We start from the raw sequence: 56,391 nt of genomic DNA, 5'->3' as shown, positions 1-56,391 counted from the left end.
AGGTGACTCGGATCCTCCCGAACGTGCCCGTCACGTTCGTCCATGTCGGCCCCGACGCCGACTCCGTTCCACTGCACCGCATCCCCCGGACCCTCGCGAAGACGAAGAAAGCGCTGACCAAGGCCGAGGTCCTCGCGGTGAAGAACCGGCTGGCCTCGCTGAACACGTCGCTGCCGATCCCGAAGGGCGTCGACCCGTTCAAGGTGCGTCCGCAGCGCTCGCGCTGAGCGCGGCGCCGACCGCTCGGTGCCGACCGCTCAGTAGCGGACGAGCACCGTTCCCGCGACCTTGTCGTGGAAGCCGCGCTGGTCGGAGTCCCAGACCAGCGCGGGAACGAGCACGGCCAGGAGCAGCGACCGCACCAGCGGGCGCCACGCCCCCACCCAGCCGCCGCCGAGTCGGACGACGCGCATCCGGAGCAGGCGGTGCCCGATGCCACCCCCGATGGTCGGGATGAAGACCGCCTGCAGGATCACGAAGAGGATCAGACTCGCCCAGCGGTCGTAGGAGAAGAACGCGAGCGAGATCAGCGCAGCGATCGCGAAGTCGACGGCCAGAGCGGCGAAGCGGCGACCCGGTCTCGCGATCGACATCCGCCCCTCGCGGGGCAGACCGAGCCGCTCCCCGGGCCAGTGGCTCGGGGGCACATCGGCGAAGGTCCTGCGTTCCGGTCCGGGCATGGATCCATCGTATCGGCGCCTCCTGAGCACCCCGTCCGGCCCGCGGAGCCAGGATGAGTCAGACTCACGTAACACGCTCGAAACAAGGGGGACACTCCAGGGACACACCCCGTGACTAGCCTGGGACGGCTGCGCTCAGCAGTAACCCGTTATGCCATAGGAGACTTCTGCATGTTCAAAGATTCTTCCGAGGTGCTCAAGTTCATCAAGGACACGGACGTCAAGTTCCTCGACATCCGGTTCACCGATCTCCCCGGTGTCCAGCAGCACTTCAACATCCCCGCCTCGACCGTCGACGAGGAGTTCTTCTCGGTCGGCCAGCTCTTCGACGGGTCCTCGATCCGTGGATTCGCGAACATCCACGAGTCGGACATGCAGCTGATCCCCGATGTGACGACCGCCTACGTGGACCCGTTCCGCGTCGAGCGCACCCTGATCCTCGTCTTCGACATCTACAACCCGCGCAACGGCGAGATCTACTCGAAGGACCCGCGCCAGGTGGCCAAGAAGGCCGAGAAGTACCTCGCCTCGACCGGCATCGCCGACACCGCGTTCTTCGCCCCCGAGGCCGAGTTCTACATCTTCGACGACGTCCGCTACGAGATCACGCAGAACTCGGCGTTCCACTCCGTCGACTCCGTCGAGGGCGCCTGGAACTCGGGCCGCGTCGAAGAGGGCGGCAACCTCGGCAACAAGACGCCCTACAAGGGCGGCTACTTCCCCGTGAGCCCCGTCGACAAGCAGGCCGACCTGCGCGACGACATCTGCCTCAAGCTGATCGACGCCGGCCTCATCCTCGAGCGCTCGCACCACGAGGTGGGCACCGGCGGACAGGCCGAGATCAACTACCGCTTCGACACCATGGTGCACGCGGCCGACGACATCCTGAAGTTCAAGTACATCGTCAAGAACACGGCCGAGCAGTGGGGCAAGACCGCCACGTTCATGCCGAAGCCGCTCTTCGGCGACAACGGCTCGGGCATGCACACCCACCAGTCGCTGTGGAACGACGGCACGCCGCTCTTCTACGACGAGAACGGCTACGGCGGACTCTCCGACCTCGCCCGCTGGTACATCGGAGGCCTGCTCAAGCACGCCCCCGCCGTGCTCGCGTTCACGAACCCGACGGTGAACTCCTACCACCGCCTGATCCCGGGCTTCGAGGCGCCGGTCAACCTGGTCTACTCGGCCGGCAACCGCTCCGCGTCGATCCGCATCCCGATCACGGGCACCAACCCCAAGGCCAAGCGCATCGAGTTCCGTGCGCCCGACGCCTCGGGGAACCCCTACCTCGCCTTCGCCGCGCAGCTGATGGCGGGCCTGGACGGCATCAAGAACCGCATCGAGCCGCACGAGCCGGTCGACAAGGACCTCTACGAGCTGCCCCCCGAGGAGGCGAAGCTCATCCCGCAGGTCCCCGCGACCCTGGGAGAGGCTCTCGACGCCCTCGAGGCCGACCACGACTTCCTGCTGCAGGGCGGCGTGTTCACCCAGGAGCTCATCGACACCTGGATCGAGTACAAGCGCGAGAAGGAGATCAAGCCGCTCGCGCAGCGCCCGCACCCCTTCGAGTTCGAGCTGTACTACGGCGTCTGAGCCGACTCGGCACGATCCGCTTCGGATCGCAGAGGGCCGCTCTCCTTCGGGAGGGCGGTCCTCCGTCGTTGCCGGAGCGTTTCAGCGCGTCGTCGGCTCGCCGTCGGCCGGACCGTAGAAGCGGCGCTCGAAGACTGCGCGGGCGCGCCGGGTGACGCCGAGGTAGTCGTCCTCGAGCTGCGTGGCGGAGCCGGCCGGGTACTCGAGGAGTCGGGCGACACCCTCGAGTTGCATCCTGTCGGTCGGGAGCACGTCGCTCGTGCGGTTCGACCAGAGCGTCATCGCCGAGCGCACCCGGGAGGAGAGCAGCCAGGCGGCGCGGAGCCGCTCGGCGTCGGCCGCCGTCAACAGCTCCGCCTCCTCGGCCACGCGCAGGGCGGTCAGGGTCGACGTCGTGCGCAGCTCCGGGATCGCGTGCGCGTGCTGCAGCTGGAGGAGCTGCACGAGCCACTCGACGTCGCTGAGCGAGCCGCGGCCCAGCTTGAGGTGGCGCTTCGGGTCGGCGCCCTGCGGCAGACGCTCGTTCTCGACGCGCGCCTTGATCCGCTTCACCTCGCGGATGTCGCGGTCCGAGATCGCGGACGGGTAGCGGATGCCGTCCGCGAGGGCGGCGAAGTCGCGGATCAGCGTCTCGTCGCCGGCGACCCCGCGGGCTCGGAGGAGCGCCTGCGCCTCCCACGTCAGCGACCAGCGCGCGTAGTAGGCGCGGTAGGAGTCGAGCGAGCGCACGAGCAGGCCGTTCTTCCCCTCCGGCCTCAGATCGGCGTCGAGGTCGAGGGGCAGCCGCGAGTCCTCGGTCAGGCGGACCAGCTCCGAGACCAGGAACTGCGCGTAGAGCTGAGCGTCTCGCGGCTCGCCCGAGCCGGGACGCTGCACGTACACGACGTCCGCATCCGAGCCGAAGCCGAGCTCCGCTCCCCCGTATCGGCCCATCCCGATGACGGCGAACTGGAGGTCGGCGCCGGGGCGGTCGGCGCTCGCGCGGCGGACCGACGCCAGCACACCGGTCAGCAGCGCCGAGATGATGTCGGTGAGGCTCTGCGCGATCTGCTCGATGGTGCTCAGGCCGAGCACGCCGCCCACGGCCGTGCGCAGGACCTCGCGTCGGCGCATGGCCCGCAGGACGCCCGCGACGGCCTCCGGAGTGTCGTGACGGGCCAGGACCGCGCGGACCTCCTCGGCCAGCTGGCCTGCGCTGCGCGGGCGGAGGTCGTCGTCGTCCTCGAGCCAGGCGGCCGACTCCGGGATGCGGTCGAGCAGCTCGCCGACGTAGCGGGAGCCGGAGAGCACAGTCGTGAGCCGCTTGGCGGCACCGGAGGAGTCGCGCAGCATGCGCAGGAACCACGGCGTCCCGCCGAGGGTGTCGCTCAGTCGCCGGAAGGCGAGCAGCCCGTAGTCCGGATCGGCACCGTCGGCGAACCACTGCAGCATCACCGGGACCAGGTGCCGCTGGATGCTCGCGCGGCGCGAGACTCCGGAGGTCATCGCGGCGATGTGGCCGAGCGCACCCCGGGCGTCGGTGAAGCCGATGGCGGCGAGTCGCGCCTCCGCCTGCACGGTCGAGAGCTCGGCCCCGCCGTCCGGGAGCGACGCGACGGCCGAGAGCAGCGGGCGGTAGAAGAGGCGCTCGTGGAGGCCCCGGACGCGGTGCTTGATGCCGTTCCAGAGGGCGAGGAGCTCCTCGGCGGACCGCGCGAGACCGCTCGAGCGCGCCAGCGTCCGCAGCTCGTGCTCGTCGCGGGGCATGAGGTGCGTGCGGCGCAGCCGGCGGAGCTGGAGGCGGTGCTCGAGCAGGCGGAGCGCTCGGTAGTCCTTCGAGAACTCGTCGGCGGCGGAGCGGCCGATGTAGCCGCGGTCGGCGAGTGCGCCGAGTGCGAGGAGCGTGCCGGGCATGTGGATCTCGTCGTCCGTCTGCCCGTGCACGAGCTGCAGGAGCTGAACGGTGAACTCGATGTCCCGCAGGCCGCCGGGGCCGAGCTTGAGCTGGTAGTGCACGTCGTTCTGCGGAATGTGCTCGGTGACGCGCTCGCGCATCCGCTGCACCGATTCGACGAAGTTCTCGCGCGACGCGCTCGACCAGACCTTCGGAGCGACCGCGTCGACGTAGGCCTGACCGAGCCCGACGTCGCCCGCGAGCGGACGGGCTTTCAGCAGGGCCTGGAACTCCCAGCTCTTCGCCCAGCGGTCGTAGTAGGTGACGTGCGACTCGAGCGTGCGCACCAGAGCGCCCTGCTTGCCCTCGGGCCGCAGGTTCGGGTCGACCTCCCAGAGCTCGGGTTCGACCGCCAGCGCGGAGGCACCGCGCATGAGGAGGACGGCCAGCCGGGTCGCGATGTCGATCGCCCGCGCGTTCGACAGCTCGTGCTCGGGGTCGCCCTCGGCTACGAAGATGACGTCGACGTCACTGACGTAGTTGAGCTCGTGCGCCCCGGCCTTGCCCATTCCGATGACCGCGAGGCGCGTCGCGGCGACCTCGTCGCGCGTGAAGCGGCCCGGGCCGACTCCGGCGACGAGATCCGCCCGGGCCACTGCGAGGGAGGCCTCCAGAGCGGCACCCGCGAGGTCGGCGAGAGCCCGGGTCACCCGGTCGATCGCAGCGACCGGATCGGCCTGCGACAGGTCATGCACGGCGATGCGGATGAGGAGCCGCCGGTAGCGGACGCGGAGCGCGACCCAGCCCGCCTCCTCCCCCAGCGCCGCGAATCCGTCGACGGCGCCCACGGACTCGAGGAGGTCATCGCGGAGCTCGGCACGGCCGGGCAGGGTGAGGACCGGATCGAGGAGGCTCCGCAACTCGTCCGGACGCCGCTGCAGGAAGTCGGCGATGCCCGAGGACGCCCCCGTGACCTTCAGGAGCCGGACGAGGGCGTCGTCGTCGGCGAGGACGGCGTCCATCCGATCGCGGTGGCTGCGAAGGAGATCGATCAGCGCCTGGAGCGCCGCATCCGGGTCCGCGACCGACGCGAACGCGGGGACGACCGAGGCCAGAGACCGCCCGGCGAGCCGCTCCGCCTCCGCGATCCGCGCCCCGGTCTCGCCGAGCTCGGCGAAACCGAGGCGCGCGATGTCACTGAGAGTGCGTTCGCGAGCCATGCGACGAGCGGATCAGAGCATCTCGAGGTTGCTGCGCAGCTCGTACGGAGTGACCTGGGCGCGGTACTCGGCCCAGTCCTTCCGCTTGTTGAGCAGCACGAAGTTGAACACCTGCTCGCCGAGCGTCTCGGCGACCAGCTCCGACTCCTCCATCAGCGAGATGGCGCGGTCGAGACTCGCGGGCAGCGGGCTGTAGCCGAGGGCGCGGCGCTCGGCGTCGGTGAGCGACCAGACGTTGTCCTCGGCCTCGGCGGGGAGCTCGTAGCCCTCCTCGATGCCCTTGAGTCCCGCGGCCAGCAGCAGCGAGTAGGCGAGGTAGGGGTTGGCGGCCGAGTCGAGAGCGCGGTACTCGATGCGCGAGGACTGGCCCTTGTTCGGCTTGTACAGCGGCACGCGCACGAGGGCGGAGCGGTTGTTGTGGCCCCACGACACGTAGCTGGGGGCCTCGTCGCCGCCCCAGAGCCGCTTGTAGGAGTTCACGAACTGGTTGGTGACCGCCGTGATCTCTGGAGCGTGCTTGAGCAGCCCTGCGATGAACTGACGCCCCAGCTTCGACAGCTGGTACTGCGCGCCCTGCTCGTAGAACACGTTGACGTCGCCCTCGAAGAGCGAGAGGTGGGTGTGCATGCCCGATCCGGGGTAGCCGGAGAGGGGCTTGGGCATGAAGGTCGCGTACACGCCCTGCTCGATCGCCACCTCCTTGATGACCGTGCGGAACGTCATGATGTTGTCGGCGGTCGTGAGGGCGTCCGCGTAGCGGAGGTCGATCTCGTTCTGACCGGGGCCCGCCTCGTGGTGGCTGAACTCGACCGAGATGCCGAGGTCCTCGAGCATCCGCACCGATCGGCGGCGGAAGTCGTGCGCGGTGCCACCGGGCACGTTGTCGAAGTAGCCAGCGGAGTCGACGGGCTCGGGGCCCTCCGCACCGAACGTCGACGACTTCAGCAGGTAGAACTCGATCTCGGGGTGCGTGTAGAACGTGAACCCGCGCTCGGCGGCCTTGGCGAGTGTCCGCTTGAGCACGTTGCGCGGGTCGGCGACGGCAGGCTGGCCGTCGGGAGTCGTGATGTCGCAGAACATGCGCGCGGTCGGATCGATCTCGCCGCGCCACGGGAGGATCTGGAAGGTCGACGGATCCGGGTGCGCGAGCACGTCGGCCTCGAACGAGCGGGTCAGACCCTCGATGGCCGATCCGTCGAAGCCGAGGCCCTCGGCGAACGCCCCCTCGACCTCCGCCGGCGCGATCGCGACCGACTTCAGAGTGCCGACGACGTCGGTGAACCAGAGGCGAACGAATTTGATCCCTCGCTCTTCAATGGTGCGAAGAACGAAGTCCCTTTGCTTGTCCATCGAGGCCCTTCCTGCTCGGCTCTAAGGCTAGTGGCTCCGCTCACCGTCCGCGGGGCGGTGCGCAGAGCCCGGGCCGTGCGCCGCCCCGCCGGTAGACTGGCGCGCATGTCAGCGCAGCCCGTGAAACGCGTTCGAACCCGCCACTTCCAGAACGCGAAGGACTCCGGTGTCCGCATCACTGGTCTGACGAGCTACGACCAGCTCACCGCGCGGATCTTCGACGAGGCGGGCATCGACTTCCTCCTGGTGGGCGACTCCGCCGGCAACAACGTGCTCGGCTACGACACGACCCTCCCGGTCACGGTCGACGAGCTGATCCCCTTCGCGCGTGCGGTCGCCGGAGCCGTGGAGCGGGCCTTCGTCGTCGCCGACATGCCGTTCGGCTCCTACGAGTCCGGCCCGGACGACGCACTGCACACGGCGTTCCGCTTCATGAAGGAGACGCACGCCCACGCGGTCAAGCTCGAGGGCGGGGTGCGCTCGGCCGAGCAGATCCGCCGGATCGTCGACGCGGGCATCCCGGTGATGGCGCACATCGGCTTCACTCCGCAGAGCGAGCACGGACTGGGCGGCCACATCGTGCAGGGGCGCGGCGAGGGCCTCGAGCAGCTGCTCGCCGACGCTCGCGCGGTGGAGGAGGCCGGCGCGTTCGCGGTCGTGCTCGAGATGGTGCCGACCGAGGCGGCCCGCCGGGTCACCGAGGAGCTCCGCATCCCGACGATCGGAGTCGGCGCCGGGCCGCACGTGGACGGTCAGCTGCTCGTCTGGACGGACTTCGCCGGCTTCACCACCGGTCGCGTCCCCCGCTTCGTCAAGCAGTACGCCGATCTGCGGGGCGTGCTCACCGGGGCGGTCACCGCCTATCGCGAGGACGTCGAGTCCGGGGAGTACCCCGGCCCCGAGCACAGCTACGAGTAGCCGGACTCAGCGGTCCTCCGCGGCCTCCTCCTCGGCCCACTTCCGGCTGTTCTCGCGGAGTCGCTCCGGAGCCGCCGCGGCCTCCTCGCGGGAGGAGAAGGGACCGACGCGGTCGACGGACGGGGACTGGTACCCCTGCTCCACCGCACCGGTCTTGGAGTTGTACCACCAGGAGGTCTCGTCGCCGTCAGCCATGGCGCCGATCCTACGCTCGGTCGCCGGGGAGCCGTCGGGCACGCTTCGCTAGCATGACCGGTATGACTTCATCGACGACGGCCATCGGCATCGACATCGGAGGGACCGGGATCAAGGGCGCGTTCGTCGACCTGGACGCCGGAGCCCTCCTGAGCGAGCGCGTCAAGCTCGCGACCCCCGAGGGCGGGCGACCGAAGGACATCATCGCCGTCGTCACGCAGATCATCGATGCGCTTCCGGACGTCGCCGCCGACACGCCCGTCGGCATCTGCTTCCCCGCCGCCGTCGTGCACGGCCGCACGATGTCCGCAGCCAACGTCTCGGACGAGTGGATCGGCCTCGAGGCCGAGAAGCTGTTCGAGGACGCGATCGGCCGCGACATCTTCTTCGTGAACGACGCCGACGCCGCGGGCTACGCCGAGGCTCGCTTCGGTGCGGCGAAGGACAAGCCGGGGCTCGTGCTGATGACCACCCTCGGCACCGGCATCGGCACCGCGCAGATCTACAACGGCGTGCTCATCCCCAACGCCGAGCTGGGTCACCTCGAGATCCACGGCGGAGACTACGAGAAGAAGGCGTCCTTCGCCGCCAAGGAGCGCGAGGACCTCGACTACAAGCAGTGGTCGAAGCGCCTGCAGCGCTACTACTCCCACCTGGAGGCGCTGCTCTGGCCCGACCTGTTCATCGTCGGCGGCGGCATCTCGAAGCACTACAAGGAGTTCCTGCCGCTGCTGGACCTCCGGACCCCCATCGTGCCCGCAGCGCTCCGCAACAACGCGGGGATCCTCGGGGCCGCCGCACTCGCCGGAGGCGGCGTCCACTCCTGAGCGTCCCGCCCTGAACGTCGAAGACCCCGCAGCACCGGATGCTGCGGGGTCTTCGTGCGAAGGGGCCGGCTGATACGCCGGGTTCTGTTCACGCCGCGCCTCTCGGCGGGCGCTGGACGGCCATCTCTCTCGGAGTCGCGTCACCGCGACCCTCCAGCGGTCTACCCGAGGACCCGACGAGCAGCCGCATCGTCCTCTGTCTGACCTTGCTCCGGGCGAGGTTTACCGAGCGGACCGGATCACTCCGGCCCCTGGTGGTCTCTTACACCACCGTTTCACCCTTACCGCGGGCCGGAGCCCGTGGCGGTCTGTTCTCTGTGGCACTGTCTCGCGGGTCGCCCCGGGTGGGTGTTGCCCACCGCCCTGCTCTGCGGAGCCCGGACGTTCCTCGGCGCCGGGGCTCTCGCTCCGGCGACGCGGCCGTCTTGCCGACCCGTTCGCCCGTCCAGTGTAGGGCGGGCTCAGGCGAGCGTCGACTCGTCCCCGCGGACGAGGATGCAGCCGCTGTCCGGGCACAGCACGACGTCGTCGGGAGCGCTCGCGCGGATCCACGACAGATCGGACTCGGTCAGCGCGACTCCGCTGCCCTCGGAGACCTTGCCGCGCAGGAGCGCCGCTCCGACCCCGTAGCGGGCGCGCTGCGTCTCGTAGAGCTCGACGAGGTCCGCGGGGATCTTCTCGACGAGCGCGGCGCGGTCGCGGGCGAGCGCCTCCTGCTTGCCCGCCAGCTTCTCGGCCTGGGCGTCCTTCTCCTCGGCGAGGGTGTCGAGGGCGGCGACGACCTCGTCGCGCTCGGCCTGAGCGGCGGCGACCTCGGCGTCGATGCCCTCGATGCGCTCCATCAGGGTCAGCTCGATGTCCTCGAGGTCGCCGCGCCGCTTCACGAGCGAGGTGATCTCGCCCTCGAGGGCGGCGATGTCCTTCGCCGACGAGGCGGTCTGCAGGCGGTCGCGATCGCGGGCGAGCCGCTTCTCGACCACGCCGACGTCGGACTCGATCCGGCCCAGCTCGGTGCGGACGTCCTCGAGACGGCCGAGACGCTCGGCGAGGGCTCGGCGGGTCTCGTTGTTGCGCGCCTGCAGGGCCTGGATCTTCGCGATCTGCGGCAGCGTGGCGATCGCGTGGCGCAGCTGCGCGCCTCGCGTGTCGAGAGTCTGCAGGGTCAGTAGCTCGCGCTGGTCGGCGGGGCTGGCTTTCACGTCGCGGTCCTCGTTCCCGGCACAGGAGGTCGTGCCGGGTCCATTCTCGCGTGTCGCGCCGTGCTCAGTGCACGATCGCGAAATCCCACGGATCGGTGCGGGTCTCGCTGACATCGACGGCGACGGTCGGCAGCGCCTCGCGGAGAGCGGCGGCGGCGACGTCGAGCCAGAGCCACTCGCTCGCCCAGTGCGAGACGTCGATGAGCGCCGGGCCGGTGCCGTGCAGGGCCTTCTCGCGCGCCTCCGACGCCGGGTGGTGCCGGAGGTCGGCGGTGATGTACACGTCGCTCGTGCGCACGGCGGGGGCGTCGAGGAGGGAGTCGCCCGCTCCTCCGCAGAGCGACACGCGGCGCACGGCCGTCTCGTAGCCTCCTGCGGCGCGCACTCCCCCGGCCGTGGCGGGCAGCAGATCGGCCACGGCCGCGGCCAGCCGGCCGAGGGTCACCTCCTCGGGCAGATCGCCGACGCGTCCCAGCCCCACCGCCGGATCGGCGCCGGGCACGATCGGCGTGGCTCCCGTCAGGCCGAGGCGGGTCGCGATCACGTCCGACACCCCGTCGGCGACGATGTCGGCGTTGGTGTGCGCGGAGACGAGGGCGCAGCCGCCGCGGATCAGGTCGGCGAGCAGCCGCCCCTTGTATCCGTCCTCGGCGATCGAGGTGACGCCGCGCAGGAGGAGCGGGTGGTGCGCGACGAGCAGCTGATAACCGCCTCCGACCGCCTCCTGCACGGTGTCGGACACGACGTCGACCGTGAGGAGGATCCGCTCGACGGAGGAGTCGGGATCGCCGGTCACCAGGCCGGGGGCGTCCCAGCTCTCGGCGGCGGCCTCGGGCCAGAGACGATCGATGACGGCGTGGACGTCGCGCAAGGAGGGCATGGGTCCAGGGTAGGCGCCGGGGTCAGCGCGCGTGGTCGGACTCCACGGCGCGGATGGCGGCGTCGGCGGCCGCGGCGTCCTCGTCGAGATCCGCGGCGAGGTAGTCCTCCGACTCCGGCAGCCGCACGGTGATGCCGCCGTACTGCTCGACCTCGAGCGTGCCGACGAGCCCGGACACGGCGAGCACGTGGCCGCCGAGCGTGCCCGTGGCGTCGACGAAGTGGGTGTGGAGCCCTGCCACGGTGACGCCCTGGAACGCCTTCGGCGCGACGAAGCCGAGCAGCGTGCCCTCGACGCGGTCGAGGTGCAGCTCGCGCTGGTCGTGCATCGGGTCGGCGAGTCGCAGGTAGGGCTTCACCTGGGCGATCGGCTGGCGCAGCGTCAAGCGGTCGAAGCTCCCCCGCACGCGGAGGCCGAGGAAGACGTTGTGGCTCGCGACGAGGCTCCGGACGGCGACCAGCAGCCCGTCCAGCGAGGGCACGCCGTGCAGCGGGACCGCGACGTCCGCCTCGAAGCGGGAGACCTCGGCGAAGGCGACGCGGTCCTCCGGTGCGAGCACCGCGACGGAGCCGTCGCCGCGGAACACCCGGTGGACGCCGTCGAGGATCACGAGCTCGCCGTCCATCCGGTCGCCGCAGCCCAGGCCGAAGTCACCGGCGACGTCGACCTCGGCGCGCGTCACGACTCCGTCGAAGAGACCGGCGAGCAGGGCGTCGACGAGGGAGAACTGCGTGATGAGGCCGCGCGGAGCGGTCGGAGTCGGCATGCAGTCAGTCTGGTGGAGGGTGGTCGACCCGCCTGTCCCCCGTTCGTGGCGACCGGCGGGACCGCCACTGCAGCGGTCCTGCCGGTCGGCCGGACGGCTCAGAGCAGGGCCGACTCCTGGGTGTAGATCGCCTTGACCTGCGCGGCCGTCAGGGCGACGTCCCAGACGCGCAGCCGCGCCACGTCCGCGATCGCGAAGTTGCCGAGCACGCCGCCGGTCCGGCTCGCGCCGACCGTGAAGTCGGCCGGCAGGGGGTTGAGGCCGGAGCTGAAGGCGTAGGGGTTCCGCGCGTAGGTCGCCCCGGTGGAGTCGGTGAACGACGGGTACGCGGAGGCGACGCCGTTGAGGTAGCTGGTCGCGACGGCGCCGTCGTAGGTGCCGACGTGGAGCTGCCAGACCCCGGGAGTCATGAGCGTCTTCGTCGCGGAGTAGTCGCGCGGATACGGGTAGCCCGGCGTGGCTCCTCCCGAGCGGGAGACGTAGAAGCAGGCGCGATCCGCGCCACCGTAGCTGCTCACGTCGTAGAAGAGGCCGTAGGAGCGGCCCGCCGCGCCCGCGGAGTCGCTCCACACGCCGGCGACGCAGCCGGTGTTCGGGTCGTTCTGCCGCACCCACGCGGCGACGGTGACCTTGCCGGAGCCCGCGCCACGGTTGAGCGCGCCGACCGAGGCCTTCGGCACCGCGAGGGCCGAGGAGCCCTTGAGGGCGAGCCCGCGGCCGAAGGGGGTCGCGATCGTCGCCGCCGCGGTCGATCCGATCTGCGAGAGCGGGAACGCGCCGTTGGAGGCGGTGAAGGGGCCGGACGTCTGCGCGAAGTCCCATCGGGCCACCGGGGTCGGGACGGCCACGGGCGTCGTCGTGGGCGGAGTGGTCGTCCCGAGCGCGGCGTGCCAGCGGAAGATCGCGTCGATGCCGTCTTGATTGGCCCACGACGGCGGGTTGTGGCCGAGCGTGTGGTACCGCACGCTCGCCTCCTTGGCCGTCGACTTCGCCTTGGCGACGAGAGCGAGGCCGTGCAGCGTCGGCGGGACGCTCGTGTCGACGTGGTCGGCATCGGAGACGACCACGCGGATGTTCGTCCCGGCCCACGCGGAGGAGGGCAGGCGCTTGGGATTGTGCGCGTCGATCTGCGCGGTGCTGCCGAAGGCGTCGCCGATCGAGATCCGGCCGCGGAGCGAGCGGTCGTGGATGTCGCGGAGGTCGTAGACGCCGTTGACGAGGTAGAGGCCGTTGATGCCGGGGATGACCTTGGAGCCGTAGTTCTCGCAGGCGAGCGCTCCGCCGGCCGACAGCGACCACATGTAGCTCGCGCGGATCGGGAACAGGCCGGACAGGTAGGCGTAGCCGTTGCGCTGGTGGCCCTGCGCCGTGTCGTTCGTCCAGAGCGTGCCGCCGAGGGTCTGGCAGATCGCGATCGCGCCCTTCTCGACCGCCAGCTCGGCGGGGTACTTGAAGACGCTGTTCAGCGAGTTGTGGTCGGCCTGCGCCGAGTGGATGAACCAGATGACCGGCACCGGAGTCGTCTGGTTCGGCTTCACGCTCTGCGGGATGAAGATGCGCGCCGAGTCGCCGCCGATCGAGACGACCAGGTTGTCGTAGAGCACGCGCTTGTTCTGCGTCGGCACGTTGATCTTGCGGCTGACCTCGCCCGGCAGGCCGCGGATCGGAGCTGCGGAGGCTGCCGTTGCGGGGATCGTCGCGGCTCCCAGCGCGAGAGCGCCGGAGAGAGCCCCGCCGACGATGGTGCGCCGCCGGAGGGAGGAGGAGGGGGAGGATGCGCGACCCGCGGCGTCGTCGTGGGGGGACATGGCTTCTCTTCCTGCAGAGGCCGCTCGCTCCGCGGCGGCCGGTCGATCCGGCTCGGCGGAGGCGGACGGTCCCACCGTACCGGTCGGACGTGTCGGGCGGGTTTCCGGATTCCGCCCGCCCGCCCCTCACTCGGAGAACGTGCGCCCTCAACGCAGAAGAGCCGCCCCGGAGGGCGGCTCTTCTGTCTCGGTGGATCCGAGGGGATTCGAACCCCTGACCCCCTGCATGCCATGCAGGTGCGCTACCAGCTGCGCCACGGACCCGTTCGTCGTGCTACTTCGTTCCCTCCGCCCGGCGGAAGCAACTCGAATAATCTACAACACGAAGTGCGTCAGACGAAATCGAGCGCCGCCACCGGGCGTGTTCCTCAGTGCGAGGAGGCCGAGGAGTCGGCGGCGACGGGCTGGTCGACGGTGAACGGCACCGTCGGGCAGTCCTTCCACAGGCGCTCGAGCGAGTAGTACATCCGGTCCTCCTCGTGGAAGACGTGGACGACGAGGTCGCCGAAGTCGAGGAGGATCCAGCGCCCCTCGGAGCGGCCCTCGCGGCGCAGGGGCTTCCGGCCCGAGGCGATCAGGCGGTCCTCGACCTCGTTGGCGATCGCGACCACGTTGCGCTCGGAGCGCCCGGTCACGAGCAGGAAGATGTCGACGAGCGGCAGCGGGCCCGACACGTCGAGCGCGACCAGATCCTCCCCGCCCTTGGAGTCGGCGGCGGTGGCCGCGATGTCGAGCAGTGCGCGGGCGGAATCGGTCGCAGTCATGAAGCCTTCAGTGTCGGGGAGAGCGGATCAGAAGATGTTGAGGACGAAGCCGCCGATGAACAGCGCGATCGAGGCGACGAGGAGGACGGCCGCCGTGATCGCGAGGACGACCGGAGCGCTGATGCCGCGCTTCTTCTGCGGCGCGATCATCGCGGTGCCCGCGGCGTGGGTGGAGACGGCGCTGGACGCGCGGACCGGCTCGGAGTCGGCAGCGGGCTGCTCGCGGTCGATCCGGTCGACGTAGCGGTCGACGTCGGGCGAGTCGTACAGGTTCGGGTGCTGGCCCGTCGACCCGAGGCTCCGCGGGAGCTCGAAGGTGCCGGTCACGAGGACCTCGCCGGTGTCGGAGCGACCCTCGACGACGTCGCCGGCGCCGGTGGTCGGGAGGATCAGGGCGTTGGTCGTCGTCACGGCTCCGGTCGAGGAGACACCCCGGGCGATGAGCTCGTCGAACGAGGCGTCGACCTCCTCCTTCGACTTGCTGTCGAGCTCCTCCGTGATCGCGAGGTGCTCGATCGGCGGGTGGAAGCTGCCCGTGATCTCCGTCGCCTTCTCGTCGCCGAGGTCGAGCGTGCCCACGGTCGCGAAGAGGGCGGTGTTGAGCTTGGGCTCGACGCTCCCGGAGTCGCGGCTCACGGCCTCGTCCTGGTCCGCCTGCTCGTCGGAGCCGCTCGAGTCGGAGTCGGGCGAGTCGGGATCGGAGTCGCTCGAGTCGGACTCGGAGGAGGGCAGCTCGGAGGCGCGTCCGACGGCCTCGTCGACCGACGCGGGCCCGTCCGACTGCGTCGTCGCCGCTCCGGGTGCGGAAGCGGTCGTCGGCGAGGCGGCGAGCTTCTCGGCCTGCTGCTGCGCGTGCAGCGCTCGGAGCTCGCGGCGCGTCAGGCTGGAGCGCTCGACGCCCTCCGGCAGCACGACCTCGAGAGCGGACGTCCGCAGGTCCGGCTCCCGGGCGGGAGACGCCTCGGGCGCCTCGATGCGGAGGGTCTGGACCGGCGTGAGCACGGGCATGTCACCCGCAGCGGTCACCGAGGCGGTGGCGGCTCGTCGCGAGGTCGTGGGCGCTGCGGCGGCCGGGGCGAGCCCCGCCTCGCGGCGTTCGCGCTCGCGGATCTCGCGCCGGGTGAGCGGCTTCTCCTCGGGCTGGACTGTCATGACGTACTCCGATACAGATGGTGCTTCGAGATGTACTGGACGACACCGTCGGGAACCAGGTACCAGACCGGACGACCCCGGTTCACGCGGCTCCGACAGTCCGTCGAGGAAATCGCGAGCGCCGGAATTTCCAACAAGGATACGTCCTGCGCCGGCAATCCCGAAACGTTCAGGACGTGCCCCGGACGGCTGACCGCGACGAAGTGCGCGAGCTCCCAGAGCTCGTCGTAGTCCTTCCAGCTCAGGATCTGCGCGACCGCGTCGGCTCCGGTGATGAAGAAGAGCTCGGCCTCGGGGTGTGCGGCGTGGATGTCGCGCAGCGTGTCGATCGTGTACGTGGTGCCGATCCGGTCGACGTCGACGCGGCTCACGGTGAAGCTCGGGTTCGAGGCGGTCGCGATGACCGTCATCAGATAGCGGTGCTCGGCGGAGGTCACCGTCTTCTTGTGCCAGGGCTGCCCCGTCGGCACGAAGACGACCTCGTCGAGGTCGAAGGACTGGGCGACCTCGGACGCTGCGACGAGGTGCCCGTGGTGGATGGGGTCGAACGTTCCGCCCATCACGCCGATGCGCGGACGCCGGGGATCGCCGCTCGCGGCGGACGTCACGATCGCGGAGCCTCCGGCCTAGTGGCCGTGTCCGTGCTGGTCGGCCGATCCGGAGGTCTTGTGCGCGTGGCGGTTCGAGACGTCCCGGTAGCTCCAGGTCACGAAGCCGAGGCCGACGAACGCGGTGGCGGCGATGAGGCCGAACACGATCGCGGGGAACGGCAGCTCGACGTGCGTCGATGCTTCTGCCAGGACGGTCGTGGCCAGGGACATTCGGTGCTCCTTGAAGGTCGTGGTGCCCGCGCGGGCGCTGTCGAGTCTACCCGGCCGCTGATCGGGACTAGGCGCGGACCTGCCCGGCGCCGCGGAGGAGCCATTTGGTGCTCGTCAGCTCGGGCAGCCCCATCGGTCCGCGGGCGTGCAGCTTCTGCGTGGAGATCCCGACCTCGGCCCCGAAGCCGAACTCGCCTCCGTCGGTGAACCGGGTCGACGCGTTCACCATGACGACGGCCGAGTCCACCTCGGCGAGGAACCGCTCGGCGTTCGCGAGGTCGTTGGTCACGATCGACTCGGTGTGGTGCGTGGAGTAGTGCGCGATGTGGTCCATCGCCGCGTCGAGGTCGTCGACGATCGCGACGGCGATGTCGAGCGAGTAGTACTCAGCCGACCAGTCCTCCTCCGTCGCCGCGACCGCGGAGGGGTGCAGGGCGCGGACGCGGTCGTCGCCGTGGACCGTGACACCCGCGCGCTCGAGCCGGCCGAGGACCGGCGGCAGCAGGCGCTCCGCCGCGTCGCGATGCACGAGCAGGGTCTCGAGGGCGTTGCAGGTGCTCGGACGCTGCGTCTTGGCGTTGTGCACGATGTCGACCGCCCACTGCTCGTCGGCCGAGGCGTCGAGGAAGACGTGCACCACTCCCGCCCCGGTCTCGATGACCGGCACGGTGGACTCGGTGACGACGGACTCGATGAGCCCCGCGCTCCCCCGCGGGACGAGGACGTCGACGTAACCCCGGGCGCGCATGAGCGCCTTGGCCCCCTCGCGGCCGTGGTCGTCGACGGTCTGCACCAGCTCGCGCGGCAGTCCGACGGAGGCGATCGCCTCCTGCAGCAGCTCGACCAGCACCCGGTTCGTGTTCTCGGCGGCGGACCCGCCGCGCAGGATCACCGCGTTGCCGCTCTTGAGCGCGAGCGCGGCGATGTCGATCGTCACGTTCGGGCGCGCCTCGTAGATCGCTCCGACGACCCCGAACGGGACGCGCACCTGCGTGAGCGAGGCGCCGTTGGGCAGATTCGACCCGCGGACGGTCTGCCCGACCGGATCCACGAGACCGGCGACGGCCACCACGGCGTCGGCGAGGGAGCCCAGTCGCGCCTCGTCGAGGCGGAGGCGGTCCTGCAGACCGGTGCTCATCCCGTTCTCGCGGCCGTTCGCGAGATCGAGGTCGTTCGCCGGCACGATGCGCTCGGTGCCTGAGCGGACCGCGTCGGCGATCGCGAGGAGTGCGCGGTTCTTCAGCTCGGTCGTCGCACTCCGGAGGGAGCGGGAGGCGGTGCGGGAGGCGGCGAACCGCTCCGTCAGAGCGGTGCTGTCGAGGGTCGTCTGCGGCATCCGGACAGTGTAGTGCTCCGCCGCGGACGACGGACGGAGCCCGGCACCTCCGCGGGTGCCGGGCTCCGGAGGTCAGTCCTCGCGCTCCGCCTCGACGGTGTCGACGGCGTCGTCCTCGTCGGAGACGCGCCACACGCCGCCCAGGCGCTCGCGTTCGAGCTCCGCGCGGGCCTCCGCCTTGGCGTCCATCCGCTCGAAGTACTCGTCGCGGCGCTCGTTGCGCGTCTTGCGGCGGTTGTCCTCGAGCCGCACGTCGGTGCCGCGGGGCGCGGTGAGCAGCTCCGCCGTGGAGGTGAGAGTCGGCTCCCAGTCGAAGACGACCCCGTCTCCCCGGCCGATGACGACGGTGGAGCCGGCGACGGCTCCCGCCGCGAACAGGCCGTTCTCGACGCCCAGCTTCGCGAGCCGGTCGGCGAGGAAACCGACGGCCTCGTCGTTCGTGAAGTCGGTCTGCGCGACCCAGCGCACGGGCTTCGTGCCCAGCACCCGGTAGATGTTGCCGTAGGAGCCGCCCTCGACGCGGATCTCGAAGTCCTTCTCGTCGACGGCCCGCGGGCGGATCGTGATCCGCTCGACCTGGGGCGCCGCGGCGAGCTCGGCGCGGTGCTGCTCGACGATCTCTGCCAGCGCGAAGGTCAGCTGGCGGAGGCCCTTGTGGCTGACGGTCGAGATCTCGAAGACGCGGTATCCGCGGGCCTCGAGGTCGGCGCGCACGAACGCGGCGAGCTCCTGGGCCTCGGGGACGTCCACCTTGTTCAGGGCGATCAGCTGAGGGCGCTCCAGCAGCGGGACCTGGCCGTCTCCGACGGGGTACGCCGCGAGCTCGCCGAGGATGACGTCGAGGTCGGTCAGCGGGTCGCGACCCGGCTCGAGAGTGGCGCAGTCCAGGACGTGCACGAGCGCCGTGCAGCGCTCGACGTGACGGAGGAACTCGAGACCGAGTCCCTTGCCCTCGCTCGCGCCCTCGATCAGGCCGGGGACGTCGGCGACGGTGTAGCGCGACTCCCCCGCCTGCACGACGCCGAGGTTCGGGGCGAGCGTGGTGAAGGGGTAGTCGGCGATCTTCGGCTTCGCGGCCGAGATGGCGGCGACGAGGCTCGACTTGCCCGCGGACGGGAATCCGACGAGTGCGACGTCGGCGACGGTCTTGAGCTCGAGGACGACGTCGCCCTCCCAGCCCGGGGTGCCGAGCAGCGCGAAGCCGGGGGCCTTGCGCTTCGTGGTCGCGAGCGACGCGTTGCCCAGACCGCCCTGACCACCGGGAGCGATGACGAAGCGCAAGCCCGGCTCGTCCATGTCGATGAGCTGCTCGCCGTCGGGCGACTTCACGACGGTGCCGACCGGGACGGTCAGCTCGAGGAGCTCGCCGTTGCCTCCGGCGCGGTGGTCGCCCATGCCGGGTCCGCCGTTCTCGGAGGACTGGTGCGGGTGGCGGTGGTAGGCGAGGAGCGTCGTGACCTGCGGGTCGGCGACGAGGACGATGTCGCCGCCGTGACCGCCGTTGCCGCCGTCAGGGCCGGCGAGCGGCTTGAACTTCTCGCGGCGGACGGAGACGCAGCCGTTCCCGCCGTGGCCGGCACGCAGGTGCAGCGTGACGTTGTCGACGAAGGTGACCATGGTTGTTCTGTCCGTCCGATCGGGAGTGGGGGCGCCGGGGTTCCCGTGCGCCGGAGGCCGGCGGGCCGCTGCAACGCGCAAGGGGCGAGCCGAAGCCCGCCCCTTGCGTCCTGTGCCTGCTCGGCCGAGGAGACCGACCCTACTGGGCGGCCGCCACGATGTTGACGACCTTGCGGCCGCCCTTTGTGCCGAACTCGACCGCGCCGGCCGACAGCGCGAACAGGGTGTCGTCCCCGCCGCGTCCGACGTTGGCGCCGGGGTGGAAGTGGGTGCCGCGCTGGCGGACGATGATCTCGCCGGCGTTCACGACCTGACCGCCGAAGCGCTTGACGCCGAGACGCTGCGCGTTCGAGTCACGACCGTTGCGAGTGGAGCTCGCGCCCTTCTTGTGTGCCATTTCTCATCTCCTCGAGACCGGGGGGCCGCAGCCCCGTGCTGAACATCCGCGGTGCGATGGCTCGCTCCGCGGTCAGCGGTTACTTGATGCCAGTGACCTTCACGCGCGTGAGCTCCTGACGGTGCCCCTGGCGCTTCTTGTAGCCGGTCTTGTTCTTGAACTTCTGGATGACGATCTTCGGGCCGCGGAGCTCTTCGAGCACCTCCGCGGTGACCGAGACCTTCTCGAGCGCCGAGGCGTCCGAGGTGATCGAGTCTCCGTCGACGAGGAGCACGGCAGCCAGCTGCACGGTGCCGTTCTCGTCGGCCTTGACGCGGTCCATCGTCACGATGGTGCCGACCTCGACCTTCTCCTGCCGACCGCCGGCGCGCACAACTGCGTAAACCACTTCTCGTACCTGTTTCTCGTCTGGACGGGCGCTGTCGTGAGACGGCGCCATCCGGGGCTTGTATGGAAGGGGCGGGGCCCCGTTTCTTTCCCGTCTCCCACACCGAACGAGGGAACCGGTACCGCGTCCCGCTCTCCGTGAGGAGACGGGCGACGACGGAAATCTGCGTGAGCACATGGATCGCGCCACACCAACGGTCAAGAGTACGGGATGGGAGCTCGACGGTCAAACGCTCGCTCCGGAGAGCGGGCATCGCACGGGCGCACGGCCTCTCGGCACGGCGCGCCTGATCCGACGACCCCGTCACGATAGTGGACGGCGGCGGGCCGGGACGGCAGGCGCGCCGCCTACGATCGTCGGATGGCGATCCTTCTCGACGCGGCGCGGTGGCCGGCTCACGACACGCTCTGGGCGCACCTGGTCAGCGACGAGTCTCTGGAGGAGCTGCACGCGTTCGCGCGGCGCACCGGGATCCCCGAGCGCAGCTTCGACCTCGACCACTACGACGTGCCCGAGGAGCGCCGTGCCGAGCTGCTCGCCGCGGGGGCGATCTCCGTCGGCGCACGCGAACTGGTGGAGCGGCTCCGGAGCAGCGGTCTGCGCGTGAAGGGCCGCGACCGGGAGACGGAGAGGGCCCGGCGCCGGCTCTCGCCGGGCACCGGGCCCCACTGATCGCTCGCGCGGTCGCTACTGCTGATCGGCGCGGCGCGGGGTCTGCTCCGGGATGACCGCGACGCCCGTGAGAGCGGCGGTGGTCACCCGGCGGCTCTTGGCGCGGCCCTGACCCGGCTGCTTGGGGGCCGGGAGCGCATCGAGGACGGAGTCGAGCAGGTGCTCGGCGACCTCGCTGCGCACGCGACGACCGGTGGTCGCGGGAGCGGGCGGGATCGGGATGTCGAGGATCGGCACGACCGGCGCCTCGACCGCGGGCGGCGCGGCCTGCTCGACCGGCGCCTCCGCCGTCGTGTCGCCCGTGCTCTCCTGGCGCGGCTCGCGGTCGCGGCCACGACGGCGGCGCTCGCCCCGGGCGGGACGCTCGCCGCGACGCGACTGCTCGCGCGAAGCGGTCTGCTCGGCCTGCTCCGAGTCCCCGGTCTCGGGGGTCTCGACGGGCTCGGTCCGGGCCGACTCGGCGGACGCCTCGTCGACGAGCGCAGCGGCCTCCTCCGCGGCCTGGCGCACGTTCGCGGGGTGGATGGTGCTCGCCGCGATCTGAGCGAGGGCGTTCTTCGCGTCGTCGGTGATGGCGTGCGTGCTGACGTTCTTCGCTCCGGAGCCGTTCTGGCCGTTCGAGCCGGACGAGCCGCTGGAGCCGTTCTGACGGGGCGAGCCTCCGGACGCGCCGTCGCCCGAGCGGCCGCCGCGGCGGCGCTCCTGCTGCGGGGCGGCGGTGGAACGGTGCTTGACGACCGGGTCGTGCTGCACGATGACTCCGCGGCCCGCGCACACCTCGCAGTTCTCGCTGAAGGTCTCGAGGAGGCCCAGCCCCAGCTTCTTGCGCGTCATCTGCACGAGGCCGAGCGACGTGACCTCGGCCACCTGGTGCTTCGTGCGGTCGCGGCTGAGGCACTCGACCAGGCGGCGCAGCACGAGGTCGCGGTTGGACTCGAGCACCATGTCGATGAAGTCGACCACGATGATGCCGCCGATGTCGCGCAGGCGCAGCTGGCGGACGATCTCCTCCGCGGCCTCGAGGTTGTTCTTGGTGACCGTCTCCTCGAGGTTGCCGCCCGAGCCGACGAACTTGCCGGTGTTGACGTCGACGACGGTCATCGCCTCGGTGCGGTCGATGACGAGCGAGCCGCCGCTGGGCAGCCAGACCTTGCGCTCGAGCGCCTTCTCGATCTGCTCGGTGATGCGGAACTCGTCGAACGCGTCCTGCTCGCCCGAGTACACCTCCACGCGCTCGAGCAGGTCGGGGGCGACCTGGCTGAGGTAGAGCTCGATGGTCTCGCGGGCGTCGTCGCCGGCGATGACCATCTTCTCGAAGTCCTCGTTGAAGACATCGCGGACGATCTTGATCAGCAGGTCGGGCTCGCTGTGCAGGAGCGCCGGCGCCTGGCCGGTCGCGGCCTTCTCGCTGAGCGCCGTCCACTGCGCCGTGAGGCGCTCGACGTCGACGGTCAGCTGCTCCTCGGTGGCTCCCTCGGCCGCCGTGCGCACGATGACGCCGACGTTCTCGGGGAGGACCTCCTTGAGGATCTTCTTCAGGCGGGCGCGCTCGGTGTCGGGGAGCTTGCGGGAGATGCCGTTCATCGAGCCGTTCGGCACGTAGACGAGGTAGCGGCCCGGGAGCGAGATCTGGCTCGTCAGGCGGGCGCCCTTGTGGCCGACGGGGTCCTTCGTGACCTGCACGAGGACGCGGTCGCCGGGCTTGAGGGCGAGCTCGATGCGACGGGGGCCGCCGGGGTTCGCCGCGGCGTCCCAGTCGACCTCGCCGGAGTAGAGGACCGCGTTGCGTCCGCGTCCGATGTCGACGAACGCCGCCTCCATGCTCGGGAGGACGTTCTGCACGCGACCGAGGTAGACGTTGCCGATGAGGGACGCCTCCTGCGAGCGGGCGACGTAGTGCTCGGCGAGGACGCCGTCCTCCAGGACGCCGATGCGGATGCTGTCCTGCTTCGAGCGGACCACCATCACGCGGTCGACGGCCTCGCGGCGGGCGAGGAACTCGGACTCGGTGACCACCGTGCGACGGCGGCCGGCGTCGCGGCCGTCGCGGCGGCGCTGCTTCTTGGCCTCGAGGCGGGTGGATCCCTTGATGCGCTGGGGCTCGGTGATGAGCTCGGGCTCGCGCTGCTCGCGGGGCTCCCGCGGCTGACGGACCCGGACGACGGTGTTCTCGGGGTCGTCCGACCCGCCGCGGTCGCTCTCGCCGGTGCGGCGGCGCGAGCGGCGGCGGACGGAGCCCTGCTCCTCCGCGGGCGCTTCGCGATCCTCGCGCAGACCCAGTGGAGCGCCGCGCGGGGGAAGCGGCGCCAGCTCGACGTAGTCGGGCAGCTCAGGCGCCTGGAAGAGGAGCGACGTGCTCGGGAGCGCCGGCCGGGCGGGACGCGCGTCCTCCTGCCCGGGCGCCGTCTCGGGCAGGGCGTTGAAGAAGGCGACGGAGGACGTCGGGCCCTGGGCCTCGCTCACGTCCTCGGTCGTCGTCTCCTGCACGGTCGTGTCGGTCTCGTCGGTATCGATGATCGTTCCCCCTGTCGCTGGCGCGCTCGACTCGGTCCGCCGGGTCGCCCGGCGGCCACCGAAGAGGCGGCTGATCTTCTTGGCCCCGCTGCGGGGCTCGTCGCGGTCCGGATCGGATCCGCTCGAATTCTTGTCTTCCACCATTCCTGGTGCACTCCTCGGCCGGGTCGTCCGCCGCGCCTTCCTACCCGGATCTCTCCTCGTGCGAGGGGCCGCGTGGGGCCCGTCGCGAATCCTTCCGCTCCCCCGATCCGGTCGCTCACGTGGCGCAGGACTCCGGGTGCAGCTTCGTTCTCGGAACTGACTATCCGACACGTGCTCCGTCTCGCTGCGACCGTCGGTCGCGTCGTGGTGGAGCGGGTGACCCGTCGCGTCCATTCGCGGAACGCGGTCGATCTCCTGTGGCCCGGTGTTCGCCCGGTAAACCTTCTGGTGCCGGCGCGGGATCTTCCGGACCGACGGCTCCGATTATCGCACGCATTCCCAGAGGCGCCGATTCGGCCCGTGCGATAATCCCCCGGTGTCCGACGCCCCCGCCCCCCGACGCCCGATCCTGTTCGCCGCGCTGCTGGTCGTCCTGGGGGTCACGGGATGGATCGCGGCCTTCGCGCTGACGCTCGACAAGTTCGCGGCGCTGACCGATCCGTCGACGGAACTGGGGTGCGACTTCAGCATCCTCGTGCAGTGCAGCGCGAACCTCGACTCGCCCCAGGGAGCCGTCTTCGGCTTCCCGAATCCGCTGATCGGCGTGGCTGCCTGGATCGCGCCGATCGTCGTCGGGATCGGACTGCTCGCCGGGGCGCACTTCGACCGCTGGTTCTGGGCGGTCTTCAATGTGGGCTTCGTCTTCGCCCTCGGCTTCGTGATCTGGCTGATCACCCAGAGCGTCTTCCTCCTCGGCACGCTCTGCCCGTGGTGCATGCTCACCTGGGCGGTCGTCATCCCGGGCTTCTGGCTCGTGACCCTGCGGAACCTGCGCGAGGGGGTCTTCCCTGTCCCGGCCGCGGTGAGGCGCTTCGCCGGGGCGGCCTACGGCTGGATCCCGTTCATCACTCTGCTCTGCTACCTCGCGATCGCGGTGATCGCGCAGCTCCGCCTGGACGTGATCTCGTACCTCTGAGGCTGCGCGGGCGCTGACGGCAGCACTCCTCCCGGAGCACGTGGATCTCGATACGCCCGCTGCGCGGGCTACTCGATCAGCAGGGGGCGGCGGGAGGCTCCTCGGGCGGGGCGCCTTCCGTCGCGGAACGTGCGGACCGCCCGACGACACGGACGGATAAGGGCACCCCGGGAAGATCCCGAGGTGCCCGTCACCGGATCGCCGAGCAGCGCGAGGCGTATCCGGGAAAGCGCGTTCGAGCGCTTCCCCGTCGCCGGAGGCACGACGCTCTGCAGATCGGGACCGCCTACGAGAGCCGACCGCGGTTCCGCGGAGCACCGCGGAACACCGCGGAGCGCGAGCTCTCGCGGCGGTTCTCCGTCAGGAGAACCAGAGGGAGAGCTCGCGCTCCGCGGATTCCACGCTGTCGGACCCGTGGACGAGGTTCTGCTGCACCTTGAGGCCCCAGTCGCGGCCGAGGTCGCCGCGGATGGTGCCGGGCGCCGCGGTCGTCGGGTCGGTCGTGCCGGCGAGGGAGCGGAAGCCCTCGATGACGCGGTCGCCGGCGATGCGGATCGCGACGATCGGACCGCTCTCCATGAACTCCACGAGCGGCTCGTAGAACGGCTTGCCCTCGTGCTCGGCGTAGTGGGCGCCGAGGAGGTCGCGGTCGGCCTCCACGAGCTTGATGTCGACGAGCGAGTAGCCCTTCGCCTCGATGCGGCGGAGGATCTCGCCGGTGAGGTTGCGCGCGACTCCGTCGGGCTTGACGAGGACGAGGGTCTCCTGGATGGCCATGGTTCAGCGGTCTCCTTCGGTGGGGTCGGTGGTCCCGGCCGCCGGAGGGCCGGCCTGGGAGTCGAGGCGGGTGCCGGTCACGATGCAGTACGTCCAGAGGGCGACGAAGGCCGCGCCGATGACGAACATGATCGGGACGAGCAGACCCGAGGCAACGATAACGAACTGCAGCACCCAGCCGATCCGGATGCCGAGCGGGCGGTCGAGGAGGCGGAGCGTCACGAGCATGGCGAGGCAGAGCACTCCACCGCCGACCAGCACCACCACCGGATCGGCGACCTTCAGACCGAAGCCCACGAGGGTCGCGAGGAACACGATGACGACCTCGAAGCCGAGGACGATCGATGCGAGGCTCTCGCGGACCGTCCTCGCCCGGCGCGGCCGTCCTGCTCTCACGAGCCCTGCCAGTTCTCGTCGCGGGCGACGGTGATCGCTCGCCCGACGAGCGTGATCGACCCCGTGATCACGAGGGCGCCCTTGTCGGTGCGCGCCGCGAGGAGGCGACCGGCGGTCAGCGCCCCTGCGGTGTCCTCGGCGACGTGCACCGACTCCTCCGGGAACACGGTGCGCGCGAGTGCCGCGAGGTCGTCGGCCGCGAGGGCGCGATCGCTCGGCGCGCGCGTCACGATCAGCTCGTCCACGACCGGCCGGAGCGCGCGGAGGATGCCCTCGGCGTCCTTCTCGGCGAGCACGCCGACGACCGCGGTGATGCGGTCGAAGTCGAAGTAGCGGCCGAGCGCCGCGGCGAGCGAGGCGGCGCCGTGCGGGTTGTGCGCGGCGTCGACGAGGGTGCGCGGGGAGTTGCCGACCACCTGGAGCCGCCCCGGGGAGGTCGCGGCCGCGAGCCCCTCGTCGAGGACGTCGCCGGTCAGCTCTTGGGTGCCGCCCCCGATGAACGTCTCGACCGCGGCGATGGCGACGGCGGCGTTCTCGGCCTGGTGGTCGCCGAAGAAGGGCAGCAGGAGCTGGTCGTAGGAGGTCGCGAGACCACGGACCGAGACCAGCTGGCCGCCGACGGCGACGGTGGTCGAGGTGACGTCGAACTCCGAGCCCTCGAAGGCGATGGAGGACTCGGTGGCCTCGGCCGCGTGCCGCAGCACCGCCTCCGCCTCGGGAGTCTGCTTCGCCGACACCACGGCGGCCAGCGGCTTCACGATGCCGGACTTGGTGCGCGCGATCTCGTCGATCGTCGACCCGAGGCGGTTCGTGTGGTCGAGCGCGATCGGGGTGAAGACGGCCACCTGCGCGTCGGCGACGTTCGTCGAGTCCCACTCGCCGCCCATCCCGACCTCGACGACGGCCACGTCGACCGGCGCATCGGCGAACGCCGCGTAGGCGAGCACGGTGATCGCCTCGAAGAAGGAGAGCGGCGGCTCGTCCTGCTCGGCGAGCTCGGCGTCGGTCATGCGGATGTAGGGCTCGACGTCCTGCCAGTTCGCGACGAGGCTCTCGTCGGAGATGGGCTCGCCGTCGATGACGATGCGCTCGTTGAAGCGCTCGAGGTGCGGACTCGTGAAGAGCCCGACGCGCAGACCGTGGGCCCGCAGGAGGCTCTCGATCATCCGGCTGGTGGAGGTCTTGCCGTTCGTGCCGGCCACCTGGATCACCGGGTAGGCCCGCTGCGGGTCGCCCAGGATCTCGACCGCGCGTCGCGTCGGGGCGAGCCTCGGGCGGACGTTCGCCTCGCCCAGCCGCTCGAGCAGGGTCGCGTAGACGGCGTCGGCCGCCGCGCGCTCGGCGTCGTTCTCGAGGGGTTCAGACATCGGCGGCCTCGACCTTCTCGACGCGGATGATGGCGGTGCCGGCGGGACCGAAGGCGACGGCCCCCTCGCCGCCCTCGAGGGCGACGGTCAGGGGGGTGAAGGCGAATCCGGTCGCGAGGGTCTCCTCGGCGATCCAGGTCGCGTGCGGCTCGAGCGCGCCGAGGCTCACCTCGTCGAGCATCACGTCGAGAACGATGCGGTCACTCACGTCGAGACCGGCTCCCTTGCGGGCGTCCTGCACGGCGCGGATGAGGTCGCGGGCGAGCCCCTCGGCCTCGAGCTCGGGCGTGGTGGCGGTGTCGAGGAGGACGAATCCGCCGCGCGGGAGGAGCGCGATGGCGCGGTCGTCGGCGCCCGCTCCCCCGACCTCGAGCGTGAGCTCGTACTCCCCCTCGACCAGCTCGACGCCGCCCGCGGTCACGACTCCGTCGACCTCGCTCCAGTCGCCCGCCTTGGCGGCCTTGATGACCGTCTGCACGCCGCGTCCGAGTCGCGGGCCCGCTGCACGCGCGTTGACGGCCAGGCGGGAGGTGACTCCGTAGTCGGACGCGCTCGTCTCGACGAGCGGCACGAGGGTCACCTCCTTCACGTTCAGCTCATCGCGCAGGATCGCCTCGAACGGCGCGAGCTCGTCGGCGTCCGCGACGACCACGGTGAGGCGCGCGAGCGGCAGGCGCACGCGCAGTCCCGCCTGCTTGCGGAGCGAGAGCGCCGTCGACGAGATGCCGCGAACGGCGTCCATCGCGTGGACGAGGGCCTCGTCGACCGGGAACTCGTCGGCGGTGGGCCAGTCGGTCAGGTGCACGCTGCGCCCGCCCGTCAGTCCCCGCCAGATCTCCTCCGAGACGAGCGGGAGCAGCGGAGCGGCGACGCGCGTCACCGTCTCGAGGACTGTGTACAGCGTGTCGAACGCCTCCGCGCCCCGGCCGTCCGCGTCGGCACCCTGCCAGAAGCGGTCGCGGGAGCGGCGCACGTACCAGTTGGTGAGGACGTCGGCGAAGTCGCGCAGCGCGGCCGCGGCGAGGGTCGAGTCGAGCGCCTCGAGGTGCCCGGTGACGGTCTCGATCAGGTCGTGGGTCTTGGCGAGCAGGTACCGGTCGAGGACGTCCTCGGAGTCGGTGCGGCGGCGTGCCTCGTAGCCGTCCTCGCCGGAGGCGTTGGCGTAGAGCGAGAAGAAGTACCAGGTGTTCCAGAGCGGCAGCAGCACCTGGCGCACGCCCTCGCGGATCCCCTCCTCGGTGACGACCAGGTTGCCGCCGCGCAGCACCGGGCTCGACATCAGGAACCAGCGCATCGCGTCGGAGCCGTCGCGGTCGAAGACCTCGGCGACGTCCGGGTAGTTGCGCAGCGACTTCGACATCTTCTGGCCGTCGTTGCCGAGGACGATGCCGTGGCTGACGACGTTGCGGAACGCCGGCCGGTCGAAGAGCGCGGTCGAGAGCACGTGCAGCGTGTAGAACCAGCCGCGCGTCTGCCCGATGTACTCGACGATGAAGTCGGCGGGGTTGTGCGAGTCGAACCAGTCCGCGTTCTCGAACGGGTAGTGCACCTGCGCGAACGGCATGGAGCCCGAGTCGAACCAGACGTCGAGGACGTCGGTGATCCGGCGCATGGTGGAGCGACCGGTCGGGTCGTCGGGGTTCGGCCGCGTGAGCTCGTCGATGAAGGGGCGGTGCAGGTCCTCCGGGCGCACGCCGAAATCGCGCTCGAGTTCGTCGAGCGAGCCGTAGACGTCCATGCGCGGGTAGTCGGGGTCGTCGCTCTTCCACACCGGGATCGGCGAGCCGAAGTAGCGGTTCCGGCTGATCGACCAGTCGCGCGCGCCCGAGAGCCACTTGCCGAACTGGCCGTCCTTCACGTTCTCGGGGACCCAGGTGATCTCCTGGTTGAGCTCCTCCATTCGGTCGCGGAACGCGGTGACGCGCACGAACCAGCTCGAGACCGCTTTGTAGATCAGCGGGTTCCGGCAGCGCCAGCAGTGCGGGTACGAGTGCTCGTAGCTGGCCTGGCGGAGGAGCCGGTGCTGCGCCTTGAGCAGCTGCGTGAGGGGCTTGTTCGCCTCGAACACCTGCAGGCCGGCCACCTCGGCGATCTGCGGGAGGAAGCGGCCGCCGTCGTCGACGGAGATGATGACCGGGATGCCCGCGGCCTCGCAGACCTTCTGGTCGTCCTCGCCGTAGGCCGGGGCCTGGTGCACGATGCCCGTGCCCTCGCTCGTCGTCACGTAGTCGGCGACCAGGATGCGCCACGCGTTCTGCGTGCCCCAGGTCTCGGTGTCGGCGTAGTGGTCCCAGAGGCGGTCGTAGCTGACGCCCTCGAGCTCGCGACCGCGGAGGGTGCGCGAGACAGCGGCGCGGGCGGACTCGGCGTCGTCGTAGCCCAGGTCCTTCGCGTACGCGCCGACCTGGTCGATGGCGAGGAGGTACTCGGCGGAGAGCTCGCGCTCCTCCGGCTCGCCCTTCCCGTCGGCGGCGCCGTTCGGGCCTGCGGCGAGCACGGCGTACTCGATGTCGGGGCCGACGGCCAGGGCGGCGTTGGTCGGCAGCGTCCACGGAGTGGTCGTCCACGCGAGCGCGCGCACGGCGGTGAGGTTCAGCGCCTCCGCCGTCTCGCCGACCAGCGGGAAGGTGACGGTCACCGTCTGGTCCTGGCGCATCTTGTAGACGTCGTCGTCCATCCGCAGCTCGTGGTTCGAGAGCGGGGTCTGGTCGCGCCAGCAGTAGGGCAGCACCCGGTAGCCCTCGTAGGCGAGGCCCTTGTCGTAGAGCTGCTTGAACGCCCAGATGACCGACTCCATGAACGAGGGGTCGAGCGTCTTGTAGTCGTTCTCGAAGTCGACCCAGCGAGCCTGGCGGGTCACGTAGTCCTGCCACTCGCCCGTGTAGCGCAGCACCGACTCCTTCGCCGCGGCGTTGAACGCGGCGATGCCCATCTCCTCGATCTGGGACTTGTCGGTGATGCCCAGCTGCCGCTCGGCCTCGAGCTCGGCGGGCAGGCCGTGGGTGTCCCAGCCGAAGCGGCGGTGCACCTGCTTGCCGCGCATGGTCTGGAAGCGCGGGAAGAGGTCCTTCGCGTACCCGGTCAGCAGGTGCCCGTAGTGCGGCAGGCCGTTGGCGAAGGGCGGTCCGTCGTAGAACACCCACTCGGGCGAGCCCTCGCGCGAGCGGATCGACTCCTGGAAGGTGTCGTCGGCCTTCCAGTGCGCGAGGACGGCCTCCTCGATCTCGGGGAAGCGCGGCGAGGGGGTCACCCCCCGGCCGAAGGCGGATCCGGAGTCGCCGGAGGTGGGAGGGGTCAAGGGATAGGTCACGTGCGTTCTCCTGGCAGTGATGCTGGGCTGCACGAGGACGGCCCGCCCGGATCTGTCAGCCCGGGCCGGGGTCGCGGTACCACCTCGCTTGGGACCTCCCTCGGCGCTGCCTCGGAGACGTCCCCACTCGACCGGCTGTCACGGGCCGCACCCGTCCGGTTCTACTGGGCGGGGGCCGGAGCCGACGCCGTTCTTCCGGAGACTCGCCGGTGATGGCCGGGTCGAAGTCGTTGAGGGCTATCGTAGCGCGTCGGGGGCGGGAGGAGCAGGAGCGCACATGGCGGGAGCGACGAGCAGAGGACGGCCGCGCGCCTCGTCGCGCTCGATGCTCGAGGACGCCGCGCTGGACCTGTTCCTGGAGCAGAGCTACGCGGGCACGACCGTCGAGCAGATCGCCCAGCGTGCCGGCGTCTCGCGCAACACGTTCTTCAACTACTTCGAGTCCAAGAGCGACGTCTTCTGGGTCCTCGTCGACGACCGGCTGGCCGAGCTGCCCGCAGCGCTCGGGGCGACGGCGCCGGACCGGCCGGCGATGGACGCGCTGCGCGACGCGCTGCTGGCGGTCGGCGCCGGCTTCGGCCCCTCCTCCGTGCCCTGGGCGCTCACCCAGAGCGCGCTGATCGGCAGCGTGCACGAGCTGCAGGCATCGGCCCTGTCGCGGCTCGCGCGCCAGGCGGCCGTCGTGGCCGCCTTCGTGGAGCAGCGGGCCGCGCGTCCGCTCCCGACCCACCTCTCCCGGGCGATCGCCTACGCCAGCGTCGGAGCGGCCGTCGCCGCGGTGCAGGCGTGGGCGGCGGCGGGGCCCACCCGCGGCGAGCTGGTGCCCTATCTCGACGAGGCGCTCGCCCCGGTCTGCGCCGGATTCGCCCCGGTCGTCGGCCGGGACGCTCCCGACGGGCGCACCGCGGCTCCGCGATAGGATCGGCGCGGCCGGTGAGCGATCCGCTCCGGAGCCGCCATCCAGGCATCATCACCACCGACACGGTGCCGCCCATATCGAACCGGAGAATCATGACCTTCGCCGCGCAACTCCCCGCGAAGCCCGCCCTCGAGGGGCTCGAGAGCAAGTGGGGCCTCGTCTGGCAGACCGACGGGACGTACCGGTTCGACCGCACCGGTCTCACCCGCGCCGACGTCTACTCGATCGACACTCCCCCGCCCACCGCGTCGGGCTCGCTGCACATCGGGCACGTCTTCTCGTACACGCACACCGACGTCGTCGCGCGTTTCCAGCGCATGCGCGGCCGCAAGGTCTTCTACCCGATGGGCTGGGACGACAACGGCCTGCCGACGGAGCGCCGCGTGCAGAACTACTACGGCGTCCGCTGCGACCCGACGCTGCCCTACGAGGCCGACTTCACTCCTCCGTTCGAGGGCGGCGACAACAAGAGCAGCAAGGCGGCCGACCAGAAGCCGATCTCGCGCCGCAACTTCATCGAGCTGTGCGAGCGCCTCACCCTCGAGGACGAGAAGCAGTTCGAGGACCTCTGGCGCAGCCTCGGCCTCTCGGTCGACTGGTCGCAGACGTACCGCACCATCGGCGAGGAGTCGCAGGCCGCCTCGCAGCGCGCGTTCCTCCGCAACCTCGCCCGCGGCGAGGCCTACCAGGCCCAGGCGCCGACCCTGTGGGACATCACCTTCCGCACCGCGGTCGCCCAGGCCGAGCTGGAGGACAAGGAGCAGCCCGGCGCGTACCACCGGATCGCGTTCCACCGCGACGGCGCGGAGGACGTCTTCATCGAGACGACCCGCCCGGAGCTGCTGCCCGCCTGCGTCGCGCTCGTCGCGCACCCCGACGACGAGCGGTACCAGCCGCTCTTCGGCACGACCGTCCGCACCCCGCTCTTCGACGTCGAGGTGCCCGTGCTCGCGCACCACCTCGCGCAGAAGGACAAGGGCTCGGGCATCGCCATGATCTGCACCTTCGGCGACGTCACCGACGTGGTCTGGTGGCGCGAGCTCGACCTGCCCAACCGCGCGATCATCGGCTTCGACGGCCGCATCGTCTCGGAGGCGCCGCAGGCGATCACGAGCGACGCGGGCCGCTCGGCGTACGCGCAGCTCGCCGGCAAGACGGTGTTCTCGGCCAAGCAGGCCGTCGTCGCGCTCCTCACCGAGTCGGGCGAGATGACGGGCGAGCCGCGTCCCATCACCCACCCGGTCAAGTTCTTCGAGAAGGGCGACAAGCCGCTCGAGATCGTCTCGACCCGGCAGTGGTACCTCGTGAACGGCGCGCGCGACGCCGCGCTCAAGGAGCGCCTGCTGGAGCTCGGCCGCGACGTCCGCTTCGTGCCCGAGTTCATGCGCGTGCGCTACGAGAACTGGGTCAACGGCCTCTCGGGCGACTGGCTCGTCTCGCGCCAGCGCTTCTTCGGCGTGCCGATCCCCGTCTGGTACCCGCTGGACGGCGACGGCAACCCCGTCTTCGACCGCCCGCTCGTGCCCGAGGAGTCGGCGCTGCCCGTCGATCCGTCCTCGGACCCCGCCCCCGGCTACTCCGAGGACCAGCGCGGCGTGCCCGGCGGCTTCCAGGGCGAGCTCGACGTCATGGACACCTGGGCCACCTCCTCGCTCACCCCGCAGCTCGCGGGCGGCTGGGAGCGCGACGACGAGCTCTGGCAGCTCGTGGCTCCGTACGACCTCCGCCCCCAGGGCCAGGACATCATCCGCACCTGGCTCTTCTCGACGCTGCTGCGCTCGCAGCTCGAGGACTCGCGCGCGCCCTGGGGCAACGCGACGATCTCGGGCTTCATCGTCGATCCGGACCGCAAGAAGATGTCGAAGTCGAAGGGCAACGTCGTCACCCCGGCGGGCATGCTCGAGCAGCACGGCTCGGACGCGGTGCGCTACTGGGCGGCCTCGTCGCGGCTGGGGACCGACGCCGCCTTCGATCCGCAGAACCCGACGCAGATCAAGATCGGCCGGCGCCTCGCGATCAAGGTCCTGAACGCGGCGAAGTTCATCCACGGCTTCGCCCAGGCCGAGGGCGCCGAGGTGACCGATCCGCTCGATCTGAGCGTGCTCGCGACGCTCGACGCCGTGGTGGCCGAGGCGACGACCGCCCTCGAGGACTACGACCACGCGCGGGCGCTCGAGAGCACCGAGGCGTTCTTCTGGACCTTCTGCGACGACTACCTCGAGCTCGTCAAGGAGCGCGCGTACGGCGAGGACGGCGCCTCGGCGGCCGCCGCACTCCACCTCGCGCTCGATGCGCTGCTGCGCCTCTTCGCACCGTTCATCCCCTTCGCCACCGAGGAGACGTGGTCGTGGTCCCACGACGCCTCGATCCACACGCAGCCGTGGCCCGAGCAGACCGGCCTCGGTGGGGACCCCTCGGTCCTCGCCGCCGCCAGCACCGTGCTCACGGCGATCCGCCGCGCGAAGACGGATGCGAAGGCCTCGCAGAAGACGCCGGCCCGCGCGGCCGTCGTCACAGCTCCCGCCGACCTGGTCGCCTCGCTCCGCCTCGCCGCCGGCGACATCGCCGCGGTGGGCCGGATCGCCGCCCTCGACTTCGCCGAGGGTGCGACACTGTCGGTGGAGATCGAGCTCGAGACCGAGGTCTAGGACGCGCCGGGAGGCGGGCCCGACCGCCCGCCTCCCGGGCACCGACGAGAGGACGCACCATGCAGCTCGGAACACGCTGGAACCTCGGCGGGCAGCCGCCGACCACCCTCCCGGAGATTGTGGTCACCGCGGTCCGCGACGTCGAGCACGAGCTCGCCGAGGCGGGCACCGAGACGGCGGACTGGCGCTGGCAGCTCACCTGGCTCGAGGGCAAGCCCGTCCTCGAACTCGACGACGGCACGACCGTCACCTACCGTCCCGATGAGGACGCGGCCTACATCACGCAGCCGCAGGGCCGCGTCGAGGGCGAGGACGACGACTGGGGCTGAGCCCGTCGGGCGCGGCCTAGGCTCGCAGGATGACCGACTCCGTCGCCGTCCTCCTCCAGCCCAGCTCCCTCCCCCACGATCTGCCCGACTTCGCGGCGGTCGACCCGGACGCCTACCGGCCCGCCTTCGAGGAGGCGCTGCGCCGGCACCGCGCCGAGATCGATGCCATCGTCTCCACGGACGAGGCGCCGAGCATCGAGAACACGCTCGTGGCACTCGAGCGCTCGGGTCGCGCCCTGCGCCGGGTGAGCGCGGTCTTCTTCACCGTCTGCGCGTCCGACCGCACGGCGCAGACCGATGCGCTGGAGCAGGAGCTCGCTCCGCTGCTCTCGGCGCACGACGACGCGATCACGCTCGACCCGCGCCTCTACGAGCGGCTCCGCGTCCTCGACGAGCAGAGGGATCGACTCGACCTCGACGACGAGACGGCCTACCTGCTCGAGCGGGTGCTGACGCGGTTCGCCCGCGCCGGAGCGCTCCTCGACGACGCGGGGAAGGCCCGTCTCGGCGAGCTGAACGAGCGGCTCTCGACCCTCACCACGCTCTTCCAGAAGAACCTGCTCGCCGAGACGAACGCGCGCGCCGTCGCGTTCGACGACGTCTCGGCGCTCGACGGGCTCGACGACTCCGAGGTGTCCGCTGCTCAGCGGGCCGCCGGGGAACGCGGTCTCGAGGGCGTCCTCGTCACCCTGCCGCTCTTCTCCGGCCACCCGTGGCTCGCCCGCCTGCGCGATCGCTCGGTGCGCGAGCGCATCCTGCGAGTCTCCGTCGGCAGGGCGAGCGAGGGTGGCGAGCACGACAACCGCGAGGTGCTGCAGGACATCGTCGCCCTGAGGGCCGAGCGCGCCGCTCTGCTCGGGGCGAGCTCGCACGCCGAGTTCGTGATCTCGGGTCAGACGGCCGGCTCCCCGGAGCGGGTGCGGGCTCTGCTGGAGGAGCTCGCCGAGCCCGCCGCTCGGAACGCGTCCGAGGAGCTCGCCCGGATGCAGACGTTCGCCGACGCGGAGCAGGACGCCGCCGGTGCGCCCCGCTTCGCCCTGGAGGCCTGGGATCGCGCCTACTACGAGGAGCGGGTGCGCTCCGCGTCCTACGACGTCGACTCGAGCGCGCTGCGGCCCTACTTCGAGCTGGAGCGGGTGCTGCACGAGGGCGTCTTCGCGGCGGCGACGGGACTCTACGGTCTGCGATTCGAGGAGCGGACGGACCTCGTCGGCCACAGCGCACACGTCCGCGTCTTCGAGGTGCACGAGGAGGACGGCTCCGCTCTGGGGCTCTTCCTCTTCGACCCCTTCACCCGCGACTCGAAGCGGGGCGGCGCCTGGATGAACTCGCTGTCGACGCGCACGAGCCTCCTCGGCGACTCCGCCGTCGTCGTCAACACCCTGAACATCTCGGCGCCCGGCGAGGGCGAGCCGGCGCTCCTCGCCCTGGACGAGGTCGACACGCTCTTCCACGAGTTCGGGCACGCCCTCCACGGCCTCCTCGCCTCGGTGCGGTACCCGCGGTTCGGCGGCACGAGCGTCTACCGCGACTTCGTCGAGTTCCCGAGCCAGGTGAACGAGATGTGGGTGCGCCGGCCGGAGCTCCTGTCGTCCTACGCGCGGCACGTCGGGACGGGTGAGCCGCTGAGCACCGAGCTGGTGCAGCGGCTCGAGGAGTCCGCCCTCTGGGGCGAGGGGTTCGCTACGGCGGAGTACCTCGCCTCGGCGCTCCTGGACCTCGCCTGGCACGAGCGCGCCCATCCCGTCGAGCGCGTCGATGTGCGCGCCTTCGAGGACGACGCGCTGCGCCGCGCCGGCCTGCTGCTCGACGCGATCCCGCCGCGGTACGGCAGCACCTACTTCGCGCACGTCTTCTCGGGCGGCTACTCCGCGGGCTACTACTCCTACATCTGGAGCGAGATCCTCGACGCCGACACCGTCGAGTGGTTCGAGGAGAACGGCGGTCTGGATCGCGGGGCGGGCGAGCGCTTCCGCCGGATGATCCTCGGGATCGGCGGCTCGCGCGATCCGCTCGACGCGTACCGCGGGTTCCGCGGTCGCGACGCCCGCACCGAGCCGCTGCTGCGACGTCGCGGACTGCTCCCCCGCGGCTGAGGCCTCAGGCGGACCGGCGCGGCACGAGCCACGCCAGCACGACGAGCCCGACCACCAGCCCCCAGAAGGCGGATCCGATCCCGGCGACGGTGGTGCCGGACGCGGTGACGAGGAGGGTCGCCGCGGCGGGCAGACGCAGCCGCGGCTCGTCGACGGCCGCCTGCACCGCCGCGACGAACACTCCGAGCAGCGCCAGCCCGGCGACGGCCTCGATGAGCAGCGGGCTCGCGGAGGAGACCAGCGCCGTCGCGGCACCGGCCACGAGGCCGAGGACGAGGTAGGACGCACCCGCCGAGACCGACGCGATCCACCGGCGCTCCGGCAGGGGGGACGCCTCCGGCCCCGCGGTCAGCGCCGCGCTCAGCGCCGCGAGGTTGATGGGCACCCCGCCGAAGACGGCGGCGACGCCCGAGAGCGCTCCGGAGGAGACGATCGCCGGCCGGGAGTGCGGCGCGAAGCCGAAGCTCGACAGCACGGCGATGCCCGGGATGTTCTGCCCCGCCATCGTCACCACGTAGAGCGGGAGGCCGATGCCGACGATCGCGCCGATCTCGAAGACCGGAGCGACGAACTCGGGCGCCGGCAGCAGCGGTGCGCCGGCGAGGACCGCGCCGTCGGTGACCAGCAGCAGCACGATCGCCAGGCCGATCGCGGCCGGCACCGCCCAGCGCGGGAGCAGCCGCACGAGCACAAGCCAGACCAGGATCACCGGCAGAGCCAGCGCCGGGATCTCGACCGCCGCCCGGACGGGCGCGAGCACGAGCGGGAACAGGATCCCCGCGAGCATCCCGTTGGCGAGCGGTCGCGGGATGCGCGACACCAGCCGCCCCAGCGCCGGCCAGAGCCCCGTGATCACGAGGAGGAGCGACGCCACCAGGAACGCGCCGACCGCGCGGTCGAAGCCGCCGGGGAGCGCCGCCGTGGCCGCGAGCAGTGCGGCTCCCGGCGTGCTCCACGCGAAGGTCATCGGCACGCGGTAGCGGATGCTCAGCAGGATGCACAGCAGACCCTGCAGCACGCAGACGGCCAGGAGTCCGGACGCGGCCTGGCGGTCGGTCGCGCCGACGGCGACGACGCCGGCGAGGACGATCGCGAAGGAGCTCGAGAAGCCGGTGAGGGCGGCGACGATCCCGGCGAGCAGGGGCTGGACGATGACGGCTCCTCCGTTCGCGGACGCCCGGTCAGGTCGGGCGGCGCGTCCACGACCCGCTCCGCCAGGCTAGGGAACCGGAGCGGGCACGACGACGCCCCCGCCGGGCCAATCCTGGTGAACTGGCGCGACGGGGGCGGAGGGTGTCAGGCGCTCTTCTCCTGGCGGCGCGGCGCGTGCGGCACGATCGTCGGCGCGGCGTTGTCGAGGACGGCGGCGCGGGTGACGACGACCCGGGCCACCTCGTCGGACGACGGCACCTCGAACATGATCGGCCCGAGCACCTCCTCGAGGATCGCGCGGAGCCCGCGGGCGCCCGTCTGCCGCAGCACGGCGAGGTCGGCGATCGCCTCGAGAGCGCCGCGGTCGAACTCCAGCTCGACGCCGTCGAGCTCGAACATGCGCTGGTACTGCTTGACGAGCGCGTTGCGCGGCTCGGTGAGGATCTGCATCAGCGCGTCCTGGTCCAGCTGCGTCACCGTGGTGACGACCGGGAGACGGCCGATGAACTCGGGGATGAGCCCGAACTTGTGCAGATCCTCGGGGAGGACCTCGCTGAAGATGTTGATCTCGTCGCCCTTGCTGTGCAGCGGGGCGCCGAAGCCGATGCCGCGCTTGCCGGCGCGCGACGAGATGATGTCCTCGAGACCGGCGAACGCTCCCGCCACGATGAACAGCACGTTCGTCGTGTCGATCTGGATGAACTCCTGATGCGGGTGCTTGCGACCGCCCTGCGGCGGCACGGAGGCGACCGTGCCCTCGAGGATCTTCAGCAGGGCCTGCTGCACGCCCTCGCCCGAGACGTCCCTCGTGATCGAGGGGTTCTCGGCCTTCCGCGCGATCTTGTCGACCTCGTCGATGTAGATGATGCCGGTCTCGGCGCGCTTGACGTCGTAGTCGGCGGCCTGGATGAGCTTCAGCAGGATGTTCTCGACGTCCTCGCCGACGTAGCCCGCCTCGGTGAGGGCGGTGGCGTCGGCGACCGCGAACGGCACGTTGAGCCGCTTCGCGAGCGTCTGAGCGAGGTAGGTCTTGCCGCAGCCGGTCGGGCCGATCAGCAGGATGTTGCTCTTGGCGATCTCGATCTCGTCGTGGATCGCATCCGCCGCGGTGATCGTGTTGCGCACGCGCACCCGCTTGTAGTGGTTGTAGACCGCGACGGCGAGGGCGCGCTTGGCCTGCTCCTGGCCGATCACGTACTCCTCGAGGAAGCCGAAGATCTCCTTCGGCTTCGGGAGGTCGAACTCGTGGCTCGTCTCCTCGCTCGACTCCGAGAGCCGCTCCTCGATGATCTCGTTGCACAGCTCGACGCACTCGTCGCAGATGTAGACGCCGGGACCGGCGATGAGCTGCTGGACCTGCTTCTGGCTCTTGCCGCAGAACGAGCACTTCAGCAGGTCGGCGCTTTCGCCAATACGTGCCATGGGGATGCCCCACTTCCTTGTCGTGCGTCGGTCGTGTCGTGCATCGGTCGTGCGGGGACCGAGGAACTGGTTCCGAGCCTAGCCTCTGCACCGCGAGGGCTCGGCAGGCGGGCCGGGATTCGCGGCCGTTGCGCCCGTCGTGACGGTTCGCTACGGGCTCGGGTGCCGTCGAGATCCCGGATGCGCGGAAGGGCCGGTCGCGGATCGCTCCGCGCCGGCCCCTCCGAGGTCGATCAGGCCGTGAGAGCCGGGAGGCTCTTGCGGCTGGTCAGGATCTGGTCGATCAGCCCGTACTCGAGCGCGTCGTCCGCACCGAGGATCTTGTCGCGGTCGATGTCCTTCTTGACCTGCTCGATCGAGCGGTTGGAGTGCTTCGACAGCGTCTCCTCGAGCCACTCGCGCATGCGCATGATCTCGGCCGCCTGGATCTCGATGTCCGAGGCCTGGCCACCACCCTGCTGGACGGCGGGCTGGTGGATGAGGATGCGCGCGTTGGGGAGCGCGAGGCGCTTGCCCGGCGTGCCCGCGGCGGTCAGCACGGCGGCGGCCGAGGCGGCCTGACCGAGGACGACCGTCTGGATGTGCGGGCGGATGTACTGCATCGTGTCGTAGATCGCCGTCATCGCGGTGAAGGAGCCACCGGGCGAGTTGATGTACATGACGATGTCGCGGTCGGGGTCCTGGCTCTCGAGCACGAGGAGCTGGGCCATGATGTCGTCCGCCGAGGCGTCGTCGACCTGCACGCCGAGGAAGATGATGCGGTCCTCGAAGAGCTTGGCGTAGGGGTCCTGGCGCTTGTAGCCGTAGGCCGTGCGCTCCTCGAAGGTGGGGAGGATGTAGCGCGAGGACGGCGCGGCTCCGGAGCCGAAGGCCGTTCCGCCGAAGGTGGGTGCGTTCATTGTCTGTTCCTGATCTCTCGGCGCGTCTGGAAGGCTCACTCGGTGGCGGTTCCGCCGCCGCCGGCGACGTCGGTCGCGGAGGAGCGGATGTGGTCGACGAATCCGTAGGCCAGGGCCTCCTCGGCGCTGAACCAGCGGTCGCGGTCGCCGTCCTCGTTGACCTGCTCGACGGTCTTGCCGGTCGCCTTCGCGGTGATCTCGGCGAGGCGCTTCTTCATGTCGAGGATGAGCTGCGCCTGGGTCTGGATGTCGGACGCGGTGCCGCCGAACCCGCCGTGCGGCTGGTGCAGCAGGACGCGGGCGTTCGGCGTGATGTACCGCTTGCCCTGCGTGCCGGCGGTGAGGAGGAGCTGGCCCATCGAGGCCGCCATCCCGATGCCCACGGTCACGATGTCGTTCGGCACGAACTGCATCGTGTCGTAGATCGCCATGCCGGCCGTGATGGAGCCACCGGGCGAGTTGATGTACAGGAAGATGTCCTTCTCTGCGTCCTCGGCCGCGAGGAGGAGGAGCTTCGCGGCGATCTCGTTCGCGTTCTCGTCGCGCACCTCGGAACCGAGCCAGATGATCCGGTCCTTGAGCAGGCGGTCGAAAACACTGTTGGGCATAACCATGTCGGCCATGTATTGCTCCGTTTCAGTTGTCGCTTCGGAGGCGAATCTATCGGACGCTCCCCCGCCGATCCGGCCGTGTTCGCCCGGGGCGGAGCGGGAGCGGCCGGTGTTCGCCGGGGGCGGACCGGGCGGCGCGCCTCCGCCGGAACGACAGGAGCCGCCCCCGACGGATCGGGGGCGGCTCCTGGTCGTCTGCGCGAGTGCTACTCGGCGGCCGGGGTCTCCTCGGCGGGAGCGGCGACCTTCTTCTTGGCGGGGGCGCGCTTCTTCTTCGGAGCCGGGGCGGGCTCCTCCGCTGCGGCCTCGGCCGGGGCCTCGGTCGTCTCGGCCTCCGCGGGCGCCTCGACCGGGGTCTCCGCGGCGCCGTCCTCGACCGCGGGAGCGGTCTCGTCGGTCGCGGAGTCGTCGTCCTCGCCGGGAACGGCGGTGAAGGCGGTCAGGTCGACGGCCTTGCCGTCGGTGTCGACGACCTTCGCCTTCCCGAGGACGATCGCGAGCGCCTTGTTGCGGGCGACCTCGCCGACCATCTGGCCGATCTGGTTGTTCTCGGACAGGATCTTGATGAACTCGTTCGGCTCCATGCCGTACTGCGCAGCGCCCTGGATCAGGTACTGCGTGAGCTCGTCCTGGCTGACCTGGACCTTCTCCTGCTCGACGACGTGGTCGAGGAGGATCTGGGTCTTGAAGGTCTTCTCGCTCGCCTCGGTGACCTCGGCGCGGTGCTCGTCGTCCTCGAGGCGGTTCTCGCCCTCGAGGTGGCGGTGCACCTCGTCCTCGACGAGCGACGCGGGGACCGGCACCTCGACGAGGGCGAGGAGGGCGTCGACGAGCTTCTCGCGCGCCTGGCCGCCCTGGCCGAAGGTCTTCTGCTGAGCGGCCTGCTCCTTGAGCGACTCGCGGAGCTCGGCGATCGTGTCGAACTCGCTGGCGATCTGCGCGAAGTCGTCGTCGGCGTCGGGGAGCTCGCGCTCCTTGACGGCGGTCAGGGTGACGGCGATCTCGGCCTGCTCGCCGGCGTGGTCGCCTCCGAGCAGCGGGGCGGTGAAGGTGGTGCTCTCACCGGCGGTGAGGGAGTCGAGCGCCTCGTCGATGCCCTCGATCAGCTCGCCCGAGCCGAGCTCGTAGGAGATCGCGTTGGCGGTGTCGACCTCGACGCCGTCGATGGTCGCGATCAGGTCGATCTGGGCGAAGTCGCCCGTCTTGGCGGGACGGTCGACCGTCACGAGCGTGCCGAAGCGGCTGCGCAGGCGGTCGAGCTCGGCGTCGACGTCGGCGTCGGTGACCTCGGCCGCGTCGACCGTGAGCTCGATGCCCTCGTAGTCGGGCACGTCGACCTCGGGACGGACGTCGACCTCGATCGCGAGCTCGAGGTCGCCGGTGAAGTCCTTGTCGCTCGGCCAGGCGACGATGTCGGCCTGCGGGCGACCCAGGGGGCGCACTTCGGACTCGCGCACGGCCTCGCGGTAGAAGCCGTCGAGGCCCTCGTTGACGGCGTGCTCGAGCACGGCCGCCTTGCCGACGCGCTGGTCGACGATCGCGGGCGGGACCTTGCCCTTGCGGAAGCCGGGGACGTTGATCTGCTCGGCGATGTGGCCGTACGCGTGCGTGATGCTGGGGCCGAGCTCGTCGGGGGTGACCGAAATCGCGAGCTTGACGCGGGTCGGGCTCAGCTTTTCTACCGTGGTCTTCACGTGAGGGGATCTCCTGTGCTGGTTGGTGTCGGCGCCGTGCAAACGGTCGTCACGGGTCGAGGTCGTCACGATGAGAATCGTGGTCGGGGCGACAGGATTCGAACCTGCGACCTCCCGCTCCCAAAGCGGGCGCTCTAGCCAAGCTGAGCTACGCCCCGGATGCGCGGGCCGGGGCACCGTGCTGTGAGACTCTCGTCGAGCCCTCTCCGCACGTCCGCTCTCGCGACACGCCGAAATGGCCTTCGCAAGTGTACTCCACCGCGACTCGCCCGGCAGGAACGGGGTTCCGACCGCGCGCCGCGAGCAGTGCTGCGAGGACGTGTCCGCCTCGGCCGCGGGATGTACTACAGTGTCATGGTGCCCGATCGAGAGACGGGCGCGCACCCGTTCCGCAGCCTCGTGCCGCGGATCCGGGGCTGTAGCTTAGTGGTAAAGCCTCTGTCTTCCAAACAGATGATGCGAGTTCGATTCTCGTCAGCCCCTCTCCTTCTCCTCTTCTGACCGGCCTGTACTTCTGGACGGCCTGGTCTTCCGACCGTGTCGGCCGCCTCAGGCCGTCGCGTCCGATGCTCCCCGGTGCAGCTCGGCCAGCGCCCGGTACGACTCCGCGTTCCTGCGGATCCCGGCGCGCTCCTCCTCCGTGAGCTCGCGACGCACCTTCGCCGGCACTCCGGCCACGAGCGACCCGGGCGGGACGACGGTGCCCTCCAGCACCACGGCACCCGCCGCCACGAGGGAGCCGGTCCCGATGACGGCCCCGTTCAGCACTGTCGCGTTCATCCCGACCAGCACGTCGTCCTCGAGCGTGCAGCCGTGCAGCACGGCGTTGTGCCCCACCGAGACCCCGGCGCCGATCGTCGCAGCGAACCCGGCGTCGACGTGCACGATCACGCCGTCCTGCAGGTTGCTGCCCTCGCCGAGTCGGATCGACGCGCTCTCGCTCCGCAGCACCGCCCCGTACCAGACGCTCGCGTGCTCCTCCACGGCGACATCACCGACGAGGACGGCGCCGGGCGCCGCCCAGGCGGTGACGGCGAGGCGGGGCGATCGCCCGTCGCCGAGCCCGAGGAGGCGCGGCCCCTGCTGATCGTTCGACATCGTCGTCTTCCCCTCGTCGCTTCGGATGCTCGTCCCGCATCCTCGCACCGTCGCCCGGCGAGCGGGACCTCAGCGGGCCGAGCGCAGCCAGGCGAGCACGGCGAGGACGCGCCGGTGGTCCGACCCCGAGTCCTCGAGACCGAGCTTCTGGAAGATCGCGGTCACGTTCTTCTCGACCGCGCCGACCCCGATGAAGAGCGACGCCGCGATGCCCGCGTTCGTGCGCCCCTGCGCCATCGCCTCGAGCACCTCCCGCTCCCGCGGGGTCAGCGACGCGAGCGGGTCGCGCTGGCGCTGCAGGAGCGACGCCACGACTTGCGGGTCGAGCACGGTCCCTCCGGCGGCGACCCTCTCGACGGCGTCACGCAGCTCGTCGACGGAGGCGACCCGGTCCTTCAGGAGGTAGCCCATCCCGCCCTCGCCGGAGCCGAGCAGCTCGTGCGCGTAGGTCACCTCGACGTACTGGCTCAGCAGGAGGACCGCGACGGACGGGTGCGCGGCGCGGATCCGGAGGGCCGCACGCACCCCCTCGTCCCGGAAGGTCGGCGGCATGCGGACGTCGAGCACGGCGACATCGACCGCCGCGGGCTCGCGCTCGAGGAGGGCGACGAGTCCCTCGGCATCGCCGAACGCCCCGGCCACGGCGAATCCCGCGTCCTCGAACAGCCGGACGAGACCCTCGCGCAGGAGTACCGAGTCCTCGGCGAGGGCGACGCGGATCACAGGTGCGGAGCTCACTCGGTCAGCCTAGAGCGGACGCATCGGCGACCAGCGGCCGGAACGGCACGTGGACGCCGACGGTCGTCGGTCCTCCCGCGGGCGAGTCCAGGCGGAAGACGCCGCGCAGACCGCGGAGCCGCCCCTCGATCCCCTCGAGTCCGTGGCCGGAGACCGAGGCCGCCCCTCCGACTCCGTCGTCGATCACCCAGACGTCGAGCCAGCTCTCCCCGGACGCGCCCGGATCGCGCACGTCGAGGTGGACCCGGATGCGCCGGGCCCTCGCGTGCTTCGATGCGTTCGCGAGCAGCTCCGCCACGACGAAGTAGACGCTCCGCTCGACCTCCGGCGGCACTCCCCGGATCGGGTGATCGACGACCACGTCCACCGGAACGGGGCTGAGCGCGGCGATCGAGTGCACGGCCGCCTCGAACCCGCGGTCCTGCAGGATCGGCGGGGCGACGCCGCGCGACAGGGCGCGCAGCTCGTCCAGCGCCGCGCCGACGTGCTCGCGGGCCTGCGCGATCAGCGCCGTCGCTCCCTCCGGATCCGCGCCGACACGGCGCTCCGCCGACGCGAGGTCCATCTGCACCCGGAGGAGCCGCTGCTGGGGTCCGTCGTGGATGTCCCGCTCCAGCCGGCGCAACTCGCGGTCCTCGGCGGCGACGGCCGCTCCGCGCGACGCGCTCAGCTCCTCGACCTCGCGCTGCAGCGCCTCCGAGCTCCACGGGCCCAGCAGCAGCCTGTCGACGAGGTAGCGGGCGAGGGTGAGCCCGCGCGTCGCGAACGGCAGGGTCGAGACGAACAGCACCACGACGGCGACCGCGGCCAGGACGACGAGGATCTCGGGTGGCTCGGGGACTCCGAGGAGCGAGCTCGCGCGGTCCGCCACCCAGCGGGCCGCCGTCGCCGAGCCGCCCGACGTGCCGTCGAGCGCGGTGACGAGGGTGCCTGCTCCCGCCCAGATCCACAGCACCAGCACGGCCCCGAGCACCGTCGAGAGCAGCGGAGCCACGATCAGCGTGTGCAGCAGAGCCAGCCAGTAGTGGCCGTCGATCACGGGACCGTAGAGCGCGAAGGTGGCCGGAGCCACGCCGGCGGGTGCCCGGCGCGTCCGGGGCTCGGGGATGTCGGGGCGACCGGCGAGCAGGTCGAGCCACCGGGTGCCGCGGGCGAAGTAGCGCGCGACGATCAGGGCGACCGGGACGAGGACGACCCCGATCAGCACCCCGATGAGCCCGAGCGCCGCGACGAGCGCGAGCCCGACCGTCGTCGCTCCGACAACAGCGAACGGCACCGCGACGACCAGCGCGAGCGCCTCCCGCGGCACCCCGCGCCAGAGGCGGAGGTAGGCGCGGGTCGCCTCGGCCAGCGGTGACGGCGCAGCGCTCATCACGGCCCCCCCTCCGCGTCCCCCGTGGGAGGGGACTCGGGTTCGAGAGTATCGGCGGGGCCCTGCCGTCGCCCGGGGGCGGACCCCCGTTCCGCTCCTCCGGGGGATCCTCGCACAGGAGGAGAGCCTCACCTCAGCGCGGCTTAGCGGAGCCTCCGCTTCCTTGCGGCGACGGGGCTGCGGCGTACAGTTGACGATCAGTCACCCCCTCTCGAAAGGACCCGATCGATGTCCACTGCATCCGTCACGTCGCTCACCTCGTCGAACCCGGATGTCGCATCCGGAGTCGCTCAGTTCCTCAGCCCCGTCGTCGTCGAGATGACCGCACTGGCCGTCAACGGCAAGCAGGCGCACTGGCACGTGCGCGGCGCCAACTTCATCGGCGTCCACGAGCTCCTCGACACGATCGTCGCCCACTCGATCGAGTGGGCCGACCTCGCCGCCGAGCGGGTCGTCGCCCTCGGCCTCCCCGTCGACGCCCGCATCCAGACCGTCGCCTCGGCGACGAGGACCCAGCCCCTCACCCCCGGGTTCCAGCGCTCCGAGAACGCCATCGTCGAGATCATCACCCAGATGGACGTCGCGATCGCCACGGTGAACACCGCGATCGCCGAGCTCGCCGAGATCGACGCCAGCAGCCAGGACGTCGCCATCGAGATCGGCCGGGGCCTCGAGAAGGACCGCTGGTTCCTCTTCGCGCACGTCAGCGAGAGCTGAGCACCGCTCTCCAGCGCACTCGGAAGGCCCGCCCGATCCCCGGATCCGGCGGGCCTTCCGTCTGCGACGGCCGGCCGGGTCGGGCGTCAGACCTCGTGGGTGGCCCGGCCCGCGAGCAGCGTCATCGCCACGGGCATGGTGCGCAGCTGCTCCGGGGCGGCGGTGAGCGGGTCGCGCTCGACGACGACGAGGTCGGCGGGGTCGCCCGCCTGCGGCCGGAGCCGTCGCGATCTCGTCGAGGCGATGATCGCCTCCTCCGTGCGGAGGCGCTGCTCGGGGTGCCAGGGCCGATCGCCGGGGCGCGCCCGGGCCACGGCCGCCGCCATCGCGACCCACGGGTCCAGCGGCGCGACGGGAGCGTCTGATCCCAGCACGACCGTCGCTCCGGAGTCGATCAGCGAGCGCAGCGCGAAGGCGCGGCCGGTCCGTCCCGCCCAGTAGCGGTCGGCGACATCGCGGTCGTCGAGGGCGTGCTCGGGCTGCACGCCGGCCACGACTCCCAGGCGGGCGAACCGCGGGATGTCGTCGTCCGAGAGCAGCTGCGCGTGCTCGATCCGTCCGCCGCCCACTCGAGCGAGGGCGTCGAGCGCGACCGTGGCGGCCGCGTCCCCGATGGCGTGCACGGTCGACCGGATCCCGGCCGCCGCCGCGCGGGCGAGCAGCTCGTCGAGCTCCACCGGATCGACGGTGAGGACTCCGTGTCCGGCGTCGGCGCCCTCGTAGGGGTGCTCGCAGAACGCGGTCCGGGTGTTGAGGGAGCCGTCGATCAGCACTTTGAGCGGCCCCATCCGGAGCAGGCCCTCTCCCCCGGCGAGCTCGTCCCCGGTGCGCAGTCCCTCGCTGATCGCGCGGTCCAGGTCGTCCCGGTACACCCCGGTGTCGACGCGGAGCGAGCGCGTGCCGCGAGTGACACGACGCGTCCAGTCGCCGACGTTCCAGCGCATCTCGAGATCGACGACTCCGACGACCCCGCGCGCGGCCGCCTGCCGGGCCGCCGTGTCGACGAGCAGGTCGAGCTCGTCGTCGGTCATCGCGCCGAGCGCCGTGACGAGCTCGAAGCAGGGGTCCTCGCGCAGGAGATCGTCCGTCCACGGCACGGAGTAGCGCCGGAGCGCTGCGGAGTTGAGCCAGGCGGAGTGCAGGTCGCCGCCGACGAGCACCACGGGCCGCTCGGGGGCGACCGCGTCGAGCTGACCGGTGGTCGGCGGCTCGGGCCACAGGCCGTCGCGGTAGCCGAACCCGACGAGCGTGGTCGTCGCTCCCGCCGGCGAGACGGCGAGCCGGTCGCGGACCGCCGCCACGACCTCGGCCGCCGAGACGGCCGTCGAGACGTCGAGGCGCGGAGCCGTCATGGCCCACTGCGAGAAGTGCACGTGCTCGTCCCACAGGCCGGGGAGCAGCCACCGGCCGTCGAGGTCGCGGACGTCGTCGACCGGTCCGGCTGCGGCGCCGACGGAGTCGACCACTCCGTCGCGCAGCACCACGTCGACCGGCGCATCGCGGCCCAGCAGCCTCGCGCCGCGCAGCAGCAGCGACCCGCTCATCGTCGTCCGGCCTCGATCACGACTGGCACACCGGGCACCAGTAGAGCTTGCGCGCGCCGATCTCCTCGAGCAGGACGTTCGTGCCGCAGACGCGGCAGGGCAGGCCCTCGCGCTTGTAGACGTAGTTGCGCTCGGCGCGGCTGCGGACGGCCTTCGACCGCTCCGACGCCGTCAGCCCGCGCCGGGTGATCATCATGCCGGTGCGGATGCCGTCCTCGAGCAGGAGCGCCCAGTCGGCCCACAGCTCGTTCGCGAGCTCGAGCGGCACCTGCTTGCCGGGTGTGTGCGGGTCCAGCGCCGCGCGGTAGAGGAGCTCCGCGCGGTAGATGTTGCCGATGCCGCTGACGACCGACTGGTCCATCAGGACCAGGCCGACCGGGGTGGCCGTCTTGCGCAGCCGCGTCACGAAGCGGTCGCGCGCGGCATCGGAGTCGTCGGCGGCCGGATCCGGGCCCAGCCGCGCCAGCAGGGCCTCGACCTGCGACGGGTCCATCACCTCGCAGGCGGTCGGGCCGCGCAGGTCGGCGACCGTCTCCTCCGTCTGCAGGCGCACGCGCACGGCGCCGATCGGCAGAGGCGGGAACTCGTCGAGGTCGCTGTCGGTCTCGTGCTCGGTCTCGGAGAGCCGGACCGCGCGCCGCCGCCGCGGGGCGCCGATGCTGCTGCCCGCCTTCCCGTCGGGGAAGAGCGGAGAGACGTGCCCGAGGAAGTCCCACGCCCCGTAGAGGCCGAGGTGCACGTGCAGGAACAGTTCACCCTCGAAGCGCAGCAGCAGGTGCTTGCCGACCGCGGTGGACTCGAGCACGGTCCGCCCGTCGAGCACCGCGGCGCCCTCCGTGAACCGCCCCTGCGGACTGCTGACGGCCACCGCGTGCCCGACCACGTCGCGCTCGAACTGCAGCGCGATGCGGTGGACGGAGTGCCCCTCCGGCACCTAGCGGCTCTTCGCGGTCGAATCGACGGCGCGGCCGGCGATGTCGCCGGTGGCCTCGTACTCGGCGAGCTGCGCGATGCGGCGCACGTGCCGCTCCTCGAAGGTGAAGGGTTCGGCGACGAAGGCGTCGATGAAGCCCGTCGCCTCGTCGACCGTGTGCTGGCGGGCGCCGATCGAGATCACGTTGGCGTCGTTGTGCTGGCGGGCGAGGACCGCGGTGCTGAGGTTCCAGACCAGGGCGGCGCGGACTCCCGCGACCTTGTTCGCCGCGATCTGCTCGCCGTTGCCGGAGCCGCCGAAGACGACGCCGAGCGCCCGCACGCCGGCCTCCTGGTCGCGCACGACCGCGGCCGCCGCGTTGATGCAGAACGACGGGTAGTCGTCGAGCGGGTCGTAGGAGGTCGGACCGTGGTCGACGACCTCGTGGCCCGCCGCACCGAGGTGCTCGATCAGGTGCCGGCTGAAGTCCAGCCCGGCGTGGTCCGTTGCGATGTGGATGCGCACGCGCTCGTCCTTTGAGAGTGCCGAATCGATGCCCGCTGGAGCGGGCCGGGAGTCAGAGTACCGCCCGGGGAGGGCGGCCGCCCTCAGTCGAACTGCGGGTCGCGGGTCCGCGAGCGCTTGAGCTCGAAGAAGCCGTCGTACGAGGCGGCGGCGACGATGCCGTCCCACAGGGTCAGCGCCTGCTCGCCGCGCGGAGTGGGCGAGAGGACGGGGCCGAAGAAGGCGACGTCGCCGATGGCGATGACGGGGGTACCGACGTCCTGGCCGACGCGGTCGATCCCCTCGAAGTGCGAGGCGCGCATCGGAGCGTCGTACTCCTCCGAGTCGGCGTACGCGGCCAGCTCGGCCGGCACTCCGATCTCGGCGAGCGACTCGGCGATGACCGCGTCGACGTCCGTGCGGCCGCCGACGTGGATCCGGGTGCCGAGGGCGTCGTAGAGCGGCTTGACCTTCTCGCGGCCCTCGCGCTCGCCGACGGCCGCGACGAGGCGCGTGTAGCGCAGCGCCCGCGGGAGGAAGCTGCGGTACGACTCGTCGACGTCCTTGTCCTCGTTGAGGACGGCGAGGCTCATGATGCGCCAGGTGACGTCGAGGTCACGGTCGGGCGTCACCTCGTCGACGAAGCGGGAGGTCATCCAGGCCCAGGGGCAGGAGGGGTCGAACCAGAAATCCACGGAGGTCATGCGCTCACGTTACGCCGCCGTCCGCACCCTCGGTGCGCCTGAGCGCCGCCCGGGTGCGACCCGGCGGCGCGGCCCTAGGCTTGATCGTCGGCGCCCGCACCCCGGCGCCCGGCGGCCGCGCCCGAGACGAACGGATGGAGCACCCGTGCCAGGAGACAACCTCACCCGGAGCGAAGCGCAGGAGCGCGCCTCGCTGATCCAGGTCATCGACTACGACATCAGCCTCGACCTCACGCGGGGGGCGGAGACGTTCCTGAGCACGACGACCGTGCGCTTCACCGCGGTCGAGGGGGCGTCGACCTTCCTCGACGCGATCACGCGGACCGTCCACTCGGTCGTGCTGAACGGCGTCGAGCTCGACCCGGCCGAGGTCGCCGACGGCGTGCGCATCCGCCTCGACTCCCTCGCCGCGCAGAACGAGCTCACCGTCGTCGCCGACGCGATGTACACCAACACGGGCGAGGGCCTGCACCGCTTCGTCGACCCCGTCGACGGCGAGGTCTACCTCTATTCGCAGTTCGAGGTCCCGGACTCCCGCCGCGTGTTCGCGGTGTTCGAGCAGCCCGACCTCAAGGCGGAGTTCCGCTTCACGGTCACCGCGCCCGCCGCCTGGCAGGTCGTCTCGAACCAGCCGACCCCGGAGCCGGTGCCGGTCGGCGAGGACATCGCGACCTGGAGCTTCGAGCCCACGCCGCGCATCTCCTCCTACATCACGGCCCTCATCGCGGGACCGTACGTGGTCGAGCGCGACTCGCTCGTCTCCTCCGACGGCCGCACCGTGCCCCTGGGCGTCTTCGCCCGGGCCTCGCTCGCTCCCCACCTCGACGCCGACTACGTCTTCGAGAAGACCAAGCAGGGCTTCGCGTTCTACGAGGAGAAGTTCGGCGTCCCGTACCCGTTCGACAAGTACGACCAGCTCTTCGTCCCCGAGTTCAACGCCGGCGCGATGGAGAACGCGGGAGCGGTCACCTTCACCGAGACCTACGTGTTCCGCTCGAAGGTCACCGACGCGATCAGGGAGCGCCGGGTCGTCACGATCCTGCACGAGCTCGCGCACATGTGGTTCGGCGACCTGGTGACCATGAAGTGGTGGAACGACCTCTGGCTGAACGAGTCGTTCGCCGAGTACGCGTCCACCCTGGCCACGGCCGAGGCGACCGAGTGGACCGAGGCCTGGACGACCTTCGCCGCGATGGAGAAGAGCTGGGCGTACCGCCAGGACCAGCTGCCCTCGACGCACCCGATCGTCGCGACGATCAACGACCTCGAGGACGTCCAGGTCAACTTCGACGGCATCACCTACGCCAAGGGCGCCTCGGTGCTCAAGCAGCTGGTGGCCTGGGTCGGCGAGAAGGAGTTCCTCGCGGGCGTGCACGAGTACTTCGTGAAGCACGCGTTCTCGAACACCGAGCTGCGCGATCTGCTCGTCGAGCTGGAGGCCACGAGCGGCCGCGATCTGACCGAGTGGTCCGCGCAGTGGCTCGAGACGGCCGGGGTGAACACCCTGCGTCCCGAGATCGCGGTCGACGAGTCCGGCTCGATCGCCTCCTTCGCGATCCTGCAGAGCGCCGTCGAGGAGTACCCGACGATCCGTCCGCACCGCCTCGCGATCGGGCTCTACGACTTCGAGGGCGACCGCCTCGTGCGGATCGACCGCCTCGAGCTCGACGTCGACGGCGAGCGGACGGAGGTGCCCGAGCTGATCGGCCGCACCCGCCCGGCCCTCGTGCTGCTCAACGACGACGACCTGGCGTACGCCAAGATCCGGCTCGACGACGCCTCGCTCGCCGTCGCGATCGAGCACCTCGCGAGCATCGAGAGCCCTCTGGCGCGCTCACTCGTCTGGGGCTCGGCCTGGGACGCGACGCGGGACGCCGAGTCGGCTCCCCGCGACTTCGTCCGCCTCGTGCTGGGCAACATCGACACCGAGACCGAGTCGACCACGCTGCGCACGGTGCTGGGCCAGCTGGTCACCACCGCGACCCAGTACGTCGCTCCGGAGCACCGCTCCGAGACCGTCGCGCAGGTCGGCGACCGGCTCCGGACCCTCGCCGAGGAGGCGGAGGCCGGCAGCGACGCGCAGTTCCAGTTCGTCAAGTTCTTCGCGGCCGTCGCGTCGACGCCCGAGCACCTCGACGCGCTCGAGGCGCTGCGCAGCGGCTCGACCTCGCTCGAGGGCCTCGAGATCGACACCGACCTCTCCTGGGAGCTGCTGATCGCGCTCGTCGCGGGCGGCCGGGCCGGCGCGGAGGAGATCGACTCCGCTCTCGCCGCCGACACCACGGCCACCGGGCAGCAGTCCGCAGCGCAGGCCCGCGCCGCGATCCCGACCGCCGAGGCGAAGCGCGCGGCCTGGGAGTCGGTCACGGCCGACGACTCCGCGCCGAACACGATCGTGCGCTCGACCGGCCTGGGCTTCCAGCGCACGAGCGACCCGCAGCTGCTCGACGCGATGGTGCCGGTGTACTTCGGCGCTCTGCGCGAGCTGTGGGAGGCGAAGAGCTACAAGATCGCCGAGTACCTCGTCGTCGGCTTCTACCCGGCGGCCACTCCGTCGCCCGAGATCGTCGCCGCGACGCGCGAGTGGCTCGAGGCGAACCCCGAGGTGCCGGCGCTGCGCCGTCTCGTCATCGAGAACCTGGCGGGCGTGGAGCGCGCCCTGCGCGCCCAGGAGCGCGACGGGCGCTGATCGACCCGTTGATCGGCCTCGGAGGGGGCGTCGGAGTGATCCGGCGCCCCCTCCGTCATGCCTAGGGCCGGGGCACCGATCGGCGAGCGACTCCGTCGTACTGCGACAGGGGCCGGATGAGCGCGTTCGCGGAGCGCTGCTCGATCACGTGCGCCGTCCAGCCCACGACCCGCGCCGCGACGAACAGCGGAGTGAAGACCTCGGTGTCGAAGCCCATCAGCCGGTAGGCGGGCCCTGAGGGGTAGTCGAGGTTCGGCAGGATCCCCGTGCGCTCCGCCATCGCCTCGGCGAGAGCGTCCGACAGCTCCACGACGTCCGGACGGCCCGCGTGCTCGGCCAGACGGCGCATCGCCGCGTCCATCGTCGGCACGCGCGAGTCGCCCGACTTGTAGACCCGGTGACCGAAGCCCATGATCTTGCGCTTGGCCGCCAGAGCCTCGGCGAGCCACTCCCGTGAGCGCTCGGGGGCGTCGGGGCCGAGGCCGATCTCGTCGAAGACGTGCAGGACCGCCTCGTTCGCGCCTCCGTGCAGCGGCCCCTTGAGGGCGCCGACCGCCGCGGTCACCGCCGAGTAGACGTCGGAGAGCGTGGAGGTCACGACCCGCGCGGTGAAGGTCGAGGCGTTGAACGAGTGCTCGGCGTACAGGATCAGCGAGACGCGGAAGGCGTCGACGACGACGGCGTCGGGCACCTCGCCGAAGGTCGTCCAGAGGAAGTTCTCTGGGTAGTCGAGGTCGTCCCGCGGCGCGATCGGCTCCTCGCCGCGCCGCCGCCGCTGCGCGTAGGAGACGACCGCGGGCAGCGCGGCCCAGAGTCGCACCGAGCGCGCGAGCACCTCTCCCGACGCGTCCGCTCCCGGCTCCGGGTCGAGGGCGCCGAGGACGCTGACGGCGGTCCGGACGACGTCCATCGGATGCGCCGTCAGCGGCAGGAGGTCGATGACGGCCCGCACGGCGGGGTCCAGAGCGCGGTGGGCGCGCTCGATCCCGGAGAGCTCCGCCGCCTCCTCGGCCGTCGGGAGCTCTCCGCGCCAGAGCAGCCACGCCACGTCCTCGAACGAGCACTGCGCCGCGAGCTCCTGCACCGGGTACCCGCGGTAGAGCAGGGAGTTCGACTCCGGGTCGACCTTCGAGATCGACGTGGTGTCGACGACGACCCCCGCGAGACCCTTCCTGATGTCCTGACTCGTCGTGCTCATGCATCGCTCCTTCGCGAGACGGACCCGGTGCGGCGCCGCACCGGGGAGTGCGGGCGCTCAGGCGCCGTAGTGGTCGGCCAGGCTGAAGTCGAAGACGCCCTCGTCGAAACGGCCGTAGGACTCGTAGTCGAGCAGCTCGTAGAGCTCGGCACGGGTCTGCATGCCCGGCACCTCCGAGCGGAGCGAGCCCTCGGCCTTCAGGCCGTCGAGCGCGCGCATCGCCGCGCCCATCGCGACGCGGAGGAGCGACACGGGGTAGATGACGATGTTCACGCCGACGTCCGCCAGCTGCTGCGTCGTGAAGAGCTCGCTCTTGCCGAACTCGGTCATGTTCGCGAGCACGGGCACGTCGACCGCGGCGCGCACCGCCTCGAACTCGCTCAGGTCGCGCATCGCCTCGGGGAAGATCGCGTCCGCCCCCGCGTCCACCAGGCGCTTCGCGCGGTCGATCGCGGCCTGCAGACCCTCGAGGGCCCGGATGTCGGTCCGCGCCATGACGAGGAGGTCCGGATCGCGGCGCGCATCGACCGCCGCGGCGATGCGGCGCACCGAGGTGCTCTCGTCGACCACGGCCTTGCCGTCGAGGTGGCCGCACCGCTTCGGGTTGACCTGGTCCTCGATGTGCAGGCCCGCCACTCCCGCGTCCTCCAGCATCTGGACGGTGCGCGCGACGTTCAGGGGCTCGCCGAAGCCGGTGTCCGCGTCGACCAGGACGGGCAGGTCGGTCATCCGCGCGATCTGCTGACCGCGGCCCGCGACCTCCGAGAGCGTGGTGAGACCGATGTCCGGCAGCCCCAGCTCGGCCGAGAGCACGGCGCCCGAGACGTACACGCCGTCGAAGCCCTTGGCCTCGATCAGCCGCGCCGAGAGCGGGGTGAACGCGCCCGGCAGTTGCAGCAGCTCGCCCGTGGCGAGGCGTTCGCGGAAGAGTCGGCGCTTGTCGGCGGGCGTCCGGGTCGAGTGCAGCAACGGGAGGTCCTTCCCTCGGTGGCGGACCGCCTCACGGCCCTCCTCCCGAATCTATACACCCCGCGCGGCACCCAGGAGCGGTGCGCGCACACCGGACGGGGAGGAAGGCGTCCCGTAGCCTGGAGGGGTCATGCTGCTCTTCGAGACCTCCACCCCGAATCCCGTCTCCGCCACCATCTCGTTCTTCGACACCCCGGTGTTCTGGAAGAGCGTCTGGGTCCTCGCGATCGTGCTCGGCGCGCTGATCGCCCGGGTCATCGCGCACTTCGTCGTCGGCCGGGTGGTCGACCAGATCGTCTCGGGCGTCAAGCGGCGCCAGCGCGTCGAGGACACCCAGTCGATCGCGGCCTCACCGCTCGCCGCCGTCCGTGTGGTCCAGCGCACCCGCACCCTCGGGTCGATCCTGAACAACATCAGCTCGATCCTGATCGTGGTCATCGCGCTCGTGATGATCGTCAACACGATCGACAGCACCTTGATCGGCTCCTTCGCCCTGCTGACCGCGGCACTCGGCGCCGGCCTCGGTTTCGGCGCCCAGAACATCGTCAAGGACGTGCTGAACGGCCTGTTCATGGTGGCGGAGGACCAGCTGGGCGTCGGCGACGTCGTCGACACCGGGCAGGCGACGGGGGTCGTCGAAGCGGTCGGCGTCCGCATCACCCAGATCCGCGACGTCAACGGCACGCTGTGGTTCGTCCGCAACGGAGAGATCACGCGGGTCGGCAACATGTCGCAGGGCTGGTCGCGGGTCATCATCGACCTCGCGGTGCCCTACGAGACCGACCTCGAGCAGGTGCAGAGCACCGTCCTCGCCACCGCGACCGAGCTGGCCGGAAGCAGCCGTTGGCGGGCCCGCATCATCGACAAGCCCGAGCTGTGGGGCCTGGAGTCGATCGCCGACGACGCGCTCGTCGTGCGCCTGGTGATCAAGACGCGCACGACCGCGAAGGACGACGTCGCCCGCGAGCTGCGTCTGCGCCTGAAGCGGGCCCTCGATGCGCTCGACGTCAAGCTGCCCTCCCTCAACGCGGTCGTGCTGAGCGGCTTCGAGGGGGCGACCAGCGTCGGAGGAGCGAAGCCGCCGCGCACCACGCCGTCCCCGACCGTCACCACCGAGCACGGGAAGCCCGTGCGGCTCCCCCGGGCCCTCCGCTCCCGTCCCCGCGACGGCGATCCGACTCCCCCGACGGAAGGACCGCGCTCGTGAGCGGACTGCAGATCGGCGGCACCCCGCCGCTCCGGAGCTTCTGGGAGCACATCGGCGGTCGTCCGACGTTCGAACGGCTCGTGCGGCGCTTCTACGAGGGCGTGCGCGAGGACGAGGTCCTCTGGCCGATGTACCCGGAGGACGACCTCGAGGGCGCGATCCAGCGGCTGACGGGCTTCCTCGAGCAGTACTGGGGCGGCCCGGGCACCTACAGCCAGGAACGCGGGCACCCACGACTGAGGATGCGCCACCAGCCGTTCCGCGTGAATCCCGCGGCCCGCGATCACTGGCTGCAGCACATGCGGGTCGCCGTCGACGAACTCGAGCTGGCGCCCGCGGACGACGCTCTGCTCTGGGACTACCTCGAGCGCGCCGCGCACGCCATGGTCAACACCTTCGAGGAGTAGTCAGGCGGGGGTGCGGACGAGGACGTGTCCCCGCCGGGAGGTGAGGCGGCGCCACGGACCGCTCTCGAGGAGGGCGACCGGGTCGTCCGCTCCGAGGAAGCCGAGCGCGAACAGGGCGAAGGCGGCTCCGGCGGGCACGTCCTCGAGACCGTCGAGGGGCCGGCCCCAGACCGAGGAGCGCACGCGTCCGACGATCTGCTCTCCGGTCGCCGAGCCGACGGCCGCCGCGATCTCGTCGATCCCGTCGCGGGCGACCTTCTCGAGGAAGGCGGGGTCCACCGGCTCGCGTCGGGCCCAGCCGCCGCGCGGAGGCGCGATGCCCGCCCAGGCGCCGGCCGTCGCGTCGTCGCCGTCGGGGAGGACGACGGGCTTGCCGTCCGCTCCTCCCGGTTCCCACTGCAGGCGGGCCAGGCGGTCGTTGAGCGCGCGGATGGGGATCACCCGGTCGAACGCGGCCGGCTGGTCCAGCGCGAAGACGCGGAGGCCGAGCACGGTCGCGGAGCGGTCGAGGATCCCGCGCGGCTGCAGGATCGCGGTGTAGGTGGCCAGGACGTGGTCGTCGGCGACCAGTCGGACCGCGCCGTCGTCGACGCGGGCGGACCGGCCGAGGAAGACCCG

The 56,391-nt window shown here is 71.2% G+C and carries 50 protein-coding genes, 3 tRNA genes and 1 other RNA gene (1 of these 54 running past the window's edge); 15 read left to right on the top strand and 39 right to left on the bottom strand.

Going from position 1 to position 56,391, the window contains the following annotated elements:
• A protein-coding gene (locus ASF46_RS08260; RefSeq protein ID WP_055792309.1) for a DUF4191 domain-containing protein crosses the window boundary here: on the top strand, nt 1-227 show its final stretch. 484 nt of this gene lie to the left of the window's left edge; 227 of the gene's 711 nt are visible here — the last part of the coding sequence; the start codon falls outside the window, past its left edge; its stop codon occupies nt 225-227.
• A gap of 30 nt (nt 228-257) precedes the next feature.
• On the opposite strand, the gene ASF46_RS08255 is transcribed toward ASF46_RS08260, so the two are convergent.
• A complete protein-coding gene (locus ASF46_RS08255) occupies nt 258-680 on the bottom strand; it encodes a transporter (RefSeq protein ID WP_056867080.1) in 423 nt (140 codons plus the stop codon).
• 171 nt (nt 681-851) lie between these two features.
• On the opposite strand from ASF46_RS08255, the gene glnA reads away from it, so the two are divergent.
• Nucleotides 852-2,276: a type I glutamate--ammonia ligase gene (glnA, locus tag ASF46_RS08250; protein ID WP_055792314.1), complete on the top strand. Its 1,425-nt coding sequence runs from the start codon at nt 852-854 to the stop codon at nt 2,274-2,276.
• 81 nt (nt 2,277-2,357) lie between these two features.
• Here the strand turns inward: glnA and ASF46_RS08245 are convergent, their stop codons facing one another.
• Both ASF46_RS08245 and ASF46_RS08240 read right to left on the bottom strand, forming a co-directional pair.
• On the bottom strand, nt 2,358-5,369 hold the full coding sequence (locus tag ASF46_RS08245; protein ID WP_056867079.1) for a bifunctional [glutamine synthetase] adenylyltransferase/[glutamine synthetase]-adenylyl-L-tyrosine phosphorylase: 3,012 nt from the start codon (nt 5,367-5,369) through the stop codon (nt 2,358-2,360).
• 12 nt (nt 5,370-5,381) lie between these two features.
• Nucleotides 5,382-6,719 carry a glutamine synthetase family protein gene (locus ASF46_RS08240; RefSeq protein WP_056867078.1) on the bottom strand — a complete coding sequence of 446 codons (1,338 nt, stop codon included), beginning with the start codon at nt 6,717-6,719 and terminating at the stop codon, nt 5,382-5,384.
• Between the two features lie 105 nt (nt 6,720-6,824).
• Here ASF46_RS08240 and panB point away from each other — a divergent pair, with 105 nt between their 5' ends.
• Entirely contained in the window at nt 6,825-7,637 is an 813-nt protein-coding gene (gene panB / locus ASF46_RS08235; protein ID WP_056867077.1) for a 3-methyl-2-oxobutanoate hydroxymethyltransferase, read from the top strand.
• 6 nt (nt 7,638-7,643) lie between these two features.
• On the opposite strand, the gene ASF46_RS08230 is transcribed toward panB, so the two are convergent.
• Entirely contained in the window at nt 7,644-7,832 is a 189-nt protein-coding gene (locus ASF46_RS08230) for a hypothetical protein (RefSeq protein WP_055792325.1), read from the bottom strand.
• A 62-nt stretch (nt 7,833-7,894) separates the two neighbouring features.
• On the opposite strand from ASF46_RS08230, the gene ppgK reads away from it, so the two are divergent.
• Entirely contained in the window at nt 7,895-8,659 is a 765-nt protein-coding gene (gene ppgK / locus ASF46_RS08225) for a polyphosphate--glucose phosphotransferase (RefSeq protein ID WP_056867076.1), read from the top strand.
• A gap of 57 nt (nt 8,660-8,716) precedes the next feature.
• Here the strand turns inward: ppgK and rnpB are convergent.
• The 14 genes from rnpB to rplU form a co-directional block, all read right to left on the bottom strand.
• An RNA gene (gene rnpB / locus ASF46_RS10240) (RNase P RNA component class A) lies at nt 8,717-9,095 on the bottom strand.
• A gap of 25 nt (nt 9,096-9,120) precedes the next feature.
• The gene (locus tag ASF46_RS08220; RefSeq protein WP_056867075.1) at nt 9,121-9,858 is read right to left on the bottom strand and encodes a zinc ribbon domain-containing protein; all 738 of its coding nucleotides are present in this window, start codon (nt 9,856-9,858) and stop codon (nt 9,121-9,123) included.
• A gap of 64 nt (nt 9,859-9,922) precedes the next feature.
• Entirely contained in the window at nt 9,923-10,738 is an 816-nt protein-coding gene (locus ASF46_RS08215) for a Nif3-like dinuclear metal center hexameric protein (protein WP_056867074.1), read from the bottom strand.
• 22 nt (nt 10,739-10,760) lie between these two features.
• The gene (locus tag ASF46_RS08210) at nt 10,761-11,504 is read right to left on the bottom strand and encodes an acetolactate decarboxylase (protein WP_056867073.1); all 744 of its coding nucleotides are present in this window, start codon (nt 11,502-11,504) and stop codon (nt 10,761-10,763) included.
• Nucleotides 11,505-11,602: 98 nt separating this feature from the next.
• Nucleotides 11,603-13,312, bottom strand: a complete 1,710-nt coding sequence (locus ASF46_RS08205) for a LamG-like jellyroll fold domain-containing protein (RefSeq protein WP_056867072.1) — start codon at nt 13,310-13,312, stop codon at nt 11,603-11,605.
• Between the two features lie 191 nt (nt 13,313-13,503).
• A tRNA-Ala gene (locus tag ASF46_RS08200) sits at nt 13,504-13,576 on the bottom strand.
• A gap of 104 nt (nt 13,577-13,680) precedes the next feature.
• Nucleotides 13,681-14,076: a ribosome silencing factor gene (gene rsfS / locus ASF46_RS08195; protein WP_056867071.1), complete on the bottom strand. Its 396-nt coding sequence runs from the start codon at nt 14,074-14,076 to the stop codon at nt 13,681-13,683.
• 27 nt (nt 14,077-14,103) lie between these two features.
• Nucleotides 14,104-15,228, bottom strand: a complete 1,125-nt coding sequence (locus ASF46_RS08190; RefSeq protein ID WP_056867070.1) for a hypothetical protein — start codon at nt 15,226-15,228, stop codon at nt 14,104-14,106.
• Complete coding sequence (nadD, locus tag ASF46_RS08185; protein WP_082485315.1) at nt 15,225-15,836, bottom strand: nicotinate-nucleotide adenylyltransferase; 612 nt, start codon at nt 15,834-15,836, stop codon at nt 15,225-15,227. Before nadD ends, ASF46_RS08190 begins: the two co-directional genes overlap by 4 nt.
• Before the next feature lie 18 nt (nt 15,837-15,854).
• Complete coding sequence (locus ASF46_RS08180; protein WP_056867069.1) at nt 15,855-16,049, bottom strand: hypothetical protein; 195 nt, start codon at nt 16,047-16,049, stop codon at nt 15,855-15,857.
• A gap of 67 nt (nt 16,050-16,116) precedes the next feature.
• On the bottom strand, nt 16,117-17,385 hold the full coding sequence (locus ASF46_RS08175; RefSeq protein WP_056867068.1) for a glutamate-5-semialdehyde dehydrogenase: 1,269 nt from the start codon (nt 17,383-17,385) through the stop codon (nt 16,117-16,119).
• Between the two features lie 72 nt (nt 17,386-17,457).
• Nucleotides 17,458-19,002, bottom strand: a complete 1,545-nt coding sequence (gene obgE / locus ASF46_RS08170) for a GTPase ObgE (RefSeq protein WP_056867067.1) — start codon at nt 19,000-19,002, stop codon at nt 17,458-17,460.
• Nucleotides 19,003-19,141: 139 nt separating this feature from the next.
• Nucleotides 19,142-19,399 carry a 50S ribosomal protein L27 gene (gene rpmA / locus ASF46_RS08165; RefSeq protein WP_055792356.1) on the bottom strand — a complete coding sequence of 86 codons (258 nt, stop codon included), beginning with the start codon at nt 19,397-19,399 and terminating at the stop codon, nt 19,142-19,144.
• A gap of 79 nt (nt 19,400-19,478) precedes the next feature.
• Nucleotides 19,479-19,787 carry a 50S ribosomal protein L21 gene (rplU, locus tag ASF46_RS08160; protein WP_077223659.1) on the bottom strand — a complete coding sequence of 103 codons (309 nt, stop codon included), beginning with the start codon at nt 19,785-19,787 and terminating at the stop codon, nt 19,479-19,481.
• A 360-nt stretch (nt 19,788-20,147) separates the two neighbouring features.
• On the opposite strand from rplU, the gene ASF46_RS08155 reads away from it, so the two are divergent.
• The gene (locus ASF46_RS08155; RefSeq protein ID WP_056867066.1) at nt 20,148-20,459 is read left to right on the top strand and encodes a DUF4031 domain-containing protein; all 312 of its coding nucleotides are present in this window, start codon (nt 20,148-20,150) and stop codon (nt 20,457-20,459) included.
• 15 nt (nt 20,460-20,474) lie between these two features.
• On the opposite strand, the gene ASF46_RS08150 is transcribed toward ASF46_RS08155, so the two are convergent.
• Nucleotides 20,475-23,117: an Rne/Rng family ribonuclease gene (locus ASF46_RS08150; RefSeq protein WP_082485314.1), complete on the bottom strand. Its 2,643-nt coding sequence runs from the start codon at nt 23,115-23,117 to the stop codon at nt 20,475-20,477.
• Nucleotides 23,118-23,493: 376 nt separating this feature from the next.
• On the opposite strand from ASF46_RS08150, the gene ASF46_RS08145 reads away from it, so the two are divergent.
• Nucleotides 23,494-24,093: a vitamin K epoxide reductase family protein gene (locus ASF46_RS08145; protein WP_056867065.1), complete on the top strand. Its 600-nt coding sequence runs from the start codon at nt 23,494-23,496 to the stop codon at nt 24,091-24,093.
• Between the two features lie 360 nt (nt 24,094-24,453).
• Here ASF46_RS08145 and ndk read toward each other — a convergent pair whose 3' ends face one another.
• From ndk to ileS, 4 genes are read right to left on the bottom strand one after another with little or no spacing between them, the layout of a single operon-like run.
• Nucleotides 24,454-24,870 (bottom strand): nucleoside-diphosphate kinase, encoded by a 417-nt coding sequence (ndk, locus tag ASF46_RS08140; protein WP_056867064.1) that lies wholly within the window; start codon nt 24,868-24,870, stop codon nt 24,454-24,456.
• Nucleotides 24,871-24,873: 3 nt separating this feature from the next.
• The gene (locus ASF46_RS08135; protein WP_235576886.1) at nt 24,874-25,266 is read right to left on the bottom strand and encodes a DUF4233 domain-containing protein; all 393 of its coding nucleotides are present in this window, start codon (nt 25,264-25,266) and stop codon (nt 24,874-24,876) included.
• Nucleotides 25,263-26,633: a bifunctional folylpolyglutamate synthase/dihydrofolate synthase gene (locus ASF46_RS08130; protein WP_056867063.1), complete on the bottom strand. Its 1,371-nt coding sequence runs from the start codon at nt 26,631-26,633 to the stop codon at nt 25,263-25,265. The genes ASF46_RS08135 and ASF46_RS08130 overlap by 4 nt, the downstream gene beginning before the upstream one ends.
• Complete coding sequence (gene ileS / locus ASF46_RS08125) at nt 26,626-29,943, bottom strand: isoleucine--tRNA ligase (protein WP_056867062.1); 3,318 nt, start codon at nt 29,941-29,943, stop codon at nt 26,626-26,628. The genes ASF46_RS08130 and ileS overlap by 8 nt, the downstream gene beginning before the upstream one ends.
• A gap of 277 nt (nt 29,944-30,220) precedes the next feature.
• On the opposite strand from ileS, the gene ASF46_RS08120 reads away from it, so the two are divergent.
• The 4 genes from ASF46_RS08120 (at nt 30,221) to ASF46_RS08105 (ending at nt 35,935) form a co-directional block, all read left to right on the top strand.
• Complete coding sequence (locus ASF46_RS08120; protein WP_056867061.1) at nt 30,221-30,862, top strand: TetR/AcrR family transcriptional regulator; 642 nt, start codon at nt 30,221-30,223, stop codon at nt 30,860-30,862.
• Between the two features lie 92 nt (nt 30,863-30,954).
• The gene (valS, locus tag ASF46_RS08115; RefSeq protein WP_056867060.1) at nt 30,955-33,510 is read left to right on the top strand and encodes a valine--tRNA ligase; all 2,556 of its coding nucleotides are present in this window, start codon (nt 30,955-30,957) and stop codon (nt 33,508-33,510) included.
• 59 nt (nt 33,511-33,569) lie between these two features.
• Complete coding sequence (locus ASF46_RS08110; RefSeq protein WP_056867059.1) at nt 33,570-33,839, top strand: hypothetical protein; 270 nt, start codon at nt 33,570-33,572, stop codon at nt 33,837-33,839.
• 29 nt (nt 33,840-33,868) lie between these two features.
• Nucleotides 33,869-35,935 (top strand): M3 family metallopeptidase, encoded by a 2,067-nt coding sequence (locus ASF46_RS08105; RefSeq protein ID WP_056867058.1) that lies wholly within the window; start codon nt 33,869-33,871, stop codon nt 35,933-35,935.
• Between the two features lie 4 nt (nt 35,936-35,939).
• On the opposite strand, the gene ASF46_RS08100 is transcribed toward ASF46_RS08105, so the two are convergent.
• From ASF46_RS08100 to ASF46_RS08075, 6 genes are all read right to left on the bottom strand, one after another.
• On the bottom strand, nt 35,940-37,025 hold the full coding sequence (locus ASF46_RS08100) for a benzoate/H(+) symporter BenE family transporter (RefSeq protein ID WP_416351487.1): 1,086 nt from the start codon (nt 37,023-37,025) through the stop codon (nt 35,940-35,942).
• A gap of 206 nt (nt 37,026-37,231) precedes the next feature.
• A complete protein-coding gene (gene clpX, locus ASF46_RS08095; RefSeq protein ID WP_055792389.1) occupies nt 37,232-38,509 on the bottom strand; it encodes an ATP-dependent Clp protease ATP-binding subunit ClpX in 1,278 nt (425 codons plus the stop codon).
• 233 nt (nt 38,510-38,742) lie between these two features.
• Complete coding sequence (locus ASF46_RS08090) at nt 38,743-39,408, bottom strand: ATP-dependent Clp protease proteolytic subunit (protein ID WP_055792392.1); 666 nt, start codon at nt 39,406-39,408, stop codon at nt 38,743-38,745.
• A gap of 35 nt (nt 39,409-39,443) precedes the next feature.
• The gene (locus ASF46_RS08085) at nt 39,444-40,031 is read right to left on the bottom strand and encodes an ATP-dependent Clp protease proteolytic subunit (RefSeq protein WP_055792396.1); all 588 of its coding nucleotides are present in this window, start codon (nt 40,029-40,031) and stop codon (nt 39,444-39,446) included.
• 194 nt (nt 40,032-40,225) lie between these two features.
• Nucleotides 40,226-41,713 carry a trigger factor gene (gene tig / locus ASF46_RS08080; protein ID WP_056867056.1) on the bottom strand — a complete coding sequence of 496 codons (1,488 nt, stop codon included), beginning with the start codon at nt 41,711-41,713 and terminating at the stop codon, nt 40,226-40,228.
• Nucleotides 41,714-41,793: 80 nt separating this feature from the next.
• Nucleotides 41,794-41,871 (bottom strand) — tRNA-Pro (locus tag ASF46_RS08075).
• 254 nt (nt 41,872-42,125) lie between these two features.
• Between ASF46_RS08075 and ASF46_RS08070 the strand changes: the two genes are divergently transcribed.
• Nucleotides 42,126-42,196 (top strand) — tRNA-Gly (locus ASF46_RS08070).
• A 66-nt stretch (nt 42,197-42,262) separates the two neighbouring features.
• On the opposite strand, the gene ASF46_RS08065 is transcribed toward ASF46_RS08070, so the two are convergent.
• The 3 genes from ASF46_RS08065 to ASF46_RS08055 form a co-directional block, all read right to left on the bottom strand.
• Nucleotides 42,263-42,811 (bottom strand): gamma carbonic anhydrase family protein, encoded by a 549-nt coding sequence (locus ASF46_RS08065; protein WP_056867055.1) that lies wholly within the window; start codon nt 42,809-42,811, stop codon nt 42,263-42,265.
• 69 nt (nt 42,812-42,880) lie between these two features.
• A complete protein-coding gene (locus tag ASF46_RS08060; RefSeq protein ID WP_056867054.1) occupies nt 42,881-43,549 on the bottom strand; it encodes a response regulator transcription factor in 669 nt (222 codons plus the stop codon).
• Between the two features lie 4 nt (nt 43,550-43,553).
• Nucleotides 43,554-44,921, bottom strand: coding sequence for a sensor histidine kinase (locus ASF46_RS08055; RefSeq protein ID WP_056867053.1), 1,368 nt, complete (start codon nt 44,919-44,921; stop codon nt 43,554-43,556).
• 228 nt (nt 44,922-45,149) lie between these two features.
• Here ASF46_RS08055 and ASF46_RS08050 point away from each other — a divergent pair, with 228 nt between their 5' ends.
• Nucleotides 45,150-45,638: a Dps family protein gene (locus ASF46_RS08050; protein ID WP_055792411.1), complete on the top strand. Its 489-nt coding sequence runs from the start codon at nt 45,150-45,152 to the stop codon at nt 45,636-45,638.
• An 86-nt stretch (nt 45,639-45,724) separates the two neighbouring features.
• On the opposite strand, the gene ASF46_RS08045 is transcribed toward ASF46_RS08050, so the two are convergent.
• The 4 genes from ASF46_RS08045 to ASF46_RS08030 all read right to left on the bottom strand — a co-directional run bounded on the left by ASF46_RS08045 (nt 45,725) and on the right by ASF46_RS08030 (nt 49,303).
• Nucleotides 45,725-47,182 carry an amidohydrolase gene (locus ASF46_RS08045; protein WP_056867052.1) on the bottom strand — a complete coding sequence of 486 codons (1,458 nt, stop codon included), beginning with the start codon at nt 47,180-47,182 and terminating at the stop codon, nt 45,725-45,727.
• Nucleotides 47,183-47,198: 16 nt separating this feature from the next.
• Entirely contained in the window at nt 47,199-48,116 is a 918-nt protein-coding gene (locus ASF46_RS08040; RefSeq protein ID WP_056867051.1) for an Fpg/Nei family DNA glycosylase, read from the bottom strand.
• A complete protein-coding gene (locus ASF46_RS08035) occupies nt 48,117-48,620 on the bottom strand; it encodes a ribose-5-phosphate isomerase (RefSeq protein ID WP_056867050.1) in 504 nt (167 codons plus the stop codon).
• A gap of 83 nt (nt 48,621-48,703) precedes the next feature.
• Nucleotides 48,704-49,303: a DsbA family protein gene (locus ASF46_RS08030; protein WP_056867049.1), complete on the bottom strand. Its 600-nt coding sequence runs from the start codon at nt 49,301-49,303 to the stop codon at nt 48,704-48,706.
• Nucleotides 49,304-49,448: 145 nt separating this feature from the next.
• Between ASF46_RS08030 and pepN the strand changes: the two genes are divergently transcribed.
• Entirely contained in the window at nt 49,449-51,992 is a 2,544-nt protein-coding gene (pepN, locus tag ASF46_RS08025) for an aminopeptidase N (protein ID WP_056867048.1), read from the top strand.
• A gap of 61 nt (nt 51,993-52,053) precedes the next feature.
• Here pepN and ASF46_RS08020 read toward each other — a convergent pair whose 3' ends face one another.
• A complete protein-coding gene (locus ASF46_RS08020; protein ID WP_056867047.1) occupies nt 52,054-53,190 on the bottom strand; it encodes a bifunctional 2-methylcitrate synthase/citrate synthase in 1,137 nt (378 codons plus the stop codon).
• Between the two features lie 57 nt (nt 53,191-53,247).
• Nucleotides 53,248-54,159 (bottom strand): methylisocitrate lyase, encoded by a 912-nt coding sequence (gene prpB / locus ASF46_RS08015; RefSeq protein ID WP_056867046.1) that lies wholly within the window; start codon nt 54,157-54,159, stop codon nt 53,248-53,250.
• Nucleotides 54,160-54,289: 130 nt separating this feature from the next.
• Between prpB and ASF46_RS08010 the strand changes: the two genes are divergently transcribed.
• Together ASF46_RS08010 and ASF46_RS08005 are read left to right on the top strand one after the other, a co-directional pair.
• A complete protein-coding gene (locus tag ASF46_RS08010; protein ID WP_082481459.1) occupies nt 54,290-55,366 on the top strand; it encodes a mechanosensitive ion channel family protein in 1,077 nt (358 codons plus the stop codon).
• On the top strand, nt 55,363-55,773 hold the full coding sequence (locus tag ASF46_RS08005; RefSeq protein WP_327205460.1) for a globin: 411 nt from the start codon (nt 55,363-55,365) through the stop codon (nt 55,771-55,773). Before ASF46_RS08010 ends, ASF46_RS08005 begins: the two co-directional genes overlap by 4 nt.
• On the opposite strand, the gene ASF46_RS08000 is transcribed toward ASF46_RS08005, so the two are convergent.
• Nucleotides 55,774-56,391: hypothetical protein (locus ASF46_RS08000; protein ID WP_235576885.1), on the bottom strand; the 618-nt coding region annotated here is incomplete at its 5' end.

The organism is Rathayibacter sp. Leaf296 (genome assembly GCF_001423045.1).
GTDB classification, from domain to species: Bacteria; Actinomycetota; Actinomycetes; order Actinomycetales; family Microbacteriaceae; genus Rathayibacter; species Rathayibacter caricis.
The sequence above is the reverse complement of the archived record's forward strand: the minus strand, read 5'-3'. Positions and strand labels throughout refer to the sequence as shown.

Coding starts and splice junctions, on each gene's coding strand:
- ASF46_RS08255 (WP_056867080.1), bottom strand. CDS start 680: ATGCCCGGACCGGAACGCAGGACCTTCGCCGATGTGCCCCCGAGCCAC.
- glnA (WP_055792314.1), top strand. CDS start 852: ATGTTCAAAGATTCTTCCGAGGTGCTCAAGTTCATCAAGGACACGGAC.
- ASF46_RS08245 (WP_056867079.1), bottom strand. CDS start 5,369: ATGGCTCGCGAACGCACTCTCAGTGACATCGCGCGCCTCGGTTTCGCC.
- ASF46_RS08240 (WP_056867078.1), bottom strand. CDS start 6,719: ATGGACAAGCAAAGGGACTTCGTTCTTCGCACCATTGAAGAGCGAGGG.
- panB (WP_056867077.1), top strand. CDS start 6,825: ATGTCAGCGCAGCCCGTGAAACGCGTTCGAACCCGCCACTTCCAGAAC.
- ASF46_RS08230 (WP_055792325.1), bottom strand. CDS start 7,832: ATGGCTGACGGCGACGAGACCTCCTGGTGGTACAACTCCAAGACCGGT.
- ppgK (WP_056867076.1), top strand. CDS start 7,895: ATGACTTCATCGACGACGGCCATCGGCATCGACATCGGAGGGACCGGG.
- ASF46_RS08215 (WP_056867074.1), bottom strand. CDS start 10,738: ATGCCCTCCTTGCGCGACGTCCACGCCGTCATCGATCGTCTCTGGCCC.
- ASF46_RS08210 (WP_056867073.1), bottom strand. CDS start 11,504: ATGCCGACTCCGACCGCTCCGCGCGGCCTCATCACGCAGTTCTCCCTC.
- ASF46_RS08205 (WP_056867072.1), bottom strand. CDS start 13,312: ATGTCCCCCCACGACGACGCCGCGGGTCGCGCATCCTCCCCCTCCTCC.
- rsfS (WP_056867071.1), bottom strand. CDS start 14,076: ATGACTGCGACCGATTCCGCCCGCGCACTGCTCGACATCGCGGCCACC.
- ASF46_RS08190 (WP_056867070.1), bottom strand. CDS start 15,228: ATGACAGTCCAGCCCGAGGAGAAGCCGCTCACCCGGCGCGAGATCCGC.
- ASF46_RS08180 (WP_056867069.1), bottom strand. CDS start 16,049: ATGTCCCTGGCCACGACCGTCCTGGCAGAAGCATCGACGCACGTCGAG.
- ASF46_RS08175 (WP_056867068.1), bottom strand. CDS start 17,385: ATGCCGCAGACGACCCTCGACAGCACCGCTCTGACGGAGCGGTTCGCC.
- obgE (WP_056867067.1), bottom strand. CDS start 19,002: ATGGTCACCTTCGTCGACAACGTCACGCTGCACCTGCGTGCCGGCCAC.
- rpmA (WP_055792356.1), bottom strand. CDS start 19,399: ATGGCACACAAGAAGGGCGCGAGCTCCACTCGCAACGGTCGTGACTCG.
- ASF46_RS08155 (WP_056867066.1), top strand. CDS start 20,148: ATGGCGATCCTTCTCGACGCGGCGCGGTGGCCGGCTCACGACACGCTC.
- ASF46_RS08150 (WP_082485314.1), bottom strand. CDS start 23,117: ATGGTGGAAGACAAGAATTCGAGCGGATCCGATCCGGACCGCGACGAG.
- ndk (WP_056867064.1), bottom strand. CDS start 24,870: ATGGCCATCCAGGAGACCCTCGTCCTCGTCAAGCCCGACGGAGTCGCG.
- ASF46_RS08130 (WP_056867063.1), bottom strand. CDS start 26,633: ATGTCTGAACCCCTCGAGAACGACGCCGAGCGCGCGGCGGCCGACGCC.
- ASF46_RS08120 (WP_056867061.1), top strand. CDS start 30,221: ATGGCGGGAGCGACGAGCAGAGGACGGCCGCGCGCCTCGTCGCGCTCG.
- valS (WP_056867060.1), top strand. CDS start 30,955: ATGACCTTCGCCGCGCAACTCCCCGCGAAGCCCGCCCTCGAGGGGCTC.
- ASF46_RS08110 (WP_056867059.1), top strand. CDS start 33,570: ATGCAGCTCGGAACACGCTGGAACCTCGGCGGGCAGCCGCCGACCACC.
- ASF46_RS08105 (WP_056867058.1), top strand. CDS start 33,869: ATGACCGACTCCGTCGCCGTCCTCCTCCAGCCCAGCTCCCTCCCCCAC.
- clpX (WP_055792389.1), bottom strand. CDS start 38,509: ATGGCACGTATTGGCGAAAGCGCCGACCTGCTGAAGTGCTCGTTCTGC.
- ASF46_RS08090 (WP_055792392.1), bottom strand. CDS start 39,408: ATGAACGCACCCACCTTCGGCGGAACGGCCTTCGGCTCCGGAGCCGCG.
- ASF46_RS08085 (WP_055792396.1), bottom strand. CDS start 40,031: ATGGCCGACATGGTTATGCCCAACAGTGTTTTCGACCGCCTGCTCAAG.
- ASF46_RS08065 (WP_056867055.1), bottom strand. CDS start 42,811: ATGTCGAACGATCAGCAGGGGCCGCGCCTCCTCGGGCTCGGCGACGGG.
- ASF46_RS08055 (WP_056867053.1), bottom strand. CDS start 44,921: ATGAGCGCTGCGCCGTCACCGCTGGCCGAGGCGACCCGCGCCTACCTC.
- ASF46_RS08050 (WP_055792411.1), top strand. CDS start 45,150: ATGTCCACTGCATCCGTCACGTCGCTCACCTCGTCGAACCCGGATGTC.
- ASF46_RS08045 (WP_056867052.1), bottom strand. CDS start 47,182: ATGAGCGGGTCGCTGCTGCTGCGCGGCGCGAGGCTGCTGGGCCGCGAT.
- ASF46_RS08030 (WP_056867049.1), bottom strand. CDS start 49,303: ATGACCTCCGTGGATTTCTGGTTCGACCCCTCCTGCCCCTGGGCCTGG.
- ASF46_RS08020 (WP_056867047.1), bottom strand. CDS start 53,190: ATGAGCACGACGAGTCAGGACATCAGGAAGGGTCTCGCGGGGGTCGTC.
- ASF46_RS08010 (WP_082481459.1), top strand. CDS start 54,290: ATGCTGCTCTTCGAGACCTCCACCCCGAATCCCGTCTCCGCCACCATC.